Origin of the sequence: Stenotrophomonas sp. FR012, assembly GCF_047520565.2 — a bacterium.
In the GTDB taxonomy this organism is placed as follows: domain Bacteria; phylum Pseudomonadota; class Gammaproteobacteria; order Xanthomonadales; family Xanthomonadaceae; genus Stenotrophomonas; species Stenotrophomonas sepilia.
Genome location: NZ_JAXBQL020000002.1, coordinates 10,212 through 67,169, shown reverse-complemented (window position 1 = coordinate 67,169; position 56,958 = coordinate 10,212). Strand labels below are relative to the sequence as shown.

Here is a 56,958-nt window from a genome sequence, read left to right as displayed (position 1 = left end):
GGTTTCGTGGGGTGGCCGGCCCGCGGCCGGCACTACCCTTACGGATGCCCTGTGCACCGGAACGGGATCTGCGCTGTGGTAGTGTCGGCCGCTGGCCGGCATCACCCCCAGGCCGACCACGCATACGGATACTCGCCAATCTGCCCAGCAAGACCGGCGCGCACCGGATTGCCCAGGATGTACAGGGCCTGCCGCGCCAGCGACTCTTCGGTCCTTACTGCATGATCGAAGTAGCCGGGCTGCCACACCGTACCTCGACGGCCCGCCAGGCGATTCAGGGCAAGTGCGCTCGACGATTTCATCCGGCGCGCGACGTCTGGAAGGTGAACTGCACGCAGCTCGAACATCCAGTGGACGTGATCCGGCATGACAACCCATGCGTGTGACCATACGAGCCCGCGCTGTTCGACGTAATGGAACTGGTCGATTACACATGCTGCTGCAGCTTCGCTTTCAAAGAGCCGGCGGCGCTGGTGGGTCGTGGTTGTCAGGACATAGGCCTGGCCGATGATCGAGTGACGGCCCAGGCGGAGGCGATGGCTGCTCATGCGCCATGGTGGGTCGATCATTGGGCGTTGGCTGTCAGGCCAAGCCTCGATGGGGGTTGGGAGATGTCTGAGGTTGAATGAGGTTGCCGGCCAGCGGCCGGCACTACCAGACCTCAGCCGCGCAGGGTGGCGCCACCGTCCACGTACAGGTCGCTCATCGCTACGTGCCCGGCCTGCTCGGAGAGCAGGAACATCGCCGCGTTTGCGATGTCTTCCGGGGTGGCCAGCTTGCGCAGCGGAATGCCGGCCTTGTAGGTCTCCAGGTTGCCGGCGATCACCCGTTCGGCGCCGTGCTCGTCCTGCCACATGCCGGTCTGCATCGGGGTCAGCGTCGAGCCCGGGGCGACGATGTTGCAGCGGATGCCCAACGGCGCCAGCTCCAGCCCGAGGCAGCGGGTGAACATCGTGGCGGCGGCCTTGGATGCCGCATAGGCGGCCATGCCATGCCTCGGCACACCGGCCGCATTCGAGCTGACGGTAACCATCGCGCCCTGCCCGCGCGGCGACATCACCCGCGCCAGGGCACGCCCGACATGGAACACCCCGTCGGTGTTCACCGCGAACACCCGGCGCCAGTCGTCATCGCCGGTCTCGGTCACGCCGCCCACATGCAGCACACCGGCTACGCTGGCGGCCAGCATGATCGGCCCGATGCTGGACTCGACCTGATCCACCAGGCCGTCCACGGCGGCACTGTCGGTCACGTCGAGCGCAAAGGTGTGCACACGCACATCTGCCGTAACAGGCGCCTCGCGATCGGTCGCCACTACGGTGCAACCGGCCTTGGCCAGCAACCGCACCAGTGTCTCGCCGATGCCACCGGCAGCGCCGGTCACCAACGCCACGCGGCCTTTGAAACCGGTCAACTGCATGTTGCGATCTCCTGTTGTTCGTCCCATTGGCGCAAGCGTGCCGACAACCACGGCGCCAGCTGCGCCACTGCATCGCGTCCGGTCAGCTCTGCGTGCAGGAATGGCAGTTCCAACGACTGCACCCTGCGCGCGTGTGCCCGCCACAACGCCGACCGCAACTGTGGCCGCGCCTGGTGATCTCGACCGGCACGCACATGCACCAGCGTGCCATCGAACGGCCGGTGGATATGTTCACGGATCAGTCGATTGGTGCCGGTCACGGCGCGCACCACGCCATCCAGCACGACATCCGGCAGGCTACCCAGCGCACTGCCGCCACGACGCAGGAACGCGAGAATGCGTTCCCGGCTGTCCAGTTCCGGATGCGCATCCGGGTCATGACCGGCAATCGCCAGCAGTGCCCGCAATGCGGCGATGGCATCGGGCTCCGGCTCGGCCCGCCAGCACTCGCTGGGATAGGCGTCCAGCAGTACAAGTTCGCCGACCACGCGCCCGATCTCATGCAGTCGCACCGCCATCGCCTGGGCGAGGATGCCACCCACCGACCAGCCCAGCAGATGCACCGCCCCCGTCGGCTGCAATGCGACCACACGCTGTACGTAGTCGTTGGCCATCGCCTCGATACTGCTCGGCAGCGGCTGCCGCGCGTCCAGTGCCGGCGACTGCAGGCCATATACCGGGCGTGCCGGCTGCAGTGCCCGGGCCAGGGCGCGGTAGTTCCAGGCGATGCCGCCGGCCGGGTGCAGCACGAACAGCGGCGTAGGCCCGGCCGGTTCGGTCGCGGCCAGCGCAATCACCGGCCCCAGTGCGTGATCGGCCAGCGCGGGCGGCTCGGCAATGCGAACCGCCAGCGCAGCCACGGTGGGCTGGGCAAACAAGGCCCCCAGACCGAGATCGCAGCGCCAGCGCTGTTCGATCGCCAGCAGCAGGTGCACCGCCGACAGTGAGTCACCGCCGAGACTGAAGAAATCCGCATCCACCGCCACCGGCGCATCTCGCCCGAGTGCCTGGGCAAACAGCGACGCCAGCTCCTGTTCCAACGGCGTGCGCGGCGCCAGCCCGGCGATCTCCTGCCGCGGTGGTACGGGCAGCGCGTTGCGATCCAACTTGCCGTTGGCGGTCACCGGCCAGTGATCCACGCCAACGAAGGCGGACGGCACCATGTAATCCGGCACGCGTGTGGCCAGATGACTACGCAGCATGCTGGCGTCGGCCAGTGCCGACGGCACATAGGCTACCAGCCGGGCATCGCCGGGTGCGTCGTGGCGCAGGAGCACTTCCACCCGCTCCATGCCCGGCAGTTCGCGCAAAGCCGCCTCGATCTCGCCCAACTCGATGCGCAGGCCGCGCAGTTTCACCTGATGGTCGCTGCGGCCCAGGTACTCCACCGCGCCATCGCTGCGCCAGCGCGCTATGTCGCCGGTGCGGTAGATGCGCTCGCCCGCCAGGAAAGGATCGGCAAGGAAGCGTTCGGCAGTCAGGTCCTCGCGACCGAGATAGCCACGCGCCAGCTGCACACCGCCCAGATAAAGGTCACCGGCCACACCGACCGGCACCGGCTGCATCCGCGCGTCCAGCACGTAAAGGCGGGTATTCCAGACCGGGAAGCCGATCGGCACCGGCCGCGATCGATCCTGCGCCGACGCCGGCCAGTAGCTGACGTCCACCGCGGCTTCGGTCGGGCCGTACAGGTTGTGCAGCTCGGCGTGCATGCGCGCGTGGAAGCGGTCGCGCAACGCGGCGTCCAGCGCCTCGCCACTGGTGAATACCCGTCGCAGCTGCAGGCCTTCGGACGCCGGTGCAGCGAGGAAGGCATCGAGCATCGACGGCACGAAATGCGCCGTGGTGATGCCATGCCCGCGGATCAGCCGCGCCAGTTCGGTGGGGTCGCGATGCGCATCGGGCCCGGCAACCACCAGCGTGGCTCCGCACAGCAACGGCAGGAAGAACTCCCAGACCGAGACATCGAAGGTGGCCGGGGTTTTCTGCAGCACGCGGTCATCGGCGCGGATGCCGTAGTGCTCGCGCATCCACAGCAGGCGGTTGACGATGGCACGGTGTTCGACGACCACGCCCTTCGGTTCCCCGGTCGAACCGGAGGTATAGATCACATAGGCCGCATCGCTGGGCGCCGGATCGGCCCACGGCGCGGCGAAGCTCAGCGCGGTCCACTGCTCCGGCGCGAGCACCGGTACGCCGGCCATGCGCGCCGAAACCTCCGCCGCAGCCAGAACGCACACCGGCTGCGCCGAGGCGAAGATCCGCGCCAGCCGCTCGTCGGGATGGGCAAGGTCCAGCGGCAGGTAGGCCGCGCCTGCGCGCAGCACGGCCACCAGCGCGATCACCAGCGCCAGCGAGCGCGGCAATGCCACCGCCACCACGCTGCCCGGGCCGACACCCATCGCCCGCAGCTGTGCCGCCAGCGCGAAACTGCGCGCTTCCAGCGTTGCGTAATCCATGGCAGCATCGCCGAACACCAGCGCAGGCGCGTGCGGGTCCCGATCCATGCCCTGCTGCAGCAATTCAACCAGGGTGGTCTCAGGAAGCGCGTGCGCGGTGGCGTTGAAACCCTGCAGCACCTCTTGCGCCTCCATGGGCGTGGCCAAGGGTACGGCTTCGATATCGTCAGCCTGCAGCGCCGCCGACACGAAATTCAGCAGCCGCGCCGCGTGCGCCTCGACATCCTCGCGACTGTACACCGCGGGATTGGCCTCGATCTCCAGATCCAGCAGGTGCTGGCCATCGCCACGGAAACCCAGCGCCAGGTCATCCACCGGCCCGGTGCACAGCACCTCCAGCGCCGCCTGCACGCCGGGCAGGGCCGGCGGCCTGTAGAACGGCTGCACATTCACCAGCGGGCCGTGCAGGCGCTGCTGCGTGCCGACCAGGCCCAGGTCCCGGCGCAGCTGCTCGCCCCGGTAGCGGCCGTGCCTGCGGCCCTGGCTGAGCTGGCGACCCAGGCCCCGGGCAAAGGCCTCGACGCTGCCCTCGCCGGCCGCCACGCGCAGCGGCAACACATTCATGACCATCGCCGGCACCCGCGCCGACGCGTTGCCCAACCGCCCCATGTAGGGCACGCCCAGCACCACTTCATCGGCGCCACTCATCCGCCGCAGGTACTCGGCCGCCAGCGCGGCCAGCACATCCGGCCAAGGCTGCAGCCAACGCACCGAAGCCTGCAGCAACAGCTCACGGAATGCCGCATCGAGCGGCTGCACCCAGCGCAGCGCGTCGTCACTGGCCGCGAGCGTGCCGGCCAGGCCTGCGCCTGCCGGTGCGCCCTGCATGTGCTCACGCCACCACTGCCCGGCCTGCACGCGGCGCGGATCGGCACGGTAGGCGGCATCATCGGCCAGCACAGCGGACAGTCCTGGCAGTGGCTCACCCTTGCGGCCGGCGTACAACGCGCACACGCGATCGGTGAACAGCGCCATGCCGTAGCCATCGGCAGCCAGATGATGCACCCGCAGGTACCAGACCCAGCGCTGCCCACCCAGTTCAAGCAGCACCTGCTGGCTGATCCGGTCGCGGGTGGGATCGACCGGGCTCAGCCGGTCGGCGTGCATCAGGCTGCGTGCCGCAGCGGCGGGATCCGCCTCGGCGGACACATCGCGTACGGAAAGCAGCGGTACGTGTACCGGGTCATGCCACTGTAGTGGCTGGCCATCGGCACCTTCGGCAAAGCGCAATGCGAAAGCCTCGGCCTCGCGCGCAGCCCGGTCTGCCGCTGCGACGAACGCGGCCACGTCCAGCGGGCCGTCGATCCATACCGCGTGCGCGGTATTGAATGACGGATTGTCCGGTGCCAGCCGCTGTGCAAACCACAGCCCAGCCTGGGCCTCGGTCAACGCCACCGGCGTGGCCAGCGCTGCGGCGTTCATGCGTTCTGCGCGGCCTGCAGTTGCTGCACCACACCCCACCACTGGCGCAGCGTGGTGTGCTCGGCCAACTGCGAGAACTCCAGCGGAAGGCCATTGTTGCCCCAGGCCAGGACCAGGCCGAGCATGCGCATCGAGTCCAGGTCCAGGTCGATCAGGTTGTCGTCGTCACCGATCTCGGCCGGCGTGCACTCCAGGACACGCGCCACGTCGGCACGCATCCGCTCCAGATCCAGCGCCTCACCCATGGCAGCCATCACAGCACCTCCAGCAGCTGATCGGTGGTCATCGGCACACCACAGGTGCGCGCGATCCAGTGCAGCGCCTGATCGTGATCGGCACGCGAGAAGTCGGCCACCGCATCAGCGGCGATGAAGGCCTCGATATCACGCTGGAAGGCATCGACCACGGTCGCGGTACAGCCGATATGGGCGTACACGCCGGTCACCAGCAGCTGATCACGCCCACGTACCCGCATCAGCGTCTCCAGGTTGCTGCGCTGGAAGGCGCTATAGCGATGCTTGACCAGCACATGCTCGCCCGGCTGCGGCGCCAGCGCCTCGATGATCGGCTCATGATCGGCGCTGCGACGCATGCCCGGTCCCCACAGGTCGGCCTGAAGGCCGCGGTCGCGACGGTCCTGGTCACCGTGCTGGGCGGTGTAGAACACCGGAATGCCCTGCGCGCGGCAGTGCGCCAGCAGGCGCACGATGTTGTCCACCGCCGGCCGCAAGGGCGTGCTGCCGGCGTCGAATGCCGCCAGGAAGTAGCGTTGCATGTCGTGCACCAGCAGCGCGACACGATCGCGCTGCGGCCGCCACGGGCCACGCGCCTGCGGTAGTTCGGCGGCGGTCGGCAAGGGGTAATCAGTGATACGGGGCAGCGCCATCAGCGCGTTCCTCCTGTCTGTTGCAGATGACGCGCACGCAGTTGCGCGCGCAATTCGCGGCGGCTGATCTTGCCGACCGCCGTGGTATTGAAACTGTCGACGAACACGATCTGGTCGGGCACCTTGAACGCCGCCAGGCCGCGCCCGCGCATCCAGGCCTTCAGTGCCGGCGCCTTGAACGGTTCGCCCTGCGGGATCACAAAGGCGCAGCTGCGCTCGCCCAGGTACTCGTCGGGAATCGAGACCACGGCCGCATCGAACACGCCCGGATGTGCCAGCAGGTGGTCCTCTATCTCTTCAGCAGAGATCTTCTCGCCCGCCCGGTTGATGTGGTCACCCGCACGCCCCTGCACCACCAGGTAGCCTCCGGGCAGCTGCTGCACACGGTCACCGGTACGGTAGAAGCCGTCATCGGTGAACGAGCGCGCATTGGCCACCGCATCGTTGTGGTAGCCACGGATGGTGTACGGGCCACGGGTGAGCAGATGCCCCACCTCGCCTTCGGCCACCGGCTGGTCATGGTCATCGACCACGCGCACTTCGTCGTCCGGACTGATCGGCCGACCCTGGCAAGCCACGATCAGGTCCTCCGGATCATCCAGCCGCGTGTAGTTGACCAGGCCTTCGGCCATGCCAAACACCTGCTGCAGCGTGCAGCCAAGGCCGTCGATCACTCGCCGTGCGGCTTCCGGCACCAGTTTGGCACCGCCCACCTGCAGCAGCTGCAGGCTCGACACGTCATACTTGCTGGTGGCGGCGGCCTGCGCCCACAGCAGCGCCAGCGGCGGCACCAGGCCGCAGCAGGTCACCCGCTCCCGTGCGATCAGCGGGAATGCGGCGTCCGGCCCGGGGCCGGGGCTGAGCACCACGCGGGCACCGGCATACAACGCGCCGAAGAAGCCGGGCGAGCTCATCGGGAAATTGTGCGCGGCCGGCAGCGCGACCAGGTAGACGCTGTCGCGGTCGATGCCGCAGATTTCATTGCTGGCACGGAACGAATAGATGTAGTCGTCATGCGTGCGTGGAATCAGCTTGGACAGCCCGGTGCTCCCACCGGAAATCTGCAGGAACGCCACAGACTGCGGGTCCGGATCGGCCGGCAACCGGCTGCGATCGCCCTGCAGTGCCTCCACCCCAATGAACTCCGCCGCATCGCCGTCGATCACTACATGGCGAACCGCCGGCACGTCGGCCTGCAGCGCCCGCGCCAGTCCGCGATGGTCGAAGCCATCATGCAGCCCGGTGGTGATGTAGGCACTGGCTTCGGCCTTGCTGGCGAAGTGCACCAGCTCGGTGATGCGGTGTGCCGGCAACGCGTACACCGGCACCAGTCCGGCGCGGAACAGGCCACAGACCGTTGTGACGAAGCCTGCCGTGTTGCCCAGCTGCATCAGCACCCGCTCCCCTGGCTGCAGGCCGAGCGTCAGCAGGCCGGCACCGATCCGCCCGGCCTCGTGCCACAGCTGCGCATAGCTCAGGCGCACGTCGCCGGCGACCACCGCAATGTCATCGGCATAGCGTTCTGCACGTTCGCGCAGGAACCCCGGGAAGGTCTCGCCACGCCAATGCCCAGCCTCGCGATAGCGCGCCATCAGGTCATCCGGCCACACCTGCTGCAGTGGCAGGCGGGAAGCGTCAGTGGAGGTAGTCATGCGGCAGGCTCGATCGCAGGCGCGGATTCATGGACACCCAGCGCATTCAGCAGGGCGGCGAACTTCGCAGCGGTCTCGGCCACCTCGGCCTCGGGCTGCGAGTCGGCAACGATGCCGGCGCCGGCGAACAGGCGCAGCTGCATTCCCTGCAGGCGTGCGCAGCGGATTGCCACATACCAGTCGCCGTCACCCTGCGCATCCAACCAGCCCACGGCGCCGGCATAGAAGCCGCGCGGCACCGTTTCCAGCTCGCGGATGCGCTGCAGCGCCGCCAACCGCGGCGTACCGCAGACCGCCGGCGTAGGGTGCAGTTGCGCCAGCAGCTCGGCGGCCGACGTGTGCGGATCCTTCAGCGTGGCATGGATGCGTGTGCCCAGATGCCACATGCTGGCGGTGGCATGCAGCGCCGGCCGCGGCTGTGCATCGATGTGGCTGCAATACGGCGCCAGACCCTCGACGATCGCCTCGACCACATGACGGTGCTCGTCATGGTCCTTGGTCGAGGCCAGCAGGTTCTGCGCGGCGCGCTCGTCCTCGGCAGCATCGGCGCAGCGCCGCGCAGACCCCGCCAGCGGGTGCGACAACAGCTCAGCACCACGCTTGCGCAGGAGCAGTTCCGGGGTCGCGCCCACCAGCCACGCTGGCGCCTGACCCACTTCCACCGGCAGCGGAACCGCATAGGTCGCCACCGAAGGATCCGCGCCCAGCCGTGCCAGCAGCACGTCCGGAGACAGCGCCCGGTGGGTGCGTGCCACCAGGCTGCGCGCCAGCACCACCTTCTGAAGGTCCAGTTCGGGCGCGCGCAGTGCCTGTACCGCCGCAGCCACCGACGCCGCGTACGCCTGCGCCGAAGGCTCGGCCTGCAGGGCACCCTCCAGCGCTGGCGCGGCCTGTGGCTGTAGTGCCAGCGCTGGCAGCAGGCGCTCGGGCTGGTACAACGCGTCGTCGGCACGGGGTTCGAATGGGACTGCGCCAACCAGCAGGCCCGGGCCGCCGCGCTGCTGGGCAAAGAACACCGAAACGCGTTCCGCCAACGTCGCCAGCGCACCGGCCGGCAGCGTGGCGCGGCAACCGCGTGCGTGCACGTGCTGGCCAGCGTGCTGCAGCAGGAACAGCGTCGCGTCGTCGCTGCTCTCCTGCGGCGCTGGCGCAGCCTCCGGCCACGCGCCCTGCATCAGGGAATCGTTCATGGGGTCTCCTTCATCCGATGCGCTGCAGCCAGCGCGCACAGCAACAGCAGCAACGCGCCGACCAGCAGGTATGGCAGGCTGGGCCCGCCGCGATACAACAGCGTGCCGAGCATCGGCCCGGCCACCATGCCCAGCCCCTGCGCGGCAGCGACCGTGCCTGCCGAAGCGCCCTGCTCATGCGCTTCCACCGCGTCGGCGGCCAGCGCCTGGAACGAAGGGAACACGAAGCCCATGCCGAACGCGGCCAGCGCGTACGCCGCCGGCAGCTGCCAGCCCTGCTGCACGCCCGCCACCGAAGCAAAGCCGATGCCTGAGATCACGGCGCCGAGGGCGATCCAGCGGCGCGGATGAACCTCCAGCTTCATCACCAGCGCCTGCGCCAGGATCAGGCCAACGCCGACCGCCGTCAGCGCGATGCCGGCCATGCGCGCACCGGCCGCCGCATCCAGGCCCAGGCGATCAATCGCGAAGAAGCCAACCGTGACCTGCGCGATGGTCACGGAAACCATGGCGATGAACGCCGCCAGCTGCGGCAGGCGCAGGCGCGGGTCGAGGCGGCTCATCGGCGCACGGCGCTGGGCGGAAACGCCCATTACAGGCGGTGTGGCCGGCAGTCGCCAGGCCAGCAGCGCCAACGCCAGCAGTGGCAACAGTGCGGCCACGTACAGCGCCAGCGACAGGTTCGTATAGGCCAGCCAACCCGCGGCAGCCGGGCCCAGCACCATGCCCAATGCGTTGGCGCTGCCCAGGCGGGCGAGGAACTTCGCACGCTGCCCGGTCGGTGCCTTGTCGGCGATCAGCGCAGCTGCGGTAGGAGGCACCGCTGCGTAGAACAGGCCGATCAGGCCGCGCGCAGCGACCAGCACCAGCACTGACACCAGCACCGGCGGCACCGCCTGCAGGGCCACGTCGATGAACACCGCCAGCGCGATGTAGACCACGGTGTAGGCACTCATCGCCAGCATCAGCACGCGCTTGCGGCCGATGCGGTCGCTGAGCTGGCCCCAGGGGCGCGCGGCCAGCATCCACAACACGCCTGCGGCGGTGACTGACAGCCCGGCATGCCACTCGGACAAACCGAGCATGCGGACCACCGGGCCGATCACGGCGACGAAGGACATCATCGCCATGGTGCCAATCAGGGCAGCCAACACCAGCGCCGGCAAGCCGGGAACGACGGGACGTGCGTGCATGAAACACCAGCCGTAACAGGAAAGGATTGGCCGGGCGCGCCTGCGCGCCCCACCCGGCACCGACCCTGCTCAGGGCCAGATGCCACCCTCAAATGATAACGGCTCGTATTTGCATTTGATACCCATTCTCTTGAATGGGCGCGCAACACTGGGTTCAGCGCATTGCACGCAGGCCGAGCAGGCCACGGCGCTTGAACCACCACTCCAGGGGCAGCGTCACCAGCGGCGGGATCGCTGCCAGCAGGGCCAGGGCACTGGCCCACCACGGCCAACGCAGGCGCACGGCAGCAAACAGGGTGACTGCCACATAGACCAGGAAGGCCACGCCGTGCAGCGGCCCGAACAGCTTCACCAGCGCCACGTTGGCCATCGGGCCGTACTTCATCCACATGCCGATGAGCAGGCCGGCCCAGGTCACGGCCTCGATGAAAGCGACCGCGGCGAACAGGCGTCCGGTCGGGTGCATGGGGGAACGTTGGGTCACGCGGGGCTCCGGCATCGGGATATCAAATGCGAATGATACGCAGATGCCTGCTGCATGTAGAGTCGAGCGGTGCTCGACTGCTTCTGCCTCGGCTACTGAAGGAAACGCTCAGCAGTTCAGCGGGCGCAGCGGCGAGAGCGTGTCCACCAAGGTGGACACCTACCCGGGCATATCCGGCAGAACCTGCTCCCCGATCTCGCGCAGCACGTCATCCATCGTCCGCCCGTTATCGATCAGGTTGAACATCACATGCGCCACGCCCTGCGCATGCACGCGCAGCAGATACTCACGCAGGCCTTCGCGGCCGACCTTCAGGCCCAGCGGCAGCGGCTCGGGCGGCGCCTGCGGATCTGCCTGCAGGTCCAGCAGCATCGACTGCACGAACGGCTTGCCTGGCCCGCCGCGCTGCGCCAGCGCCTGCTGCCACAGGCCGATGCGCCCTTCCTGCGCGGCCTCTTCGCGGTGATAGGTGGCCCAGCCTTCGGCCTCACGCGCTATCCACTGCAGGCTCTGCCGCGCGGTACCCACCACCAGCATCGGAATGCGGGTTGCCGGCGCTGGCAGCACGTCGAAGCCACCAGTGGCCTGCAATACGGCGGTGCGCTCATCGGCGGCCGGTGACAGCGCCGCCCGCAACAACGTCCAACGCTCACGGAAGGTCGCCGCCCTGCCCTCCAGATCCTCGCCGAATGCGGCGAACTCTTCCGGGCGGTCACCCGAACCCAGGCCCAGTACGAAGCGTCCGCCGCTGATCCGGTCCAGGCTCAACGCCGACTTCGCCACCTGCAGCGGCTGGCGCAATGGCAGCACGATGGCCGCGCTGCCGACCACGATGTGCCCCGTCGCGGCCGCCAGCATGCCCAGCCACAGGAACGGATCGTCCAGCGCACTTGCTGTCGCGTCCGGACCCTGCGGCACCATCAGCGGCACATCGCGCGCCCACAACGCGGCGAAACCAAGATCGTCGGCCAACCGCGCGATGCGCCGCGCCTGATGCGGATCGGCCAGCCCCTGCGACGCCACCGGCGTCATCAGGCCCAGGCTCAAGCCCTGCCCTGGAAACAACGCAGCGTACGCGGGATTGAAATCACTCATGCCTGCAGCTTAGCGTGCAGGCATGGGGCAGCGATGACGCGCAGCCCGCCACGGGAAGAACACTGCATGCCGACGATCCGCCCTGCCCGCGTCGATGACCTGCCCGCGATCAGCGCGGTGTGCCTGGCCGCGTTCACTGCGGCGGTGGCGCCCTCGCTCAGCGCAACCGGCATCGCCACGTTCGGCAATGTCGCCGCCGCCGATGCGTTCGGTGAACGCCTGCACGGCGACAACCATATCCTGGTGGCCGAGCAGGACGGCCGTATCATCGGCGTGGTCGAGCTGAAGGAAGGTCGCCACCTGGCGATGCTGTTCGTCGATCCCGGCTGCCAGGGACAGGGCATCGGCCATGCACTGTTCGAGGCGGTGCTGCCTCAGGTACGCGCGCCGGCCCTGACCGTACGCGCATCGCTCAACGCTGTGCCGACCTATCTGCGCTATGGCTTCGTGATTGACGGTGAGGCCGGCGAGTTCAACGGACTGGTCTACCAGCAGATGGTGCGGGCAGCCGCCTGAAGGCACGGGCCCCGGCCAATGCCCGGGGCGTCATGCCCCGGCGCATGTCCGTCATGAGCAAACTGAATCAGCGGGTTCCCTGCGCGTTCCTACAATGCCCTGTCACCCTGCCCTTCGAGATCCTGCCGATGCGCGTCGCGCTTTCCGTGTTGCTGCTGGCTTCGGCGCTGAGTGCCTGCGCCCCGGCCCCGGTTTCCACCGCCAACTCCGCCGAGGCACCTGCGCCGGCCAAGGGAATCGCGTGGCGCCAGGGTGACGTCGATGATGCCTTCGCCGAAGCCGCAGACAGCGGCAAGCCGGTGCTGCTGTACTGGGGCGCGGTCTGGTGCCCGCCGTGCAACCAGCTCAAGGCCGGCCTGTTCAAGGACCCGGCCTTCATCGCCTTGACCGGCAAGTTCGTGCCGGTCTATCTGGATGGCGACGAGGAAGGTGCGCAGGCCTGGGGCGAACGCTTCGGGGTGCGCGGCTACCCGACCCTGATCGTACTGGACCCACAGCGCAATGAACTTACCCGCGTGGCCGGTGGCAACGACGCCGCCGAACTGACCCGGGCGTTGACCGTTGCCGCCGGGCGCCGCAGTGCAATCGCTGCCACTCTGGCCACCGCCCTGGCCACGCCGGAGAAGTTGGCTGCAGAAGACTGGCAGGTACTGGGCGACTACGGCTGGGAAGTCGACGCCAACCGCCTGGCCGGCGAGCGCAGGAGTCAGGATGTACTGCGCCAGCTGTCCAAGGCGGCACCGGATGCCGCCCTGCAGCGCCGCTTCGCCCTGCTGGCCTTGGCCACCGCCGACACGCCCGCCAGCTCGCCTACCGAAGTACGCGAGCTGCTGCAGGCCGTGCTGGCGCAGCCGGCCGAAGTCCGCCGCAACCGTGAGTTGCTGGGCTATGCAGGCGCACAGCTGGTCACGCAGGCCAGTACTGGGCCGGCCACCCGCAACACGCTGGGCCAGCAGCTGCTGGTCGCGCTGGAACGCGCAGATGCCGAGCGCGGCGACCGCGCCGACGACGCATTGTCGCGCGCACTGACGGAAGTATCGCTGGCCCGCCAGCAGCAGCCGAAGGGCGCACTGCCCGCGCCGCTGGTTGATCGGGTCAAGCAGCGCGTGGCCGCGGCCGACGCCACCGCCACTGATGCGCATGCACGCCAGGCCACGATCAGCAGCGCGGTCTACGCACTGCGCCAGGTCGGTGACGACGCCGGTGCCGAGGCGTTGTTGCTGGCGGAGCTGAAGCGCAGCGAGCAGCCCTACTACTACATGCCCGAGCTGGCCGAACTGGCCGAGCAGCGCGGCGACACTGCCGGTGCGCTGGAGTGGTTGAAGCGTGCCTACGACGGTGCGCAGGGCCCGGCCACCCGCGTGCAATGGGGCGTGCTGTACGTGGAAGGGTTGCTGAAGCTGGCGCCGAACGACGCGCCGCGCATCGAGCAGGCCACCGCCTCGCTGATCGCCGAACTGGAGGCGCAGCCGTCGGGTTACCACCAGCGCACCCGCCAGCGTTTCGAGCGCCTGGCCGGGCAGCTGAAGGCGTGGAGCGGGAAGCACCAGGGTGCCGAGACGCTGGCGCGATTGCAGCAGAGGATGCAGCAGGCGTGCGGTGAACAGGTGGATGGCGCGTGCAAGGACTGGTTGAGTTGAGTTGATGAAAACGCGGGCGGCTGGTTCGCCTGCCGGCGCCTTTGTTGATGCCGGTTGTGGCCGGGGGAGGGGCTGGCCGGGACACGCCGTAAACCCATCCTTGGGGGCTCGATGGCGCCATCCATGGCGCCAACGGTCCCGGCCAGCCCCTCCCCCCGCCACCGGACGGTTTCCTGCGAGCGCGGGCAGCACTTCAGCGCGCCGGTGAGGTTAGAAAAGCGGGTTCTGGTAGTGCCGGCCGCTGGCCGGCAACCCGACCTTGCCAGCATGCCGGCCAGCGGCCGGCACTACCATTCCGCTCGTGCTGTCCTGCAGGAAGAATCAAAGCGATGAACGCGCACGCACCTCAATCCCGCCCCTTGACCTCAACCAATGTTGAGGTGCGATAACGATCTCCCCACGGCCAGCCCCCTGGCCTTCCCACGGAGATTGCTTCGATGTCGTACTCGCTTCCCCCGCTCCCCTACGCCTACGACGCCCTTGAGCCGCATTTCGATGCGCGCACGATGGAGATCCACCACAGCAAGCACCACCAGACCTACGTCAACAATCTCAACGCCGCCATCGAGCAGGCCGGCATCGCCGAGCAGCCGGTCGAGGCGCTGATCGCCAACCTCGATGCCGTGCCCGAGGCCCAGCGTGGCGCGGTCCGCAACAACGGCGGCGGCCACGCCAACCACAGCCTGTTCTGGACCGTGCTCAGCACCACCGGTGGTGCACCCGATGACGAACTGGCCGCCGCCATCGACCGTGACCTCGGCGGTTTCGATGCTTTCAAGGAGGCCTTCACCAAGGCCGCGCAGACCCGCTTCGGCAGTGGCTGGGCCTGGCTGACCCGCGATCGCGATGGTCGCCTGCAGGTGGAAAGCAGCGCCAACCAGGACAGCCCGCTGATGGGTGCAGCCGTAGGCCTGTCCGGCCACACCCCGATCCTCGCACTGGATGTCTGGGAACACGCCTACTACCTGCACTACCAGAACCGCCGCCCGGACTACATCGGCGCCTTCTTCAACATCATCAACTGGGCCGAAGTCGGCCGGCGCTACCACCAGGCCCGGGCCTCATGAGCGGCGAGACACTGCCCTACGCCGGGCCGTGGGCCGGGGTGTTCCCCGCCCCGGCCCCGGTGCCATCGGTCGAGATGCCGCCGCGTGCCCTGCGGCGGCTGCTCGGCCATTTCCCGACCGGCGTGGCCATCGTCTGCGCGCGCGATGCACAGGGCAAGCCGGTCGGCCTGACCATCAACTCGTTCGTGCCGGTCTCACTGCAGCCACCGTTGGTGCTGTGGAACCTGGCGTTGCACGCACAGAGCCTGTCCACCTTCCAGCGCGCCACGCGCTTTGCGCTCAGCGTGCTGGCGGCCGACCAGGAAGCGCTGGCCCGGCGCTTCGCCGATCCGCAGGTCCGCAACCGCTTCGACGGCCTGGCATTGCTGGATGACGACGAGGACGCCCCACCCCGCATCACCGGTGCGGTCGCCCATCTCACCTGTACCCGCCACGCGCAGTGGCCGGTGGGCGATCACCTGCTGCTGGCCGGCCGCATCATCGAAGTGCACGAGAACGGCGGCGCGCCACTGCTGTTCCATCGCGGCCGCTTCCAGCCCGGCCCGGCCGAGCTGCTGGCGGAGGTACGCGGATGAACATCGAAGCTCTGGAATGCATGCTTGCCGCCGGCAAGGACGGCGCGCTGCTGCGCTTCGGCCTGGGCAAGGGCTGGCTGGATGCCGGCAACCCGGTACGCGCGGCAACCCACCTGGGCCGTTGCGTGGTGCTTGATCCGCAGTACTCGGCGGCCTGGAAGCTGCTGGGCAAAGCCTGGCTGGCCAGTGGCCAGCCACAGGCGGCCCGTGAGGCGTGGCAGCGCGGCTTGAGCGTGGCCGGCAGCAAGGGCGACCAGCAGGCACGCAAGGAAATGCAGGTGTTCCTGCGACGCCTGGACCGCGAGCAGGCGGCCCTGGCGAAGGCGGGCTGAGTCGATCAGCCCGCGTTGGCAGATGCCGGTGCGGACATGATGTCCGGCATCGGCAGGCGGCGCGGCTTGCTCGGGAATGCGTGGCGCAGGATGCGCCAGACCACCTGGCCGAACTGGCGCGGCAGCGAGCCGTTGTTGTAGTGCTGGCCGTAGCGGCGGCAGATGTCCTTCACTTCCTTGGCGATGGCCGCATAGCGGTTGGCCGGCAGATCCGGGTAGAAATGGTGCTCGATCTGGTGGCTGAGGTTGCCCGACAGCACGTTGATCAGGAACCCACCGCTGATGTTGGACGAACCGCGCAGCTGGCGCAGGTACCAGTGGCCGCGCGACTCATTGCGCAGGCACTCCTTGGGGAAGGTTTCCGATTCGGCGGTGAAGTGCCCGCAGAAGATGATCACGTAGGTCCAGATGTTGCGCAGGCCGTTGGCGACCAGGTTGCCCAGCATCACGGTGAGGAAGAACGGACCCGCCAGCAGCGGGAAGAACACGTAGTCCTTCAGCACCTGGCGCAGCATCTTGCGCGCCACCGGGCGGGTCTGCAGCCACATCGCACGGGCACTCATGCGGCCCTTCAGCCAGCGGCCAAGGCGAAGGTCCTGCGCGGCCACACCCCACTGGAACAGCAGTGCGAAGATCGGCGCGATGATCGGCTGCAGCAGGTAGAACGGCTTCCAGCGCTGTTCGGGGAAGATGCGCAGCAGGCCATAGCCGATGTCATCGTCCATGCCACGCACATTGGTGTAGGTGTGGTGGCGGAAATTGTGGGTCTTGCGCCAGTTGTCGGCGGTGGCAACGATGTCCCACTCGTAGGTGTTGCCATTGAGCTTGGGATCACCGGTCCAGTCGAACTGGCCGTGCATCACGTTGTGGCCCAGCTCCATGTTCTCCAGGATCTTCGACAGCGCCAGCAGCAGCGTGCCGGTGATCGCGGCCGGCCACAGCAGCGGCATCCAGAACAGCGGCGAAAACGCTGCCAGGAACAGCAGGCCACGGCCACCCACGCCGAACCAGCGCACGGCGGCGGCCACGCGGCGGATGTAGCGGGTATCGGAGGCGCCGAGGCTGCCGATCACACGGTCGCGGATCGCGTCGAGTTCCTCGCCGAAGGCATGCATCTCGGCAGTACTCAGGGCACGGTCGGTGGCGCGGGTCATGGCAGGCGTCCTCAGAGATCCAGGGTCAGGTCGGTGGTCGGTGCGCTCACGCAGATCCGCACCGGCTGTGCCGATTCGGACTGCAGGTCGCCGGTGCGCAGGTGGCGGGTGGCGCCACTGACACGGTCACAGCTGCAGGTATTGCAGATGCCCATGCGGCAGCCATGCTTGGGCTTGATGCCATGGGCTTCGAGGCTTTCCAGCAACGAGCGGCCGCGCGGCACGCTCAGCTGGCGGCCACTGCGGGCAAGGGTCAGCGACACTTCGCCTTCGCTGCTGGCGTCACGCAACGGCGCTGGCGGAGTGAACGCTTCCGCCTGGAAACCCGCAACCTGGTGCGCCAGGCGTTCGCGCGCAGCGGCAACGAATCCATCCGGGCCACAGGCCAGCACGTGGCGCTGCGCCAACGGGGTGTCATCGCCGGCGACCTGCAGATCGTGAGTATCGATGCGTGCGGCAGGCACATCACCCTCGCGGGTGGTCAGCAGGTGCACACGCAGGTTCGGCTGGCGCGCGGCCAGCGCCTGCAGCTCATCACGGAACTGCAGCTGGGCGGCACTGCGCTCCCAGTAGAACAGGTCCACCGGCGCGGCCAGCGGGCGCTGGCAGGCGTCGCGCAGCAGGCTGCGCATCGGCGTGATGCCACTACCGGCCGCCAGCAGCAATACCGGAGCCGCGGCCGGCAACTGGAATTCTCCGAACGCAGCCTCCAGGCGGAACAGCTCACCCAGCTGTGCGTGGTTGACCAGATGCTGGCTGACCCGGCCGCCGTCGACCGCCTTGACGGTGATCGCCAGTTCGCGTGGTCCCAGCGCGGTGGGGCTGTAGCTGCGCTGCCACAGGCGTCCTTCAATCTCCACGCCGAGGGTGACGTGCTGGCCCGCGCGCATGCCGGCCCAGTGCCGGTTGGTGCGCAGGACCAGGGTCGCCGCGCCCTCGCCGGCCGGCTCGCGCCGGACCAGGCGGGCCACCGGCTCGCGCAGGGTCCACAGGGGATTGAGCTGGCCCGCCCAGAAATCGAACAGCGACGGCGAGACCCAGCGGTACGGAGAGAACAGGGATGGACGGACGACAGCGCTCATGGGCGCACTATACGGGCGCACATACACCTGTGTATACATGTGTATATTGAACCGGATTGGGTATGATTCAGCCTCGCCCCACCGGAACCGTCATGGCCGCCGCCACCGTCTTGTCGACGCCCGAAGATGCCAACAGCCCGGCCCGCCGTACGGTGAGCCGCGAAGATCTGCTGGCCGCCGCCCTGAAGCTGATCGGGCCGCACCGCAGCCTGTCCACGCTCAGCCTGCGCGAAGTGGCACGCGAGGCCGGCATCGCGCCGAACAGCTTCTACCGGCAGTTCCGCGACATGGACGAACTGGCCGTAGCGCTGATCGACGCAGCCGGCCGCTCGCTGCGCACCATCATCGGCGAGGCCCGCCAGCGCGCCACCTCCACCGCCACCAGCGTGGTGCGGGTCTCGGTGGAGACTTTCATGGAACAGCTGCGCGCCGACGACAAGCTGCTGCACGTGCTGTTGCGCGAAGGCGCGGTCGGCTCGGACGACTTCAAGCACGCAGTCGAACGCGAGCTGCATTATTTCGAGGAAGAGCTGCAGCACGACCTGGTGCGCCTGGCCGCACTGGATGGCGCGGTGCTGCACGCTCCGGAACTGGTAGCCAAGGCCATCACCCGGCTGGTGTTCGCGATGGGCGCCACCGCCATGGACCTGCCTCCGGAGAAGGATCCGGAGCTGGTCGAACAGATCTCCACGATGATCCGCATGATCATCGTCGGCGCCCGCACGCCCGCCGCATTCCGCCGCGGCTGACGATCGCGCCCTGGGGTCGGATCCCTTTCCAAAGGAAAGGGCTCTGACCCCAACCTCCCTGCCCACACGGCAACTCCATCCTCCGGACATGACCACCGGCAGGTTTGTGGTTGTTTTATGTAATGTTATAACGCTCCCGTGATCTGACCCGGCCGGCGCTCCACTCGGAATTGCTGCGGCTTCGTTATATAGCACTTGCTATATTGATAAGCCGCTGCTTCCATATGCATCAGCCAGGTCGCCCTCGCCGCCTTTCTTCCCCCAAGGACGACGCCCTCATGTGCTCTATCCCCCACCGCTTCCGAAGGTTGCCGCTGGCCGCCGCCATTGCCCTGATCCTGCCGCTGCCTGCACTGGCTGACACTCCGAAACCGACCGAACTGGACCGTGTGCAGGTCAAGGTCAGCACCGCCACACGCAGTGAACGCCTGCTGTCGGACGTGCCGATCCGCACGGAAGTGCTGCGCAAGGAAGACATCGCGCTGCGCGCCGCCACCGACTTCTCGCGCGCCGCCGAGCTGATCAACGGCCTGCGCGTGGAGAGCAACTGCCAGAACTGCAACACCAGCGAAGTACAGCTGCTGGGCCTGCCCGGTGCCTACAACCAGCTGCTGTTCGATGGCATCCCGCTGCTGTCCACGCTGGGCAGCGTGTACGGCCTGGAACAGATCCCAGCCGGGTTCGTCGACCGCATCGAAGTGGTCAAGGGCGGTGGCTCGGCGCTGTACGGCCCAGGTGCGGTGGCCGGTGTGATCAACCTGATTCCGCCGCTGCCGGCGCGTAGCGGTGGCCATGTGCAGGCCGGTGTGGACGTGCTGAAGGGCACGCCGCAGAAGAACGCCGATGTGCGCCTGGACCTGGTGGCGAAAGACGCCGACGCCGGGCTGTCGGTGATTGCCCAGCGCAACTGGAACAGTGGCATCGACTACAACGGCGACGGCTACACCGAAATCACCCGCAAGAATCTCAAGGTCGGCGGCCTGCAGGCCTGGTATGCGCCCAACCCCGGCACCCGCCTTCGCCTGGACCTGCAGGTGACCGATGAAACCCGTCGCGGCGGCAACCGCCTGGACCAGCCCGAATACCTGGCCAACATCGCCGAATCGCTGGACACGAAGTACCGGCGCGGCAGCGTGTCGTGGGACCAGGAAATCAATGCCGACGTTGATTTCCGCCTGGCCTACGCCTTCGCCGACATCGATCGCGACAGTTTCTACGGTGGCCTGGGCGACGTCGTCACCGATCCCTCAGCGCCCGGCTATGACCCGTCGCAGCTGGACCCGAACGTGGCCGGCAGCGCGGCCTCGCGTTCGTGGCGCCAGTACGGGCGCACCCACAACCCGCTGCACTACATCGACAGCCAGTTGAACTGGCGATTGGGCGCGCACGCGCTGGCCTTCGGCGTGCAGTACAAGCACGAGGCGCTGCGCGACGACAACCGTACCGGTGATGGCCAGCGCCTGGCGGTGCTGGAAGACGCCACCTTCCACAACATCGGCGCCTTCATCCAGGACGAGTGGAGCCTGCGCGACAACGTCGACCTGGTGCTGGGCGCACGCGTGGACAAGAGCTCGGAACTGGACAACGCGGTGTTCTCACCACGCATCGCGCTGGCCTGGCAGGCCACGCCGAACCTGACGTGGCGCGCCGGTATCGCCACCGGCTTCCGTGCGCCGGAAATCTTCGTCGAGGATGTGCACGTCGATACGCTGGGCGGCGAACAGGTGCGCGTGCGCAACACGGACGGTCTGAAAGAGGAACGCGCGTTGACCACCCTGTTCGGCTTCGACTGGCGTTCGGACCCGGCCAATCCGGTGTGGAGCTGGGATGCCACCGCCTCCTATGCACGCATCCGCGACACCTTCGCGCTGGGCGAGATCCAGCGCGGCGATGACGGCCAGCTGAGCCAGCTGCGCTACAACGCCTCCGGCTCCAACGTGCTGGGTGCGGAAACCAACCTCGGCTGGCAACCCTCGCCGCAGTGGCGCCTGACCGCAGGTGCCTCATGGTACCGCTCGCGCTTCCGCGAGCCGCAACGCATCTTCGACGACAGTGGCGACGGTGGCGACACCGTGATCGAAAGCCGCGATTACCTGAAGACACCCCGCTGGACCGGTCTGGCGCAGCTCAGCTGGATGCCGGCCGAACCGTGGGAAACCTTCGTCGCGCTGCGCCATACCGGGCCGATGTCGGTGCTGAACAACCGGCTGGGCGAGCTGCACCGCACACGCTCGTTCCTGGTCACCGACCTTGGTGCGCGCTGGCACCGGCATCTCGGCGCACAGGCGCAGCAGGAAGTGTCGGTAGCTGCGGGCGTCAAGAACGTATTCGACCAGCGCCAGAAAGACCTGGAATTGGGCGCGCTGCGGGACAGCGACTATGTCTACGGGCCGCGCTTCGCGCGCTCGTGGTACGTCAACCTGCGCTATGCGTTCTGAAGCTCTGCGAGCGTTGTTGCTGGCCTGTGCCATGCTGCTGGCCGCACCGGCGATGGCTGCGGACCTGCACGCGCAGGTTTCGGCCTCGCTGATGCGGCCGGAGCAGCGATCGCTACGGCCGATGCAGTGGTCGTCGCCGCCGAAACTGGTGGCGCTGTACTTCGGCGCCGACTGGTGTGCACCGTGCCATGCCTTCGTACCCACGCTGCGCAGCGTGCGTGATGCCCTGCGCCAAGCCGGCGCCGATACCGAAGTGGTGTACGTCAGCCAGGATGAGAGCGAGAGCGCGCTTCGCCGCTACATGCACGCGCAGGACATGCCGTGGCCGGTACTGGACCCACGACGTGCCGCGCGCATGCCGGCACTGCAGGCATTGGCCGGATTGGCACCACCGAACCTGGTGCTGATCGATGCGGATGGGAAGGTGCTGGCCAACGGATGGCAGGGCCGGCGCTATGAAGGCCTGCAGCCGGTGTTGAAGGAATGGACGAAACGCGCGTGCGCGCAGCAGCAGGCGCGCTGCCCGCCTGGATTGTAGATCCACGCCATGCGTGGATGCTCCCTGTCATCGCGCGAACAGCAGCCGAGCATGGCTCGGCTCTACAGGAAACGTGGCTCAGCCGCCCTCGGCCCTGCGCACGAATGCCTCGAACAGAGCCAGTGTCTGTTCGCTGACATGGTGCTCGATGCCCTCCGCATCGCGCCGCGCGGTATCTGCGTCCACCCCCAGCGCCAGCAGGAAACGCTCCACGGTCTGGTGGCGTTGGCGGCTGGCATGGGCCAGCGCCTCACCTTCCGGGGTCAGGAACACGCCACGGTACGGCCGCTGCACCACCCAGCCGTCACGGGCCAGGCGCCGCAGCATCTTCGCCACGGTGGGCTGGGCCACGCCAAGGCGGGTGGCGATGTCGACCTGCCGGGCCTCGCCGCCGTCGGCCAGCAGGTCCGAGATCAGCTCGACATAGTCCTCCACCAGCTCCATCCGGTGCGCTTCGCGCACTTGCCGGAAGCTCTCGACCTGGCGCTCAGCCTCGATCAAGGGGGTGCTTTTCAGCGATGTCGAATCGTCGGTCTTGCCCACGCCTGCGCCTGTCCTTCCGGGGTGATCCGGTGTTGAACCTGAATTCTGGACCAGTAACGCGATAAAGACGATTGTTTCACGTTGCTATTGACTATAGCAGGAGCTATATTCGGACCCATGAACACCCTGGCGCCCCGCGACCCTTCGGCCTCCACTCCGGCCAGCCTGGGTGCGCTCAACGCCTCGGTCGCCGTGCCCGACAAGGGCCATTGGTGGTTCCGCCTGCTGGCCTTCCTTGGCCCGGGCTACATGATCTCGGTCGGATACATGGATCCAGGCAACTGGGCCACCGACCTCGCCGGCGGTTCGCGCTTCGGCTACCTGCTGCTGTCGGTCATCCTCATTTCCAACCTGATGGCGGTGATCCTGCAGGCGCTGTCGGCGCGGCTCGGCATCGCCACCGGCATGGACCTGGCGCAGGCCTGCCGCGCCCGCTACCCCAAGCCGGTGAACCTGGCGCTGTGGGCGCTGTGCGAGGCGGCGATCATCGCCTGCGACCTGGCCGAGGTGATCGGCACCGCGATCGCGCTGAAGCTGCTGTTCGACCTGCCACTGCTGTGGGGCGCGGTGATCACTGCGCTGGATACGCTGCTGGTTCTGCTGCTGATGAACCGCGGCTTCCGTGCGCTGGAAGCCTTCGTGATCGCGCTGCTGATGGTGATCTTCGCCTGCTTCATGGTGCAGATCGCGATGGCTGCGCCGCCAGTGATGGCGGTGCTGGGCGGCTTCATTCCGCGCGCGCAGGTGGTGACCGATCCGCACGCGCTGTACATCGCGATCGGCATCATCGGTGCCACGGTGATGCCGCACAATCTCTACCTGCATTCGTCCATCGTGCAGACCCGCGCCTACCCGCGTACCAATGAAGGCCGCCGCAGTGCGCTGCGCTGGGCGGTTACCGATAGCACTCTCGCGTTGACACTCGCATTGTTCATCAACGCCAGCATCCTGATCCTGGCGGCGGCGGTGTTCCATGCCAATGGTCGTTTCGACGTGGAAGACATCGAGCAGGCGCACCAGCTGCTGGCGCCGATGCTGGGCGTGGGCGCGGCGGCGACGTTGTTTGCGATCGCGTTGCTGGCCTCCGGCCTGAACTCGACGGTGACCGCGACGCTGGCCGGCCAGATCGTGATGGAAGGTTTCCTGCACCTGCGAATGCCGCCGTGGCTGCGACGGCTGATCACCCGCGCACTGGCGATCATTCCGGTGGTGGTGGTGATCCTGCTGTTCGGCGACCAGGGCGCGGTGAAGCTGCTGGTGCTGAGCCAGGTGGTGCTGTCGATGCAGCTGCCGTTCGCGATCATCCCGCTGGTGCGGATCGTGACCGACAAGGTGACGATGGGGGCGCTGGTGGCCCCGCGCTGGCTGGGCGCGATCGCCTGGGTGATCGCGCTGGTGATCGTGGTGTTGAACGTGAAGCTGCTGGTGGATACCTTCAGCGGCGCCTGACGCCAAACCACGGACCCTGCCCCGGTAGATCCACGCCATGCGTGGATACCTTGTAGAGTCGAGCCATGTTCGACTCATCGCTCACCGTGCGAACGGCAGCCGAGCATGGGCTCGGCTCTACAAATGCAGCGCGATCGCGGCCTCGATCTGCTGCGGCGACTGGAACCCGGCCAGGCGCGTGCGTTCGTTACCATCACGGAACAGGGACAGCGTCGGCGTCTGCCGCAGCCCCAGTTCCCTGAAGAACGCCTCACCCAGCACTTCCAGCTGCACGCGAAGCAAGGTGGTGCCCTGCCCCGCCACGCTGTTGGCCACGCGGTGCAGCGACACTTCCAGCATCCGGCACCCGGGGCACTGGTCCTTGTGGAAATCCACCAGCACCCGCGGGTGCTCGGCCAGCAGCTGCTGGAACTGCTCAGGCGTGGTGGCGTCGATGATCTGCATCGTGGTTGCTCCAGTAGTGGGCCAGGACCGCATCGGTCCAGGCGTCGATGGCTTCGGCATGACGCTCGCCATGCGGCATCTGTTCGATCTCCAGCGGCGGGTAGTCGCTGCGGAAATAGCGGATCAGCCGGTGCACGGCACCACAGTAGTACTCCTGCCCCCACTGCGTTTCGCCGGTGCCGAACACCGCCAGCTGGCGTGGCTGCTGACCGCGCTCGGCAATGCCAGCCACCCACGCCTTCATCTCCGCTGGCGTGCGCCCGGCGTTGTCGGTCCAGCAGCCCAGCAGCACCAGGTCGGCCTCGCCGGCAGCCAGCGGCGGCGCCTGCCGCAGGTCGTCGGCCTCCTGCCAGTGCACCGCATGACCTGCGGCGCGGCAGCGCTCGGCGATCTGCCGGCCGAGCTCGCGGGTGTTGCCGCTCAAGGAGGCGACCACCATCAGGATGCTCAGCGCGGTGCCGGGCTCAGAGGTCGTCGAAGCCGTTGTCGACGTTGGTCTTCTTGTAACTTGCATTGCGCATCTCGAAGAAGTCGGTCTTGGTCTCGGTGAAGTTGTCGGCGTAGGCCCTGATCCAAGGCATCACGTTGTCGGTGGTGTCGCTGTACAGGCGCTCGATGCCGAGCATGCCGGCCATCTTGTTGGCGCGGTACTTCACGTAGCGCACCATCTCGTCCACGTCGATGCCATCGATGCCATCCAGCACCTCCGACGACCACTGCGTCTCAAGCTCGATGGCATGTTCGAATGACTGGTGCACATAGGCGGTCAACTCATTGGTCTGCAGCTCGGGGTTTTCGCCGATGATGGCGCGGATCAGCTCGCTGATGAACTTGGTATGGGCCAGCTCGTCGCGATTGATGAAGCTGATGATCTTGCCGGTGCCGTTCATGCGGTTCTGCCGCACCATGTTGTAGAAGTACGCGAACCCGGAATAGAAATTGATGCCCTCCAGGATCGAGGACTGGATCAACGACTTGAGCAGGGTCTCGGCGGTCTTCTCGCGCATGAAGTCGTCGTACGCACCCATGATCGGGGCATTGCGCTTGATGATGGTCGGGTGGGTGCGGGCGATCTCGAAGATCCGGTTCTGGTTCGGCAGGTCGGTGATCGAGGCCAGCACGTAACTGTAGCTCTCGTTGTGGATCACTTCCTGCTGGCCGATGATCGCCGCGTTGGCATGTGCAGCCGGGTCGGTGATGTACTCGGCCACGTTGTAGATGAATCGCGTCTGTGGCGAATCCAGCGTGGCCAGCAGGCCGATGATTGAGTCGTAGGCGTTCTTCTCGCGCCCTGACAGCTCGCCGTACTGGCGCGCGTCCAGCTTCATGTCCACCTCGTCGGGAATCCAGAAGTTGGTCGACAGCTCCTTGTAGGCCCGATAGAACGACGGGTACGGGATATCGTTCCAGTTGAGGATACCGCTGGTCTGGCCGTTGATGATGCCGGTGCTGCGGTTGGGATGGCGCGGTTCGAGGATCTTGATGCGGTCGAGGGGGGTTGCCATGGGCTTCTGCCTTCGTTCTCTTTCTATCGTGTTGCCGGCCAGCGGCCGGCACTACCGTGGGTCGCCGGTGGTCAGCTGGCGCACCACTCGCATTCGCTGATGTCGATGTCGTTGGAGCGCACGTAATAGGTGGTCTTCAGGCCTTCGCGCCAGGCGCTCAGGTGCAGCTCCAGCAGCGTGCTCGCACGGATGGTGCTGGGCACGTACAGGTTGAAACTGATCGACTGGTCGACATGCCGCTGGCGGCGCGCGTTCTGGCGCACGCTGGCGAACTGGTCGACCTTGTAGGCGCCCTTCTCGTAGTACGGCCAGGTCTCCAGCGACAGTCCCGGTGCTGCCACCGGCCGCCGGAAGTCCTTCTTCTCCTCGTAGTAGAACGCGCTGTAGATCGGGTCGATCGAAGCGGTGGAACCGGCAATCTGCGCGGTGCTCATGTTCGGCGCCACGGCCAGCAGCCATCCGTTGCGCAGGCCGTGCGTGGCGATCTCGCGGGCCAGGCTGTCCCATGCGGCGCCAGTGTAGTCGCGGTCACGGAAGTAGCGCCCGTTGTGCCAGTCGCTGCCCGCGAACATCGGGTAGCTGCCCTTCTCCTGCGCCAGTTGCGCGCTGGCCTGGATGGTCAGGAAGTTGATGCGTTCGTAGAGACGGTCGGCCAATTCTTCGGCATCCGGAGATTCCCACTGGATCGCCTGCTGCGCCAGCAGGTGGTGCCAACCGAACGTGCCCAGGCCGATGGCGCGGTACTTGCGGTTGGTGATCGTGGCCTGCGGCACCGGCAACGCGTTGAGGTCGATCACGTTGTCGAGCATGCGCACCTGGATCGGGATCAGGCGCTCCAGCACATCGGTGGCCAGCAGGTCATCCGGCGCACTGATCGCCCGGCCGAGGTTGATCGAGGACAGGTTGCAGACCACGAAGTCGCCCGCACGGCGCGTGGTGACGATCTGGTCGCCGCTGACGATCTCCTGGATCATCCGCGTCGGGCTCATGTTCTGCAGGATCTCGGTGCACAGGTTGCTGGAATAGATCATGCCCGCGTGCTTGTTCGGGTTCCTGCGATTGACCTCGTCGCGGTAGAACAGGAACGGGTTGCCGGTTTCCAGCTGGCTGAGCATGATCCGCTTGAACAGATCGATGGCCTTCACCGTGCGGCGGCTGATGCTCTCATCGGCCACCAGCTCGGCATAGCGGTCGCGGAAGCTGCCCGAACCGCGCTTCTCATCGTAGAAGTCCTGCAGGTACCAGCCCTTGGCCTGCTTCACCTCGTGCGGGTCGAACAGGTACCAGTCGGCGCGGCGCTCGACCGCTTCCATGAACAGGTCGGGTACGCACACCGAGGTGAACACATCGTGCGCGCGCAGGCGCTGGTCGCCGTTGTTGAGGCGCAGGTCCATGAAGGCTTCGATGTCGCGGTGCCAGATGTCCAGGTACACCGCCACCGCGCCCTTGCGCTGGCCAAGCTGATCAACCGACACCGCCGTGTTGTTGAGCTGCTTGATCCACGGCACCACGCCGCCGGAGGAATTGGCCACGCCACGGATCGGTGCGCCGCTGCTGCGCACGTAGCCCAGGTAGGCGCCAACCCCGCCGCCGTGCTTGGACACGCGCGCGATATCGGTGTTGGAGTCATAGATGCCCTGCAGGCTGTCGTCCACCGTGTCGATGAAGCAGCTGGACAGCTGGCCGCCCACCTTGCCGGCATTTGCCAGCGTCGGCGTGGCCACGGTCATGTACAGGTTGGACAGCGCCCAGTACGCCTCGCCAACCAGCTGCATGCGGCGTTCGCGCGGCTTTTCCTCCTGCATCAGGTACAGCGCAATGGTCAGCCAGCGCTCCTGCGGCAGTTCATAGACCTCGCGGCTGCGGTCGCTGGCCAGATAGCGGGTGGCCAGCAGGTACAGGCCGTTGTAGGCGAACAGGCGGTCGCGTTCCGGATCGATCATCTCACCGGCCTGCTGCAGCTCTTCCTTCGAATAGCAGCGCAGGATGTCGTTGCTGTAGATGCCGCGGTCAGCCAGGCTTTCCTGCAGGCCCACGTAAGAGCCGTACTTCAGGCTGACATCGTAGAAGCGGTTGCGGCTGGCACGCTTGTACAGGCGGCGCAGGTAGATGCGCGCGGCGAACTGTTCCCACTCGGGCGCGACCAGGTCCACCCGCGATTCGGCCTCGCGGATCAACAGATCGACCAAGTCATCGGCGCTGATGCTGGGCTTGCGTTCGACCATTGCCTGCACCACGCGGCGGTAGTCGCTCACATCCAGCTGCGGGAACTCGGCATGCACGGCATCGATGCTGCGCTGCAGGCGCTCGGCGTCGAACGGCAGGCGGCGGTTGCCGGCCTCCTTGGTGATCCAGGTCGGTACGCGCTCGCCACCGGCGCGCAAGGCGTCGCCAGCGCCGGCCGGATCGGCCACGCGGAAGGTACTGTCGGTCATGGTGGTGAAACTCCAGGCTCGCACGCGCATTGGCGCTCGATGCCATGGCGGCCCTGGACGCGATACCGGCGCACGGGGCGAACGGGTGGATTGCCAGGGTGCGGGAACGTAGGTCGTCGGCATCTGCCTGCGCCTGCGGCCGGTATCCGGGCCGTGGGGGGCGACCTGCGTCCGCACGATGGCGGCCGCGTCGACACGGCAAGCCTTCAGGGGCGGGCCGCGGGACGTTTGCTGCATGTCCGGCGGCGGCGGCTGACCGGGAGTGACGGCCACAACATAGTGGGGATGACGCGCACCGTCAACACAAGATGCGGTAATCACGACATGCCGCGACGATCAGTCGCAGGATGCCGTGTTGCAGCGGCGACGCCTTGTCGACATGCCCTGCGTCCCCAGTTCGGTACAACATCCACTTTCCCCGGAACACCGCCCCATGCGCGCTGCCCAGTACTCCTCCTTCGGCAACCCGGCCGACGTCCTCGCCATTGCCGATGCCGCCCTGCCCGAGCCCGGCCCCGGCGAGGTGCGCATCCGCACCGTGCTGGCCTCGATCCACAACCACGACCTGCTGACCGTGCGTGGCCTCTACGGGTACAAGCCGACATTGCCGGCGATCGGTGGCAGTGAAGCACTGGGCGTGGTCGATGCACTCGGCGATGGCGTGGACGGCCTGCAGATCGGCCAGCGGGTAGCCGCCGCCTCGGTGCACGGCACCTGGGCCGAGGCCTTCGTCGCACCGGCACGCATGGTGATTCCGATGCCGGAGGCGATCCCGGACGAGATGGCCGCACAGTTGATCGCGATGCCGCTGAGCGCGCTGATGCTGCTGGAATTCCTGCACGTCCAAGCAGGCCAGTGGATCGTGCAGAACACCGCCAACGGCGCGGTCGGCAAGTCGCTGGCGATGCTGGCAAAGGCGCGCGGCGTGCACGTGGCCAACCTGGTGCGCAATGCCGCGGCCGTAGCGCAGTTGCAGGCGCTGGGCATCGATCATGTATTCGACACCTTGGTGGACGGCTGGAAGGATCGCGTGCGTGAGGCGACCGGCGAAGCACAGGCCGCGGCCGCAGTGGATTCCATCGGCGGCGACGCCAGTGGCGATCTGGTCGACCTGCTCGGCCACCACGGCACGCTGGTGTCGTTCGGTGTGATGAGTGGCGAACCGATGCACATTCCCGCCGGCGGCCTGATCTACAAGGAGGCCACGGTGAAGGGCTTCTGGGGCAGCAAGGTCAGCCAGGCGATGGCGGTGGAGGACAAGCGCCGGCTGGTCGGCGAGCTGCTCAAGCGCGCGGCCAGCGGCGAACTGACCTTGCCGGTGGAGCAGATCTTCGCGCTGGACGATATCGCCCAGGCAGCGAAGGCCGGTGCTGGGTCGGGACGCAATGGCAAGGTGCTGCTGCGGCCGTGATGCTAGGCACTGGATCCGGCGGCGCCGCGCGCCGCCGTCATCCCAATGGATAATGTCTACATCGTCTTTGCTGAAGAAGGAATCACGTTGAGCGGAATGAATGGTCGGAAGGTGCTGCTGGCGACCTTTCTCGGGAGCAAATCCCCTCCTGACGATGTTCGGCCCTCCGAAGACTACTGGAGGTTGATCGGTACCAACGGGACCATTGTTCTTGAGGAATCCCAGACTTCCATGACCAGGCATCAACGTGGCATGCGGGTGCTGGTCCAGTTTCCTGAAAGCATCACGGATATGGGGCTTGCTTGCCACAACGACATACCGGACAGCCTCTGGATTTTCGTCTCCGACCTGATAATTCACCCAGTCGATTGAATGGATCGGGGTTGAATGCAGTAGCGGCGCCCGGATACGGTCCGCCGCTGCCTGCTCCGGTCGTTAAGAACCTGTGATGTATAACTGAATGCGCTTTCGTCATTGGAAGGCGCAGGTACCTGCATGCGGTACTGACGGCTCCTCCCCCGTTCGGCGTTGCCGCTTCCATGTACCGCACCACCCTGAACCTGCTTGCCGGCGCGATCGCGCTGGGCCTCACTGCTGGCACCGCCAGCGCCTCTGAAACCACCGATGCCGGCAAGCACAGCACCACCCTCGGCGCCGTGCTGGTGACCGGCTCCAACATCAAGCGCAGCGATACCGCCGGGCCCAACCCGGTGCAGATCGTCAGCCGCGAACAGATCGAGCAGACCGGTCGTTCAACACTCACCGACGTGCTGCGCAATCTGTCGGCCAATGCCGGCAACAGCTTCGACGAGCAGTACACGGGCAGCTTCGCCGCCGGCTCTGCCTCGATCGGCCTGCGTGGCCTGTCACCGAAGAACACGCTGGTGCTGGTCAACGGCTACCGCGTGTCCAACTTCGGCTTCGCACTCAATACCCAGGACACTTTCGTCGACCTAAACGCGTTGCCGATCAGCGCCGTCGAGCGCATCGAAGTGCTCAAGGACGGCGCCTCGGCGGTGTACGGTTCCGATGCCATCGCCGGGGTCATCAACATCATCCTGCGCAGGAACTTCCAGGGCGTGGACGTCGGTGGCGGCTTCGGTACCGCCACCCAAGGCGGCTTGAACGAACGCAAGGCCAACCTGTTGGCCGGCTTCGGCGAACTGGAGCAGCAGGGCTGGAACGTGCTGTTCGGCTTGGACCTGCTCAAGCGTGATCGCCTCGACGCCGACCAGCGCGCCTATACCCGCAGCGGCGATTTCCGCGACAAGCCCGGCGGACGCCTGGCCGGCTGGTCCACCGCCGGTGGCAACTGGCTGTCCAACCCGCGCGCGCCGCAGCCGTTCGCCAACTGCCCCGAGGGCAGCCAGCTGCGCCCGTACAGCGACTTCGGCAGTACCCTGCCCGGCCAGGCCTGCGCCTTCAATGCGCAGCCGTTCAAGACCCTGCAACCCGGCGCCGAGCGCCTGCAGGCCTCGTTGAGTGCAACCTACCGCTTCAATGACAGCGTCGAGGCCTTCGCCGATGTGCTGTACAGCCACAACAAGGCCGACCAGATCTTCAGCGCGCCGCTGACCGTCGGCCCCGGCCTGCGCGCGTACAACCCGGCCACCGGCACGCTGATTGACGTGCCGGCGGTGCTGCCGGTCGGCCATCCCAACAATCCGGGCAGCACGCCGCTGCCGTTCGAGTACACCTTCTTCGATCTCGGCCCGCGCCTGAAGGACAACACGCAGGTGTTCTACCGTGCCCTGGCGGGCGTGCGCGGCAGCGGTGAACGCTGGGACTGGGAAGTCGCGGCGCTGACCTCGCAAAGTGCGCAGCGCGAGTACGTCGACAATTTCGTCAACCGCTATGCGTTCGAACAGATCCTGCGCGACGGAAGCTACAACTTCCTCAACCCGTCCGCCACGCCGGGCGCGCTGGATGCACTGCGTCTGCAGACCAAGCGGCCAGGCTGGTACAAGCTGCACGCGTTGAACCTGAAGGCCTCGACCTCGCTGTGGCAGATGCCGGCCGGTACGGTCGGCTTCGCCTGGGGCGCGGAGTTCCGCAAGGAATCGCTGGATGCGCGCACCAGTGCCCAGGTGCTGTCGGGCACCGAATTGCGCCCGGCCATCAACGTGGTCAACGGCGAGCGCCAGGTCAGCGCCGCCTACGCCGAACTGAGCGTGCCGCTGCATCGCACCCTGGAACTGCAGGTGGCCGGTCGCGGCGATCACTACGATGACTTCGGCAAAGCGTTCTCGCCCAAGGTGGCGCTGCGCTGGCAGCCGCTGGACAGCCTGCTGCTGCGCGGCTCGTTCTCGCGCGGCTTCCGTGCACCGTCGCTGCCGGAGATCGCGCCGGGCCAGACCGTCAGCTACGGCTCGGTGATCGATCCGCTGGACCCCCTGCAACCGGGCGGCAGCCGTGGCGTGACCAACATCCGCACCGGCAACCCGGACCTGAAGGCCGAGCGCTCGCGCAACTTCAACGTGGGTGCAGTGTGGTCGCCGGATGGTGATACCAGCATCGGCCTGGACTGGTACCGCATCGAGCAGGACAACCTGGTCAAGCCGGACAGCGCGCAGTTCATCGTCGACAACCCGACTCTGTTCCCGGGCCGCGTGCAACGTGATGCGCAGGGACGCATCCAGTTCATCTCCAACCAGTATGCCAACCAGGGCGAGTTGACCACCTCGGGGCTGGACCTGGACGCCAGCCGCACCTTCCGTACCGACGGCTGGGGCAACTTCACCGTGGCCGGCAGCTGGACCCACCTGCTGAGCTTCAAGCAGCCGCTGGTGGCTGGCCAGTCGCCGTACGAAGGCGCCGGCAACAACCGCCACGGCGCACTGCCGCGTACGCGCGGCACCACCTCATTGAACTGGGCGGTGGGCGACTGGAGCAGCACGCTGAGCCTGCAGTACGTGAGCGGCTACGACCAGCGCGTGGCGACGGCGACCAGCAATCCGGGGCTGCGTAACCGCGTCAAGCCGTATCACCAGCTGGACCTTTACGTGGCGTACGAGGGAATTCCGAATACCACGCTGTCGCTGTCGGTGCTGAACCTGACCGACAAGGATCCGCCGTTCGATCCGGCTGGCGGTTCCAACGGCTTCGACATCAGCCAGTACAACCTGCGCGGACAGTTCGTCTCGCTGGGTGCGCGCTACCGGTTCTGATGCGCCAACGGGGCGGCGATGATGCGCCGCCCCGTTCGCGTTGCCGGCCAGCGGCCGGCACTACCATCAACGGCTCAGGTGCAGGAACTGCAGGTGCCGTTCGTACTGGCTGATGATGTCGTTGATGATCTGCTTGCGGCTGTAGCCCACCAGGTCGTAGTCCTGGCTGCCTTCGAACAGATGCACCTCGGCGCGGTAGTAGCGCTGGTTGCGCAGCTGCTGCGCGGCAAACGACGGGGTCAGGTAGCCGCTCAGGATCACCCGGTACAGGAAGTCCTGCTGCTCGCCGTGGTTCACCGTCAGCTCCATGTCGCCGGCCTCGAAGCGGGTGGATACATCCCAACCCTGCCCGCGCAGCTGTTCGGCCACCGCCTCCATCGCCGGCTTCACGGTGTCATCCATGAAGCGGTAGACCTGGTCGCGCACCGGGAAGTGCATGGCCTGGCTCAGGCGCTGGCGCCAGCCCTGATGATGGCGATCGTCTCCGATCAACGGCGACGGCCGGTACTGCAGCGCGCGCTTGCGGTGCGACTCGTCACTGAACGCGCGGGTCAGGCCCCACATCATCAGCAGCAGGATCGCCGAGAACGGCAGCGATGCCAGCACCACCGCCGATTTCAATGCATCGATGCTGCCGGCCAGCAACAACCCGGCGGTCAGCACCGCGATCACCGTGCCCCAGAACACACGCAGCCAGCGCGGACCATCGTCTTCGGGCGATCCACCATGCGACGACAGCGTGGACAACACCACCGCTCCCGAATCAGCGGAGGTCACGAAGAAGATGAAGCTCACCAGCACCGTCACCGCGATCACCGTGCGGCTCCACGGGTAGCCATCCAGCAGTGCATACAACACGGTCGGTGGGTCATCCACCGCCAGCTGCGCCAGTTGCTGCTGGCCGTGGTGGAGCACCTGGTCCAGCGCGCTGTTGCCGAAGATCGACAGCCAGGCCAGGGTGAAGCCGAGCGGGATCAGCAGCACCCCGAACACGAATTCGCGGATGGTGCGGCCACGTGAGATGCGCGCGATGAACAGGCCGACGAACGGTGCCCAGCCGATCCACCAGGCCCAGTAGAACACCGTCCAGCCGCCCAGCCATTCCGGTCGGCCGCCATAGGCGTACACATCGAAACTCTTGCCGACCACGCTGCCCAGGTAGTCGCCCAGGTTCTGCATCAGCGTGCTGAACAGGTACTGCGTCGGCCCGGCGAACAGCATGAACAGCACCAGCGCGATCGCCAGCAGCATGTTGATGTTGGCCATCCAGCGCACGCCCTTCTCGACGCCGGACACGGCCACGGCCACGGCCGCGCCCATCATGCTGACCACCAGGATGATCTGCACCAGGTTGGAGTGCGGAATGTCGAACAGGTGCGAGAGGCCGGCATTGAGGTGCAGCACGCCGAAGCCCATGTCGGCACCGATGCCGAATACGGTGGCGACGATGCCCAGCGCATCCACGGTGTAGCCGATCGGGCCATTGATGCGCTTGCCGATCAGTGGGTACAGCGCAGAGCGCAGGGCCAGTGGCAGGTTGTGGCGATAGGCGAAGTAGGCCATCGCCATCGCCGCCAGCGCGAACACGCCCCAGCCGTGCAGGCCCCAGTGCAGGAACAGCAGCTGCATGGCCTGGCGCGCGCCAGCCTCGCCTGCGGCCGGATCGCCCTGCGGCGGCTGCAGGTAGTGGGTCAGCGGTTCGGATACGCAGAAGAAGAACAGGGTGATGCTGATGCCGGCGGCGAACAGCATGCCGGCCCATGAGAGGTAACTGAACTCCGGCTCGTCATGGTCGGCACCCAGCTTGATGCCACCGTACTTGGACAACGCCACGCCCACCACGAACACCAGGTACAGGGTCATGGCCAGCAGGTAGTACCAGCCGACGTTGAGGGCGGCCCAGTCCTGTGCCTTGAGCAGAAGGCGGCCCGCGCCGAGCGGGAACAGGCTGACGAACAGCGCGAACGCCACGACAACGATCGCCGCGAAGGCGAACACAGGCCGAAGGGTGCGCACCGGGGATTGTTGCGGCTCCAGTACTTCCATGGGGCGGCGTTCTCCGGAAGATCAAAGGGTTAGCCGACCGATTCTGGCTGAACCGCAGTGGACAGAGCATGAAGTTGCGGCCTGTGGTCGCAGGCCCGTCCGCTCATTCCGTGGTATCACGCGCGCGCTGCGACGCACCCTTGCTTGCGCGGGCCGCGCGCACCGCCTGCGGCGCGGCCACGCGCATCCTGTCCGATCACGACATTACATGCACCGCACACAGCTTGTTGCCATCCGGGTCACGCAGATAGGCCAGGAACACCTGCCGACCGGACATGTTGCGGACGCCGGGCGGATCTTCGATGGCGCTGCCACCGTGAGCCACTCCAGCTTCCTGCCAGGCACGCACGGCCTCTGCACTGCCCAGACTGAAACCGATGGTGCCACCGTTGGCATGGCACGCTGGCTGCCCATCGATCGGCGCGGTTACACCGAACATCCGTCCATCCTTGAAGTACAGCAGCCGTCCCTTCTCGTCGAATACGCCCGCACGCGCGGCCATCGCAGCGAACAGGGCGTCATAGAAGCGACGCGCGGCATCCATGTCGTTCGTTCCTACGGTGATGTGGCTGAACATGCGGGCACTCCATGTGGAAAACCGCAGTGTCGATGAGCGCGGGCGACTTCGCAAATCGCTGCACCCTCGCCGCCCCGCTCGCGACCGGGCGTGCTGCTACTTGGCGGTGCTGAGCAGCAGTACCGCCGCCGTGACCAGACCGATGCCGACCCAGCCGATCGGCCGCAGGCGGTTGCCGAACAACAGGCGGCCGCAGCTGGCGGTGCCGATCACGCCGATCGCCCCCCACATCGCATAGGCCGTGGCCAGATCCATGTAGCGCACGGCCTGGCCCAGCAGGGCGAAGGCGATCCAGACCAGGACGATCGCACCGACGCCCCAGCGCCAACGACGGAAACCTTCCGACTTGGCCACCATCATGTTGGCGGCGACGTCGATCAGCGCCGAGCAGATCACGAAAAACAGGGCCAGGGTGTTCATCAGTGCGCCTCCCCGAGGGTGACGCAGACGATGCCGGCCACCGCCAGCATCAGGCCGGCCAGCTGCTGCAGCGACAGGCTCTCGCCGAACACGGTGAGGCCGACCACGGTCAGCAGGGTCAGGCCGAGGCCTTCCCACACCGCGTAGGCCACGCCCACAGCAATGCGGCGCACCGACTGCGCGAGGAAGAAGTAGGACAGCGCCAGCGCGCCGGCCATGATCAGGTAGCCGCTCCAGCCGCCGTCGCGGGCGGCATGGGCCATGAACGAGGTGCCGACCACCTCGGCGATGATCGCCACGGTCAGGCAGGCCCAGGCGGCCAGCGCGCCACGGGCGGGAACAGTACGGGACATGTGAAGCTCCTTGCAGGCGGGGACCGCGCCGCCTCTTCAATGGGTCCACGGCATGCGTGGAGGGTCCGGAACGCCCGCAGACAGGGGCGACGGCGGCCAGTATCATCGCCTTTTACGGTGGCACCAAAATGGATCCCATCGACAGGAGCGATGGATCAATGCCCTATTCCCCCGAATCCCTGCAGGCCTTCGTGGAAGCGGCCGCGCTGGGCTCGTTCTCGGCGGCGGCGCGCCGCCTGCGCAAGACCCAGTCAACGGTCAGTACCGCCATTGCCCATCTGGAGGCCGACCTGGGCGTGAGCCTGTTCGACCGCAGCGGGCGCTACCCCCGGTTGACCGAGGCCGGGCGCCAGGTGCTCGGCCATGCCCAGGAAATCCTCGCCGCCGATGCCCGCCTGCAGCAGTTGAGTGTGCGCCTGGCCGCGCCGGTCGAAGCGCGGCTGACCGTGGTGTTCTCCGACGTGTACCAGCTCGATCCGGAGCAGCGCGTGCTGCAGCGCTTTGCCGAAGCATTCCCGGAGATCGAACTGGAATGGCTGGATGCCGAAGGCGATGACGTGCTGGAGCTGGTCGGCAGCGGCCGCGCCGCGCTGGGCCTGCTGCCGCAACAGGAAAGCTATCCGGATGGCCTGATGGCCCGGCCGTTGGCCCATCACAGCGAACTGTCGGTGTACGTGGCGCGCGAGCACCCACTGGCCAGCGCCGGCCGTCGCAGCGCCGCACAGCTGGCGCGGCACCGGCAGGTGCGATTGAGTGCGGAGGTCGATCAATCCCACATCGTCACCGGCCTGGCCTGGACCGCCACCGACTATCTGATGGTGATGGAGATGGCCGAGGACGGCATCGGCTGGGCCGAGCTGCCGCGGGCACTGGTGCAACGTTATGACCGCGGGCGACTGGTGGAACTGACGCTGCCCGGCTGGCCGCGGCGCATCCACAGCGACCTGCTCTGGCGCCGCGACGCGCCGCCGGGACCGGCCGCACTGTGGTGGGCCGACGCGTTGGGGTGATACGAGTTGCCGGCCAGCGGCCGGCACTACCGGTCAACGATGGGCGAGCGCGTAATCCAGTGCCGCGCACACCGCGGCCACCTGCGCGTCGTTGCACTGCTGCGGGGTCGCCCGGGAGCTGTCCGGGTAGACCTCGGTGGTGGTAGTGAACTTCGCACCGGTGATGCCCGCGCACAGTCCCAGCTTCACCAGCGGATATTCGATCACGCCGTGGGCCACCAGCGGCGAACCGATGATCTCGCCCTTGTCGTCAGCCGGCGCGATGTGGGTGACCTTCTCCACCGCGGCGATCACCGCCTGCTGGAAGACCGGCTGCGGGTTCTCGCTGTCATCCACCAGGTAGAAGCCATCGGGGATCAGGCCCGGTTCGAACGGCCTGCCGTCACGCGCGGCCAACGCCGGGCGGAACTCGCTCTCGTCGCTGTCGGTGGTCTCGTGCAGGTCGATGTGCAGCACGAACTGGCCCTTGTACGGCGCGATCAGATCGATCACCGCCGTTGATTCACGCGCCGGGCCGTCGGCGCGGAAGTTGCGGTTCGGGTCGATCGCATCGAAGTTCCAGCGGTTGATGCGCTCGAAGCCCCACGGATTCACGCACGGTGCCACCAGCAGATTGGCCTTGCCGGCGTAGTCGGCGGCGTGCTTTTCGAGGAATTCCAGCGCGCCCATCACGCCGCTGGTCTCATAACCGTGCACGCCACCGGTAACCAGGGCAGCCGGCAGCACCGGGTTCCAATCGCGGCTGCGCAGGGCGAACAGGGTGTAGGTCTCGCCAGCGTAGTCGAGCTGGCCGTAGGCCACCTTGTCGAAGCGCGAGGCCAGCGCCTCGATGCGCGGCAGCACTTCCTCGTCATAGCGACGCAGGCGCTGCTGGCGGCCACGCCACGTCTCCCGTTCCGCCGCTCCCCACGGCTGGCCAGGGGTTCCGACGGGGTAGAAGGCGGCTTGGGACATGGCAGATCTCAGCGAGTCAGGAAGCAATCGCCCACTCTACCACTGGGGGAACAGCGTGAACCGGCGGCGCATTCCATTGGCGAATGGAATCAGCAATAATTCTCATTTACCGCCTTCCACAGCCCGCACCGATGCCCATCCCTGCCCTGCAACCGGCCCGCCTGCCGCTGGCCGCCGCCCTTACCCTGTGCCTGCTCCCGGCCGCCACCGCCTTCGCCCAGGACGGCGCCACCACGCTGGACAGCATCCAGGTCTCGGGCAGCTGGCTGGGCACCGGCCTGCATGACAGCGTGAAGAGCTTCGCCGGCGCGCGCACCGTGGTCGACCGCCAGCGCATCGAGGCCAGCGGCGCGGCCAGCCTCGGCGATGCGATGCGCCGCATCCCCGGCGTGCAGGTCACCGACAACTCCGGCACCGCGGGCAGTTCGGTGTCGCTGAACATCGGCGTGCGCGGCCTCACCGGGCGCTACTCGCCGCGCTCGACCGTACTGTTGGACGGCGTGCCGCTGGCGGTGGCGCCGTATGGCCAGCCACAGCTGTCGTTCGCGCCGACCAGCCTGTCCAACATCGAGTCGATCGACGTGGTGCGCGGCGGCGGCGCGGTGCGCTACGGGCCGCAGAACGTGGGCGGCATCATCAACTTCAGCACCCGCTCCATTCCCACCGAGGCCGGCCTGCACGGCGAAGCCGGCATGCGCTACACCGCCTACGACCATGGCGGCGGTGACAGCACCCAGTACAACGCCTTCCTCGGCGGTACCGGCGACAATGGCCTGGGCGCGGCCCTGCTGTACTCCGGCCAGGATGGTCGCGGCTGGCGCCGGGGCAGCGATGACCGCTTCAATGATCTCGCGCTGAAGTTCGCCTACGCCATCGATGCGCAGCAGGAACTGCGCGCAAAGCTGTCCTACTACGATGTGCGCTCGCTGACCCCGGGCGGCCTGACCCGCACCCAGTACGAGGCCGATCCGTTCCAGAACACCCGCTCCACCGATTTCTGGAAGGGCCACCGCACCGGCGTCGACCTGGGCTACACCAACACGCTGTCGGCCAACAGCGAGTTCGAGGTGCTGGCCTATTACAACGAGAGCACCCGTGCCAGCTCGCTGATCAACGCCGCCAACACCCAGCTGACCGTGCAGCCGCGCGACTACCGCGTGCTCGGCATCGAGCCGCGCTATACCCAGCGCCTGCACTGGGGCAGCGCGATGCATGACATCACCGCCGGCTACCGCTTCCTGCGCGAGCGCGGCAACGACCGCAGCTACACCGTCGCCCGCCGCACCGGCGCGGCCAGTGCCACCACCCGCTTCGACAACGCCACCGACGCGCACGCCTTCTACATCGACGACCGCATCGCGATCGGCCAGTGGCGGATCACCCCGGGCGTGCGCATGGAGTGGATCGACATGGACCGCCGCCAGACCGGTGGCGCGGCGACCTTCAGCAGCCGCAACGACAAGGCCCTGCCCTCGCTCAACATCGCCTACCTGCTGACCCCGCAGCTGACCGTGTTCGGCAACTACACCACCTCGTTCGGGCCGGTGCAGAACATCCAGCTCAATTCGCAGACGGCCAACAACCCGCTGAACCCGGAAATCGCCAGGACCACCGAGCTGGGCGCGCGCTGGCAGGACGGCGCCCTGCGCGCGGAAGTGACCGTGTTCAAGATGCGCTTCGACAACCAGATCCTGCAGGTACCGGGAATCACCCCGCCGACCTTCCAGAACATCGGCGCCACCGACCACAAGGGCGTGGAGAGCGCACTGGAGTACCACTTCGCCGAGGACAGTGCGCTGGCCGGGTTGGAGCTGTACGCCAACTACACCTGGACCAAGGCGACCCAGCAGTCGGGCGACAACCGTGGCCTGGACGTGCCGTTCTACTCGCGCGACACCGACAGCGTCGGCGCCCGCTACGCGCTGGCCGGCTGGACCTTCAATGTCTCCAGCACCCACCAGAGCGGCCAGTTCTCCGATGCCGCCAACACCTGGGAAGAAACCGCCGATGCGCGCGTGGGCCGCGTGCCGGGCGTGCGCCTGTGGAACGCGCAGGTGGCCTGGCAGGTGCCGGGCCTGGGCGACAGCGAGATTGCGCTGGGCGTGAACAACCTGGCCGACAAGCGCTGGTACACCCGCAACGTTGATGGCAACGCCGGCCGCATGGTGGCCGCGCCGCGCACGTTCTACGTGCAGGGCCGCTACCGCTTCTGAGGCGGTAGCCACCCGATGCGGTGACGGTGGCGCTCACGGTGGCGGCGTATCATGCCGCCACCATGTCACTGCCTGTTTCGCCATCGCGCCTGCATCTGGCCTTCCAGGGCCTGCGCCTGCGCCTGCGTGGCAGCGACCTGTGGTTCATCGCGCTGGCGTTGCTGGTCGGCTTGATCGCCGGCTACCTGACCCTGCTGCAGTCGGGCATCGCGCGCTGGCTGCAGGGCACGCTGTATGGGCTGGACGACGGTATGCGCCTGAGCTCCCTGCCCTCGCTGACATGGACCGCGCTGCTGGTGCTGCCGCTGGGTGGCCTGCTGGTCGGCCTGGTCAGCCTGGCCGCGACCCGGCTCAAGCGGCCCCTGCTCGATGCGGTGGAAGCCAATGCCCTGCATGGCGGCCGCATGTCGATGCGCGACAACCTGATCGTACTGACCCAGACCCTGCTGTCCAATGGCTGCGGCGCCTCGGTGGGTCTGGAGGCTTCGTATACGCAGATGGGCGCCGGCAGTGGTTCGCAGCTGGGCCGGGTGATGCGCCTGCGCCGCAATGACGTGCGCATCCTGGTCGGCGCCGGTGCCGCCGGCGCCATCGCCGCCGCCTTCGGTGCGCCACTGGCGGGCGCGTTCTATGCGTTCGAGATCGTCATCGGCGCCTACACCCCGGCCGCACTGGCGCCGGTGGCGGTGGCTGCACTGGCCGGCGCGTTCGTGGCCGACCAGGCTGGCATCGAGGCCTACCTGCTGCCCGCTGCCTCGACCATCGACGTTCGCGCCGCCGACTACGCCATCTACGGTCTGCTCGGCTGCTGCTGCGCGATGGTCGGCATTGCCATCATGCGGCTGATCGCCTCGATCGAGGGCACGGTCAAGCGCAGCCCGCTGCCTGCCTGGGGTCGGCCGGTGGTCGGTGGACTGCTGCTGATACCGCTGGCCCTGGCCAGCCCGCAGGTGCTGTCGTCCGGACATGGCGCCCTGCACCTGGACCTGACCACGCACCTGCCGCTGATCTGGATCGGCGGCCTGCTGACCCTGAAGTGCCTGGCCTCGGGCATCTCGCTGGGCTTCGGCTTCCGTGGCGGCCTGTTCTTCGCCTCGCTGTTCATGGGCACCCTGGTCGGCGCGCTGTTCGCCGGCCTGCTGGCCATGGCCACCGGCGTGCCGGTGGTCGACGCCACCTCCGCCGCGCTGGCCGGCATGGCAGCGCTGGCCGCAGCCGTGGTCGGCGCGCCGATGACCATGGCCATGCTGGTACTGGAAGGCACCCACGACTTCCTGCTGACCAGCGTGGTGATGAGTGCGGTGCTGGTGTCCAGCACGCTGGTACGGCAGTGGTTTGGTTATTCGTTCTCGACCTGGCGCATGCACCTGCGCGGGGAGACCATCAAGAGTGCCCGCGACGTGGGCTGGGTACAGAACCTCAACGCCGGCCGACTGATGCGCAAGGGCGTGGCCACCGCCCCGTCCGACCTTGACGCCGCCACGTTCCGCCAGCGCTTCCCGCTGGGCTCGGGCAGCCGGGTGATCCTGATCGACAGCGAGGGCCACTACGCCGGCATCGTGCAGATTCCGCGCGTCTACGGCGACGGCGTGAAACCGGAGACGGCGATTGGCGAGCTGGCCGAGAACCGTGACGTGTCGCTGTCGCCGTCCGCGGACGTGGTCAGCGTGATGCAGCGCTTCGACCAGACCCAGGCCGATGAACTGGCCGTGGTCGGCGCCGACGGCCAGGTGCTGGGCGTAGTGTCCGAAGCCTTCGTACGCAAGCGCTACGCTGAGGAGCTGGACAAGCGCCAGCGCGAACTGATGGGCGAGCGCGTCGACGACACCGACTGACCCGACAAAAAGGGGACGGAGGGGATTAAGTCGCTTCTGGCACTTTCGAAATCCACGCATGGCGTGGATCTACTGTCACCTCGACCGGGTAGACTCCGGCCATGCGCTTCATTGAGACTTTCCAGGCAGGTCCCTTCGCCGACACCGTGGTCAGCCTGCTGGCCGCCTTCGTGCTGGGTACGTTGATCGGTGCCGAGCGCCAGTACCGGCAACGCACCGCCGGCCTGCGCACCAACGTGCTGGTGGCGGTCGGCGCCGCCGCCTTCGTCGACCTGGGCATGCGCATCGCCGGCAGTGCCGAGGCGGTGCGGGTGATCTCCTACGTGGTCTCCGGTGTCGGCTTCCTCGGCGCCGGCGTGATCATGAAGGAAGGCATGAACGTGCGTGGCCTGAACACCGCCGCCACCCTGTGATGCTCTGCAGCGGTCGGCAGCTGCACCGGCGCGGACATGCTGGCCGAAGGCGTGCTGCTGACCGTGTTGATCATCGCCGGCAACACCCTGCTGCGGCCGTTGGTGAATGCCATCAACCGCATTCCGATCAACGAGGCAGCGACCGAAGCCACCTACGAGGTGCGCCTGAGCGTGGATGCCGACGCCGTGCCGCGGGTGCGCGAGCGCCTGGTCGATGCGCTGGAAGCGGCGCAGTATCCGGTGGGCGATGTGCAGGTGGTCGAGCATGCCGACGCGCCTACCGATGTGATCGCGGTGCTGGTCAGTACGGCCGTGAGTGCCGATGAACTGGACGTGGTGCTGGCACGGATGGAGCAGGTGCCGGGCGTGCTGCATGCCACGTGGGAAGTCAGTACCCGCGATTGATTCAACCGCCCATCCGCTGCTGTGCGCGCAACAGTTTCCGGAACGAACCGCACTTGCGGGCATCCTCCGCCTGCGGGCAGGCCGCTGCGCGCTGCAGGTGCCGGCGCACCCGCTGCAACCGGGTGATCTGCCGCTGCAGCACCTCGGCTTGTGCCAGCAGTGCCTCGCGGTCGAGTGAGATGCACCCCTGCTGCGACGGCAGCGATGCACCGATCTGCTGCAGCGACAGCCCGGCCGCCTGGCCCAGGCCGATCAGCGCCAGCCGTTCCAGCACCTGCGCGTCGTACTGCCGGCGCAGGCCGCGGCGCCCCAGCGCCTGCAGCAACCCCAGCTGTTCGTAGTAGCGCAGGGTCGAGGCCGGCACGCCACTGCGCTTGACCACCTCGCCGATATCCAGTTCGCGCACGGGCTTGACCTCAAGTGACCTTCAAGCACCAAGCTATGGGCAACTACCCGGCGAGGCAAGGCCATGGCAAGCACATCTCCCATTGATCAGAACGCCCTGTGGAACGGCCCTGGCGGCCAGGCGTGGGTTGCGCAACAGGCTGTTCTTGACGGCCTGTTCCAGCCGATGGCTGACCTGCTGGTCACCGAACTTCCTGAGACCGTTACCGAACTGCTCGACATCGGCTGCGGCACCGGCGCCAGCCTGCTGGCCGCGGCCGCAGCGCGTCCCGCGGCACATTGCACCGGCCTGGACATCTCCGCGCCGATGCTGGCGCTGGCCCATCAGCGCGCCAAGGCGGCAGGACTGGACGCGGACTTCATCGTGGCAGACGCGCAGCGCCATCCGCTGCCGCCCGCGCACTTCGACTGGATCCAGTCGCGGCTGGGCGTCATGTTCTTCGAGGACAGCCAGGCCGCGTTCGCCAACCTGCATCGTGCCAGGACACCGGGCGCTGGGCTGCGCTTCATCGCGTGGCGCAGTGCCGGGGAGAATCCGTTCATGACCACCGCCGAGCGCGCCATTGGCGATGAACTGGATCTTCCGCCCCGCGTACCCGGCGCACCGGGACAGTTCGCTTTTGCCGATGGCGAGCGCGTGCAGCGCCTGTTGCAGGCCGCCGGCTGGAATGACGTGGAAGTGGTTGCGGTGGACCTGCCCTGTTCGCTCGCCCGCGAAGACCTGCCGACCTATGTTGGTCACCTGGGACCGTTGGGACTGGCCCTGCGATCGATGCCGGAAGCCCGCGCCGCAGTGCTTCGCGAAAAAGCACTGGCCGCATTCGCGCCGTTCATCGAAGGTGACCGCGTTCGCGTGGATGCCGCCTGTTGGTTGATCCGCGCCCACGCTTGAAAAAAGGGGACGGAGGGGATTAAGTCGCATATGCCCCGGTTGTGCCGGAAACGACTTAATCCCCTCCGTCCCTTTTTTTGCTAGAGGGCCTCGCCGGCGTCGGCCAGGCGCGATTCGATCAGGGCGTACCACTGCTGCAGCACGTCGATCAGCATGTCCAGCTCGGCATCGGTGCGCTGTGCGCGGCCACTGCGCAGGCAGGCCTGGGCTTCCTGCAGCTGGGCCAGGAACCCGGCCACGGTATCGGCCTGCAGGATCAGGCCCGGCAGGCGCCGCCCGGGGATACGCACCACGGCATGGTTGCCGAGCTGGCCATACACGCTGAGCGTAGCTTCCGTCTTCATGGAGAGGGGCAGGAATTGGGCATTCATCGCGTGCACCGTTTGGAAACCTGAGCCGCAGGCAGGCGTGGACGACGGGGGAGACGTTGCCACGCCTGCCGGCGGTCAGGGGGGACTCGGGATGCCGGGGCATCGCCCCGGCGCAGGAAGGTCAACGTGGCTGTGCCATCCCGGCGATCTGCACGCGCCGGTTCGGCGCCAGGCAGGCAATCAGCTCGCGCCGGTTGCGCTGCTCGCACTGCACGATCGGCTCGGCCGCACCGCGTCCTTCGGCACTGATGCTGGCTGCAGGCACGCCCCCCTGCACCAGCGCGTTGCGCACGGCATCGGCGCGGCGCTGCGACAGTGCCTGGTTGTAGCTGGCGCTGCCAATGCGGTCGGTGTAGCCGGTTACCTTGATCGACTGCACCTGCGCGGCCTCGCGTACCTGCGCCAGGATGCCCTGCACCGCCTGCTGGCCTTCGGCGCTGAGTACCGCGCTGTCGAATCCGAACAGCGCGTCGGCCGACAGCCGCAGGGGCTGCTCCGGCAGCGGTGCCGGTGCCAGCGGCGCTGGTGGCCGCGGCGGTTCGAGCACGGCCGCGCACGACTCCGGCTTCCAATAACCGCCCTGCGCGATGCCCTTGCTGTCGAAGCGCACCTGGAACTGGCAGGTGAAGTACTCCGCGCCCTGCGCGGTGCGGAAGTTGAACAGGTAGTTCCACTCGCGCACGCCCCACATGCCTTCATTGAAGTGCGGTGTGCCCAGCAGCGTGTACAGCTGCCGCTTGCTCATGCCCGGCGCGAAGCGGCGCAGGTCGGCGACGTCGGGATAGATGCCTTCCTTCAGCGAGGCCTTGGAGGCCTCCGGGAAGTGCACGGCGGTAGCTTCGGCAGGACCGTCGGCGGCCGGCGCATGGCTGCGGCAGGCGGCCAGCAGGCCCATCCCCAGGATCAGGCCCAGCGTGGCGGCACATTGGCCGGCGCGGGCGATGCGATGCTGTTTCATGTCGTTCCCCCCTGTAGACGTTTCCGCGATGCCGGGCCGCGGGTGCGGCCCGGCGGCGGGGATCACCACTGGATGCCGGCACCGACGGCCACACCGGCCTCGCCACGGCTGTTGGTCGAACCGCTGAACTTGTAGATCCAGCGGCCGCCTTCGGAGACACCGGAGATACCGACCGCCACGCCCGATTCGCCGTTGTAGCTGCCGGCGGCGATCGAGGCCATGCTGCGGCCCGCCTCGCTCGGCTGCGGCAGCGCTGCGGTGGCCATCGCCGAAGCGATACCGGCCGAAGCACGATTGTCGGTCTTGCGCAGGTCGCGCTCGAAGCCCCCCATGCGCTCGTCGGTGTAGGCCTTGGACCAGTCCAGGGTCTGCGCCATGCCCGACTTCAGCTGGTCGACGTTGACGGCATCGGTGCCAGCAGTACCGGCGGCGACGTTGCGCACCGTGGTCGGGCCGCTGCTGGTGCTGCCCAGGGTGACACTGTTGTAGTTGGTCGCGCCGTTCACCGTGGTGTCGTAGCGGATCGTGCCCTGCTGCGAAGCCTGCAGCTGGCGCACGTTGACCGCATCGGTGGCCTGCGAGCCGTCTGCCACGTTGACCACCTGGCGTTCGGCACCGGCGGCACCGACAGAGACCGTGTTGGCCCTGTTCGCGACCGAACCCGCACCCAATGCCACCGAGTTGTCGGCCTGCGCCTGCGAACCATTGCCCAGCGCGGTCGAGTTGGCACCGGCGGCGGTGGAGCCTGCGCCGCCGGCGGCCGAATTGGCGCCGCTGGCGGACGGGTCGGCCAGGTTGTTGGTGTTGTTGGCGCGGAAGCTGCCGGCCACGTTGGTGATGTTCTGGATCTTCTGGTCGGTGTACTTCTTCGACTCGTCGATGGCGTAGTTCACGCCGTTCTTCAGTTGGCCGACATTGGTCGCGTCATGGGTGTCCGAGCCATCGGCTACGTGGGTGATCTTGCGTTCGCTGCCACTGCTGCCGACCGAGACCTCACCGGCCGAATTGCTGGCACCGGTCTGCCCGTAGGCGCCGGTGTAGCCGCTCTGTGCACCGACGCTGGCGACCGAACCGGCACCCAGCGCCACGCTGTTGCCGGCACTGCTGCTGGCACCGTTGCCGACCGCCACGCTGTTCGCACCGGCTGCGCTGGCCTGCGGGCCGACCGCCACCGCTTCCGCACCTGCCGCGGTGGCTGCGGCCGCCGTTGAGTTGACCGCCAGGTACGCACTGCCACCACCGCCATTGGTGATGCGCTGGTTGAGGACCTTCAGCGAGCCGTCGACAGCGGTGAAGGCGGCGGTGACGTTGTTGTAGTCGCCGCTGGTGAAGGTGCCATCGGTGGCGATGCTGGAGATGCTGAACGTCGGCGCGGTCCACGCGTTGGTGGTGCCGTTGTAGGCGGTGGTGCCGCCGAAGTAGGTGGCGATGGTGCTGTTCGTGCTGAACAGCTGGTCGCCCGTGATGGCATCACTGCTGCCAGCCAGGATGCTGCCGGCGGCGACGTTGGTGATCTTCACCGCGCCGGTGCCGGTACCCGTCAGCGTCACGCTGTTGAGCACGTTGCCACTGCCATCGACGTCGTACTTCACGGCCAGCTTGTCGATCTCGCCGGTCTGGTCGGCAACGTTGGCCAGCGAGTTGCTGACGGCATCGAACGCGGTGCCAACATCGTTGTAGCTGCCCTTGGTCACGGTGCCGTTGGCGGCGACGTTGTTGATCGAGTAGGTCGGTGCGGTCAGTACGCCGTTGGCATCGACCGCGGCACCACCGCCCAGATGGGTGGCTACCGCCTGGTTGGCGGCAAACAGCTGGGCACCATTGATGGCCTCACTGCTGGTGGCACTGACCTGGCCCGGGCCAAGGTTGCGCAGCGTGGTTGCCGTGCCGGTCTGGCCCAGCGTGGCGCTGGCGTAGTTGACACTGCCATCGGCGTTGAGGTCATAGCGCAGCGCGCCCTGTTCCGATGCCTGCAGCTGGCCAACATTGACCGCGTCGGTCGCAGCAGTACCGGCCGCCATGTTGGTGACCTGGCGCTCGGCACCGGCCGCACCGATGGACACGCTGTTGGCACGGTCAGCCAGGCTGCCGGCACCCACCGCGATACTGTTGGCGGCAGTGGCGCGGGCGTTGGTACCGACCGCGATCGAGTCGGCGCCGGTGGCCAGCGCCTCGGTACCGGTCGAGTTCACCCGCAGGTACTTGGTGCCACCGTTGCGGATGTCGGTGATCTGCGTATTGAGGTTGACCAGCGAGCCATCGACTGCGGCGAAGGCATCGGTGGCATTCTCATACAGGCCCTTGGCGATGGCACCGCCAGTGGAGATCGTGCTGATCTCGAACAACGGTGCAGTAAAGATGCCGCTGGCCGGATCGAAAGCCGCACGACCACCGAAGAAACTGGCGATGGCACTGTTGGTAGCCGCCAGCTGGCCGCCGTTGACCGCCTCCAGGCTACCGGCGGTGACCGCGCCGGCGGCAAGATTGCCGATGGTGGTGGTGCCGGTGCCTGCGCCGAGCGTGACCCGGCGATAGTTCGGGTTGCCCGAGCCGTCCAGGTCATAGGTGACCGCTGCGGAGGCCACATCGTCGATCAGACTGATGGCGCCCTTCAGCTGGGCCACGTTGACAGCATCGGTATTGGCGCTGCCCGCGGCAAGGTTGGTGATCTGGCGCTCGCCGCCACCGGCCGTGCCCACCGACACTTCGCCGGCCGAGACCTGGGGTGCGGTGAGGCCGTACGCGCTGTAGCTGGCCTGAGCGCCGCGCAGTGCAGCGGAGCGGTAACCCAGCGCGACCGAGTTGGCCTGGTTCGAAGTGGCTTCGGCACCCAGCAGGGTCTGTCCGTTGGCGGTGCCCACGGCACTGTCACCGACGACGACCGAGTGGCCCATGCGGGCGGCATAGTCGGCCGTCGGCACGCCGGTCGGATTGCTGGGATCGTTCACGCCATCGCCGGGGAAGGCGACATTGGCATCGACCTTCGGCAGTTCATGGCGTGCATTGGCACCGATCACCACTTCCTTGGACCCGTTGGCGAAGGCGCCATCGCCCATCAACACCTGGTAGTCCTGTGCCGCGTTGACCGCCCAGCAGGAAATATCGGCCAGCGCGATGTCCAGGCACTTGGCCGCCCACGCCGGCGAGTCGGTTGGCAGAAGGAGGCCCAGCAGGCCACCGGGATTGCCGTTGTTGATGTTGTAGATGTAACTGTCGGAAGTCACGCCACCGATCAGGGTCAGGTGCGAGCTGCCGCCCGTGGCTGCGCCGCCCAGGCCATTGAGCGTGCTGCCGACCGGCGACAGGTTGACCACCGGCAGGCCCAGCACATTGACCGTCGAATAGGTCTGCATGACGTTGGCGTTGCTGAGCTTGAGATTGCCGTTGCTCAGGTAGCCGTTGCCGCCGAACAGGCTGGTGGTGGTCGGCCCGATCAGCTGGCCGACATTGCCGACCAGGCCACCGGTGCCGATGATCAGGCCAGCATTCGGGTCGGCCGGCGCGGGCGCCTTCGGACTGGTTGGCGGAATCGCCGAGGGTTGGGTCAGGCCGAGGCTGCCCAGCGTGCCTCCCACCAGGCCACCCACGGCGCTGCCCAGGTTGCCGACGGTGCCATTGAGATTGCCGTTGAGCAGGTTGCCCACCGCGCTTCCGACACTGCCCAGCGTGCTGCCCAACACGCCGCCCAGGTCGCCGGTGGGGCTGCCGGTGGTGCCGTTGAGAATGCCGCCCACGGCGCTGCCGACCTGGCCAACGGTGCCGTTCAGTGCGCCGCCCACTGCACTTCCAACGGTACCGACAGTGCCGTTCAGAGCACCGTCCACTGCGCCGCCGACCTGGCCGACGGTGCCGTTCAGAGCACCACCCACTGCACTGCCGACGGTACCGACAGTACCGTTCAGAGCGCCACCGACTGCACCGACGGTGTTGTTGAGCGTGCCACCCACGGCGCCGCCAACCTGGCCGACGGTGCCGTTCAGTGCGCCGCCCACTGCACTTCCAACGGTACCGACAGTACCGTTCAGAGCACCGCCAACTGCGCCACCGACTGCGCCAACCGTGTTGTTGAGCGTGCCGCCCACGGCGCTGCCGACCTGGCCGGCGGTGCCGTTCAGTGCGCCGCCCACTGCACTTCCAACGGTACCGACAGTGCCGTTCAGAGCACCGTCCACTGCGCCGCCGACTGCGCCTACCGTGTTGTTGAGCGTGCCACCCACGGCGCCGCCGACCTGGCCGACGGTGCCGTTCAGTGCGCCGCCCACTGCACTTCCAACGGTACCGACAGTACCGTTCAGAGCACCGCCAACTGCGCCACCGACTGCGCCCACCGTGTTGTTGAGCGTGCCTCCCACTGCGCCGCCAACCGTGCCGACTGTGCCGTTCAGCGGGCCACCCACCGCGCTACCAACTGCACCCGCGGCACTGTGAAGCGTCCCACTGACAGCACCCACCGCACCACCCACCAGGTTGCCGACGCCCAGTGCGCTGTGCTGCGCCGCGACGGTCGCCTGTCCGGCCAGCTTCAGGTTGCGATCGGCCACTACCTCCTGGCCGTCCGGCGCCTGCACGCGCACCTTGCCGGCGACGCCGGCATCGAACGCGGCGCTGATGGCACGATCATGGGTTTCACCCGGCAGCTCCTCCTTGGCCGGCAGCGTGACTGCCGCCGTCGCCCGGGCCTGGCCCTGCCCTTCGATGTGATGGCCAGCGACCGCCAGATGCGTGTCGGCCTTGCCGTCGACGGTGGCTTTCAGCCCAGGCAGTGATCCGGCGGCTGCACCGCTGAGGCCGGCGGCCGCCCGGGCACCCGTATCGATCGAAGCGACCTGGCGGCCAGCGATGCCGACCTTGGCCCTGGCGCGCGCATCGGCAGCGACGCCCAGCGGCGCCTGGGCGCCGGGCGCAACGTGCGCAGCCAGCGATGCATCCACCTGTGCCGCCCTGGCCGCAGCGTTGCCCACCCCAACATTGGCGCGGACATCAGCCGCCAGCGCCGGCACGGCCACTTGCTTCGGCACGGTGTTAGCTGCCAGCTTCACCTGCACGGTGGCCGGCAACACGTCAGGTACCAGCGGCAGCGACGTGGTATTCAACTGCAGGCCCAGACGAGCATCCGCACTGATTGCGGGGCTGTTCTGCGCCTGCCGCGCGGCGGCAGCCAGGGCCACCTCCGCGTCAACCTTGACCGGCATCGGCTGCGCATACTTTGCCGCGAGTGCTTGCAGGTCACGCAGCGATTGATTGGTTTCCGAGGCCCCAGCGTGACCGCTGGCCAGCGCACACAGCAGTGCCAGCGTCAGGGCCGTGGGCATCAGCAGGAAGGCGCGCGGATCGCGTGCGGCGCTGCCGCCGCTGTCGCCGGTGGCCAGTTCCGAGGCCACAACCAGAGCATTGAGCTGGCGGTTCCATACACGCCGGTAGATGCGGTTCATGAGCATTTCCCCCGTAGGCGAACAACTGGAATGTCTGTGGACTTGCCGCTAGGCAGGTGACTGACATTTCAGCGGTTGCAACGAGGGCGGTGCACTTCAATCCGGCACGGCAATCGCGCATTCCGGCAAATCCACGGCCGGAATCGGCAGCCGGCTATGCATAAGCGGCAACACGATCGGCAAGCGGATACGCAATTCCGGCATAAACACCGCAAAAACCCTTGCCGGGCCTGGATCAGGCCGGTTGGCCGATCTGCGCGGGTGCGCGCATCAGGGTGTCGCGCGGCAGTTCGCCGAATACCTTGCGGTAGTTGTCAGCGAAGCGCGACAGGTCCCACAGCCCGCAGCTCAGGGCGATCGCCTTGACCGAGCGACGGCTGGAGTCTGCCATCGACAGGCTGCGGCAGGCCGCGCACAGGCGCAGCATTGAGAGGTAGCGGTTCGGCGAGGTTCCAAACAGGTCCTCGAACGCATAGCGCAGGCCGCGCTCGCTGACGCCGGCGGCATCGCAGATCTCGTTCATGTAGATGTTGCGACGCAGGTTGAGCCGCATGAAGTTCTCTGCACGCTGCGCGATCAGATAATGCGTGCGCCGCGCACGGGTGCAGCCTGGGCGATCCGCCGCACCGGCGCCCAGCAGGGCCTGCACATGCTCATGCAGCAGGTTCTCGGTTTCATCCGGCTGCAGCCCTGCCCCCTGTCCCAGCTGCAGGTGCAGCTGCTGGTAATGGCGCGCCAGCGGCGTGGCGTCGCTGGCCAGGTTGAACAGCGAAAGTGCCTGGCCGGCAGGTGGCGTGCTGCGCAGGCTCAGTTCGGTCAGCTTGCGCTGGACGCGGGCCACCGGCACCAGCATCAGGGTCATGTGCGTGCCCGGGCTCAGGGTGAACTCACTGATGCCCTCCGGCATGATCGTCAGCGCCATGCCCGGCGTGAGCGGCACGCCGTGGCACCAGCTCATCGTTTCATCGGTGGCGTGCAGGTACCCCAGCATCGCCCAGTCCGGCGGCAGCATGAAACGGCCACGGCAATGGAAGCCGCAGCTGATGCTGCAGAACAGGGCTTCCTCGTGCACGCGCGAAGCGAACGCCGCCCGTGGCCCGTTGCCATCCAGCAGCAGCAGTTCGACATCACAGACGCGAAGCACGCCGCTCAGCGTGGCCAGGTCTATGGACCGAAGGCCGCTGTCGTCGCTGTCCTCTACCCCACCATCGACCATGACAGTGTTGTCCCCCCGTTGATCCGCCATCCGCTGCGGCCCCCACTGCCTGACAGGGCGCGCAACGATCCAGAATCCATTTCTGTTGCCACGCCGGCAGCACCGGCGTCGATGCGATCGTACAAATCAATGCAAGAGCTTGAATGCGAGTATGCCCAATAATCGGCAAAGGTAAACCCGCGGCCCGGCATGATGAAAATGGATACACAAGTGAAGAAAATGTCGGAGCGGCTGGCACGGTTTTCGCATGGACCACAAAGCGAATCACATTATCTGCACGACAATGAATCGTTTTGCGTGCGAACGGATTTTCGTCACAGAAACCATCTGAAATTTTCAGGCTTCCGGGGTTTCTGCCGAATTTGCATATAGGTTCCGGTTGCAGCCAACCGCCATTCAGGCAAAGTCGACATTACGGTGATCCGGCCATCTGGCCGCACCCAGGGGGACAGCATGACCACGCACGCATCACTGGATGCCTCGACCACCGGCCCCGGGCCGTCCGGTCGCGACCGTGCGGCCGATGTCCCGCCTGGAAACGATCACCCTGCTTGAGCACAGCGGGCCAGTCCCGCCATGCCTCCTCCGCCAGGACGCGCGGAGGCCCACGGACGATCCCGGCGGAGCCGGGCCACCGCCCAACGCAGGTGTACTGCATCCGCAGACAGGTAGAGGGAGACATTGGTCATGAACGCATCGATCCGCAAATTCCTGAAGGAAGAAGACGGCGTCACCGCGCTCGAGTACGGGCTGCTGGCTGCCGTCATCGCTGGCGTCCTGATTGCGGTCGGCAACGACCAGATCAAGGGGTTCTTCGAAACGCTGTTCAAGAACCTCTCCGCACTGGCCACCAAGGCGTCGGGCTCGACGACCTGAGCGGCGACCGCGCGCGGCCGGCAGGGCCGCGACGGCGGGGCGCATGGAACCAGGCGAAGACCGTCCAGTGACGGACGATGGAGTGTGCGATGACAGTGCTGGGATTGTTGGCCATCGGCGTCTGCCTGCGGATCGCGATCAGTGATCTGTATGCCCGTCGGGTGCCCAACACCTGGCTGGTCGCCGCATGCGTGATCGCCACTGCGGTGATCGTGGTCGGCCAGTTCAGTGCGCCGCGCCAGCCGTGGCTGCCCCACCTGGCCGGCGCGGCGATCGGCCTGTTGGCGCTGCTGCCGTTCCATGCCCTGCGCTGGATGGGCGCCGGGGACGTGAAGTTCTTCGCCGTGGTGGGCCTGATGCTGGGCTGGCAGGCGCTGCTGCCGGTCTGGCTGGTAGCGAGCCTCGCGGCTGGGTTGCATGCCGTGCTGGTGCTGGCCGGTCGCCGCCTGGGCGTGCTGCTGCCCGGTCACCTGCAGATGCAGGTCAATCGCACCAGCACGCAGTGGCAAGCGCATCCGGTGCTGCGTGACATGCAGGCCGCCCGCCAGGGACGACGTGGCATTCCCTATGCAGCCTACCTGGCACTGGCCGCCATCGGCTGGGTGCTGGCCAGCATCTACGGAGGTGCACCATGAACATCCGCAGCCCACGCCTGCAACGCGGTGTCGCCAGCATCGAGTTCGCCCTGATGCTGATGCTCGGCCTGTTGCCGCTGCTGCTGTTCACCTTCTCCGGGGTGATGATCATGGCGGCGCAACAGACCCTGGCCACCGCCTCGGCCGAAGGCGCGCGCGCCTCGCTGCGCTACGGCACCGCCAGCGAACGACGCACAGCCGCCTGCGTCGCCGCACGCACCTCGATGCAATGGTTGCTGCAGTTTTCCAGGCAGAACGTTGACTGCAGCGCGGGGGGCAGCAACGCCATCGTGGTGTCGGCACAGGCGCCCTGCGCCGGTCTGGCCACGGCCCAGTGCATGACCGTGACGGTCAGCTACGACTACGCCAACCATCCCTTCCTGCCCGGCACCGCCACGCTCTACAAGTGGGTGATGCAGGCCCCCATCCGCAGCGTCGCGGTCGCGCAGCTCGATCTCGGCAGCGGCAATTGATGATCGGTACTTTGGAGACGGTTCCATGCTCAAGTTGACCCGCATCGCTGCCGTCGCCCTGATCGGCCTGGCCGTGCTGCTGGCGCTGATCGCCTTCATGATCGGGCGCAAACCCGCCGCACCTGCAACGGTCGCGCCAGTCGCTCACAACGAGGCCCAGGCGATCACCGTGGTCGAAGCCGTGGCACGCCTGCCTGCGGGCGAGCCGATCAGCGCCAACGGCCTGCGCCTGGCCCAGCGCACCTCACCCGTCCCCGGCGCCGCTACCAGCATTGCCGCCGTGACCGGCAAGGTGCCGGTGCAGGACATTGCCGAAGGCAGTGTGATCAACGGCAGCGCGTTGGCTCAGGGCTTCTCGCTGCAGCTGCGGCCGGGCGAGCGTGCCCTGGCCGTGCCCGTGGACGAACTGGTCGGTGCCGGCAACCGCATCCTTCCCGGTGATTTCGTCGACGTCTTCCTCAACCTCCGCAACGCCCAGCCCAACATCAACAGCCCTGGCGAAGCCGCGCAGACGCGCCTGCTGCTGTCGCGCCTGCGCGTCCTGAGCTACGGCCAGCAGGACATCGTGCCGGTGGCCACAGAGACTACTTCCAACAGCGAGGCCGACTCCCGCAACGACCCGCGCGCTGCCGACATCACCGGAAGTGGCAGCACGCACAGCAACAGCAATGAAGCGCCGCAACCCGCACGCAGCGCGGTGCTTGCGGTACCGGTGGCCGACGCCAACCGGCTGCTGCTGGGTGCGCAGCAGGGCAAGCTTTTCCTGGCCCTGCGCAATCCCGCCGATACCGGCCTGCCCGACCTGGCGTTGTTCCCGCAATCGCGCGGAGTGATCGACCCGCTGCGTGGGCTCGACGCCGAACAGCAGCTCGCCCTGCAGCGGCCGGAGAACCACGCTTTTGCCGGTATCGACAGCGACGCGCTGGCCGGACGTGGCAGTGCACCGCAACGCGGCACCCCGGATTCACCGTCGCGCGCGCCGGCGCCACGTCGCAGTGCACCGCGCGCGTCGGGGATCGAGATCATCCGCGGCGACAGTTCAGCATCCCGTGCCTCCCTTTGACCTGCATCGAGTGCATCCATGACCGAACGTCGCCGCCGTCCACGCCTCTCCCTCCGCCAGCGCTGGCTGGCCCTGCTGCTGGTGCTGCTGGCGCCGGCAACGAGCGTGGCCGCCGATGACCTGGTGCTGCAGGCGCGCGAGCAGCGTCCCTGGAACCTGCCGGCCGACCTGGAGCGGGTGGCCATTGCCGACCCGGGTGTGGCCGACATCGTGATGCTGCGCGGGCAGCGCCAGGCGCTGCTGGTCGGCAAGATGCCCGGTACCACCACCCTGCTGCTGTGGCACCGCAGACAGGCCGAGCCACAGCGGTTGACGGTACGGGTGCAGAGCGCCGTACAGGGCGCTGCCAGCACCGGCGGTACCGGGCTGGTGTTCACCCAGCAGGACCAGCAGGGCCTCCTGCAGGGAAGCACCGACAGCATGCTCACGCACATGCAGGAACAGCGCACTGCGGCGATGGCGCTGGGCAAGGACGGCATGCTTGCCGATGCGTCCACCATCAACAGTGGGGGCGTGGTCCAGGTCGAGGTCAAGGTGGTCGAGTTCAACAAGACCGCGATGAAGCAGATCGGCATCAACTTCCAGAACCGCAATGGCGGCTTCGCCTATGGCTTCGCGAGGCCCGGCACTGGCCTGCCCGGCAATACCGGCCTGCTGCCCGGCATGAAGGAAGGCAACAGCAGCAACGAGGCCGTGTCGCCGATTTCCTCGGCGTTCCGGCTGGTGTTCGGCTCGACCAAGGGACTGTGGAACGCCGATGTCGAACTGCTGCAGAGCAATGGCATGGCGCGCGTGCTGGCCGAGCCGACGCTGGTGGCACTGTCCGGCCAGAGCGCCAGCTTCCTGGCCGGTGGCGAGCTGCCGATCCTGGAGCCGCAGGGGCTTGGCACCACCACCATCACCTACAAGCCCTTCGGCATCGGCCTGACCGTGACCCCAACGGTACTGGCGCCGAACCGGATCGCGCTGAAGGTGGCGCCGGAGGCGAGCGACCTGGACTACAGCAACGCGATCGTGCTCAACAACGTGCAGATTCCCTCGATCACCACCCGTCGCGCCGATACCACGGTCGAGCTGGGCGATGGCGAGAGCTTCGTCATCGGTGGCCTGGTCAGCTCCAACATCGTCTCCAACGTGAACAAGATTCCACTGCTGGGCGACCTGCCGATCATTGGTTCGTTCTTCCGCAACTTCGACTACAAGCGCCAGGACAAGGAGCTGGTGATCATCGTCACCCCGCGTCTGGTGCAGCCGCTGGCACGCAACACCGAACTGCCGCTGCCTGGCGAGCGCGAAGCCAAGCCGCATCTTCCCGAATGGGGGGCGTGGTTGCTGGGGCCGGTCAGCCAGGACCCGGTGCCCGGCTTCTCGCGCTGACTTCCATGACGCCTGCGGAACCACGCCCATGCCCTACGCCACCGCCCAGCCGCTGCATCCGCAAGGACCGCCGATGAACCTGGTCCTGTACGGCATCGACCGCGAACTGCTGCCCCGGCTGGCCGCCAAGCTGCCGCCGACCACCACCCTGCACTGGCAGGACAGCAGTGGGGGGGCGGCGGGGGGGG

General features: G+C 67.3%; 48 protein-coding genes and 1 pseudogene. 22 read left to right on the top strand and 27 right to left on the bottom strand.

The features are described from left to right. Positions 1–101: 101 nt before the first annotated feature. The 10 genes from ACM0O9_RS04370 to ACM0O9_RS04325 form a co-directional block, all read right to left on the bottom strand. Positions 102–548: an REP-associated tyrosine transposase gene (locus tag ACM0O9_RS04370; RefSeq protein WP_065179207.1), complete on the bottom strand. Its 447-nt coding sequence runs from the start codon at positions 546–548 to the stop codon at positions 102–104. A gap of 113 nt (positions 549–661) precedes the next feature. Then, positions 662–1,420: a 2,3-dihydro-2,3-dihydroxybenzoate dehydrogenase gene (locus tag ACM0O9_RS04365; RefSeq protein WP_329843825.1), complete on the bottom strand. Its 759-nt coding sequence runs from the start codon at positions 1,418–1,420 to the stop codon at positions 662–664. Next, entirely contained in the window at positions 1,411–5,301 is a 3,891-nt protein-coding gene (locus ACM0O9_RS04360) for a non-ribosomal peptide synthetase (protein WP_414604090.1), read from the bottom strand. Before ACM0O9_RS04360 ends, ACM0O9_RS04365 begins: the two co-directional genes overlap by 10 nt. Then, positions 5,298–5,555, bottom strand: coding sequence for a phosphopantetheine-binding protein (locus ACM0O9_RS04355; protein ID WP_065179204.1), 258 nt, complete (start codon positions 5,553–5,555; stop codon positions 5,298–5,300). The genes ACM0O9_RS04360 and ACM0O9_RS04355 overlap by 4 nt, the downstream gene beginning before the upstream one ends. After that, the gene (locus ACM0O9_RS04350) at positions 5,555–6,187 is read right to left on the bottom strand and encodes an isochorismatase family protein (RefSeq protein WP_139727224.1); all 633 of its coding nucleotides are present in this window, start codon (positions 6,185–6,187) and stop codon (positions 5,555–5,557) included. The genes ACM0O9_RS04355 and ACM0O9_RS04350 overlap by 1 nt, the downstream gene beginning before the upstream one ends. Then, positions 6,187–7,839: a (2,3-dihydroxybenzoyl)adenylate synthase gene (locus tag ACM0O9_RS04345; RefSeq protein WP_414604089.1), complete on the bottom strand. Its 1,653-nt coding sequence runs from the start codon at positions 7,837–7,839 to the stop codon at positions 6,187–6,189. The genes ACM0O9_RS04350 and ACM0O9_RS04345 overlap by 1 nt, the downstream gene beginning before the upstream one ends. After that, entirely contained in the window at positions 7,836–9,029 is a 1,194-nt protein-coding gene (locus ACM0O9_RS04340) for an isochorismate synthase (protein WP_065196142.1), read from the bottom strand. Before ACM0O9_RS04340 ends, ACM0O9_RS04345 begins: the two co-directional genes overlap by 4 nt. After that, positions 9,026–10,222 (bottom strand): MFS transporter, encoded by a 1,197-nt coding sequence (locus tag ACM0O9_RS04335; protein ID WP_235649248.1) that lies wholly within the window; start codon positions 10,220–10,222, stop codon positions 9,026–9,028. Before ACM0O9_RS04335 ends, ACM0O9_RS04340 begins: the two co-directional genes overlap by 4 nt. 154 nt (positions 10,223–10,376) lie before the next feature. Next, the gene (locus tag ACM0O9_RS04330; protein ID WP_032129991.1) at positions 10,377–10,688 is read right to left on the bottom strand and encodes a DUF3817 domain-containing protein; all 312 of its coding nucleotides are present in this window, start codon (positions 10,686–10,688) and stop codon (positions 10,377–10,379) included. A gap of 177 nt (positions 10,689–10,865) precedes the next feature. Further along, positions 10,866–11,801, bottom strand: coding sequence for a TIGR03571 family LLM class oxidoreductase (locus ACM0O9_RS04325; RefSeq protein WP_065196139.1), 936 nt, complete (start codon positions 11,799–11,801; stop codon positions 10,866–10,868). Positions 11,802–11,867: 66 nt separating this feature from the next. On the opposite strand from ACM0O9_RS04325, the gene ACM0O9_RS04320 reads away from it, so the two are divergent. The 5 genes from ACM0O9_RS04320 (at position 11,868) to ACM0O9_RS04300 (ending at position 15,931) form a co-directional block, all read left to right on the top strand. Continuing rightward, positions 11,868–12,317 (top strand): GNAT family N-acetyltransferase, encoded by a 450-nt coding sequence (locus ACM0O9_RS04320; RefSeq protein ID WP_065185774.1) that lies wholly within the window; start codon positions 11,868–11,870, stop codon positions 12,315–12,317. Positions 12,318–12,445: 128 nt separating this feature from the next. Further along, on the top strand, positions 12,446–13,957 hold the full coding sequence (locus tag ACM0O9_RS04315) for a thioredoxin family protein (protein ID WP_065179197.1): 1,512 nt from the start codon (positions 12,446–12,448) through the stop codon (positions 13,955–13,957). 437 nt (positions 13,958–14,394) lie between these two features. Beyond that, positions 14,395–15,024, top strand: a complete 630-nt coding sequence (locus tag ACM0O9_RS04310; RefSeq protein WP_235649250.1) for a superoxide dismutase — start codon at positions 14,395–14,397, stop codon at positions 15,022–15,024. Continuing rightward, positions 15,021–15,599 (top strand): flavin reductase family protein, encoded by a 579-nt coding sequence (locus ACM0O9_RS04305; protein ID WP_053498541.1) that lies wholly within the window; start codon positions 15,021–15,023, stop codon positions 15,597–15,599. The genes ACM0O9_RS04310 and ACM0O9_RS04305 overlap by 4 nt, the downstream gene beginning before the upstream one ends. Continuing rightward, the gene (locus ACM0O9_RS04300) at positions 15,596–15,931 is read left to right on the top strand and encodes a tetratricopeptide repeat protein (RefSeq protein WP_053498539.1); all 336 of its coding nucleotides are present in this window, start codon (positions 15,596–15,598) and stop codon (positions 15,929–15,931) included. Before ACM0O9_RS04305 ends, ACM0O9_RS04300 begins: the two co-directional genes overlap by 4 nt. A 5-nt stretch (positions 15,932–15,936) precedes the next feature. Here ACM0O9_RS04300 and ACM0O9_RS04295 read toward each other — a convergent pair whose 3' ends face one another. Next, positions 15,937–17,085: a fatty acid desaturase family protein gene (locus tag ACM0O9_RS04295; protein WP_005416924.1), complete on the bottom strand. Its 1,149-nt coding sequence runs from the start codon at positions 17,083–17,085 to the stop codon at positions 15,937–15,939. An 11-nt stretch (positions 17,086–17,096) separates the two neighbouring features. Beyond that, positions 17,097–18,167 (bottom strand): ferredoxin reductase, encoded by a 1,071-nt coding sequence (locus ACM0O9_RS04290; RefSeq protein WP_069138334.1) that lies wholly within the window; start codon positions 18,165–18,167, stop codon positions 17,097–17,099. 92 nt (positions 18,168–18,259) lie between these two features. Between ACM0O9_RS04290 and fabR the strand changes: the two genes are divergently transcribed. The 3 genes from fabR (at position 18,260) to ACM0O9_RS04275 (ending at position 21,892) form a co-directional block, all read left to right on the top strand. Then, complete coding sequence (gene fabR / locus ACM0O9_RS04285; RefSeq protein WP_005416927.1) at positions 18,260–18,916, top strand: HTH-type transcriptional repressor FabR; 657 nt, start codon at positions 18,260–18,262, stop codon at positions 18,914–18,916. 278 nt (positions 18,917–19,194) lie between these two features. Then, positions 19,195–21,354, top strand: coding sequence for a TonB-dependent receptor plug domain-containing protein (locus ACM0O9_RS04280; RefSeq protein WP_235649251.1), 2,160 nt, complete (start codon positions 19,195–19,197; stop codon positions 21,352–21,354). Continuing rightward, complete coding sequence (locus ACM0O9_RS04275) at positions 21,344–21,892, top strand: thioredoxin-like domain-containing protein (RefSeq protein ID WP_235649252.1); 549 nt, start codon at positions 21,344–21,346, stop codon at positions 21,890–21,892. The genes ACM0O9_RS04280 and ACM0O9_RS04275 overlap by 11 nt, the downstream gene beginning before the upstream one ends. A 78-nt stretch (positions 21,893–21,970) precedes the next feature. On the opposite strand, the gene mntR is transcribed toward ACM0O9_RS04275, so the two are convergent. Beyond that, on the bottom strand, positions 21,971–22,435 hold the full coding sequence (gene mntR, locus ACM0O9_RS04270) for a manganese-binding transcriptional regulator MntR (protein WP_005416934.1): 465 nt from the start codon (positions 22,433–22,435) through the stop codon (positions 21,971–21,973). A 117-nt stretch (positions 22,436–22,552) separates the two neighbouring features. On the opposite strand from mntR, the gene ACM0O9_RS04265 reads away from it, so the two are divergent. Next, positions 22,553–23,884, top strand: a complete 1,332-nt coding sequence (locus tag ACM0O9_RS04265) for an Nramp family divalent metal transporter (RefSeq protein WP_235649253.1) — start codon at positions 22,553–22,555, stop codon at positions 23,882–23,884. A gap of 117 nt (positions 23,885–24,001) precedes the next feature. On the opposite strand, the gene ACM0O9_RS04260 is transcribed toward ACM0O9_RS04265, so the two are convergent. The 4 genes from ACM0O9_RS04260 to ACM0O9_RS04245 all read right to left on the bottom strand — a co-directional run bounded on the left by ACM0O9_RS04260 (position 24,002) and on the right by ACM0O9_RS04245 (position 28,268). Further along, positions 24,002–24,328, bottom strand: coding sequence for a thioredoxin family protein (locus ACM0O9_RS04260; protein WP_005416939.1), 327 nt, complete (start codon positions 24,326–24,328; stop codon positions 24,002–24,004). After that, positions 24,300–24,767 carry a flavodoxin gene (locus ACM0O9_RS04255; RefSeq protein ID WP_080375118.1) on the bottom strand — a complete coding sequence of 156 codons (468 nt, stop codon included), beginning with the start codon at positions 24,765–24,767 and terminating at the stop codon, positions 24,300–24,302. The genes ACM0O9_RS04260 and ACM0O9_RS04255 overlap by 29 nt, the downstream gene beginning before the upstream one ends. A gap of 25 nt (positions 24,768–24,792) precedes the next feature. Continuing rightward, positions 24,793–25,833: a ribonucleotide-diphosphate reductase subunit beta gene (locus tag ACM0O9_RS04250; protein ID WP_005416944.1), complete on the bottom strand. Its 1,041-nt coding sequence runs from the start codon at positions 25,831–25,833 to the stop codon at positions 24,793–24,795. A gap of 71 nt (positions 25,834–25,904) precedes the next feature. Then, positions 25,905–28,268, bottom strand: a complete 2,364-nt coding sequence (locus tag ACM0O9_RS04245) for a ribonucleoside-diphosphate reductase subunit alpha (protein ID WP_414604088.1) — start codon at positions 28,266–28,268, stop codon at positions 25,905–25,907. Between the two features lie 433 nt (positions 28,269–28,701). Here ACM0O9_RS04245 and ACM0O9_RS04240 point away from each other — a divergent pair, with 433 nt between their 5' ends. The 3 genes from ACM0O9_RS04240 (at position 28,702) to ACM0O9_RS04230 (ending at position 32,846) form a co-directional block, all read left to right on the top strand. Continuing rightward, positions 28,702–29,679, top strand: coding sequence for a zinc-binding dehydrogenase (locus ACM0O9_RS04240; RefSeq protein ID WP_414604087.1), 978 nt, complete (start codon positions 28,702–28,704; stop codon positions 29,677–29,679). Between the two features lie 45 nt (positions 29,680–29,724). Continuing rightward, positions 29,725–30,051, top strand: a complete 327-nt coding sequence (locus tag ACM0O9_RS04235) for a hypothetical protein (protein ID WP_095377111.1) — start codon at positions 29,725–29,727, stop codon at positions 30,049–30,051. A 167-nt stretch (positions 30,052–30,218) separates the two neighbouring features. Beyond that, positions 30,219–32,846, top strand: a complete 2,628-nt coding sequence (locus ACM0O9_RS04230) for a TonB-dependent receptor (protein WP_414604086.1) — start codon at positions 30,219–30,221, stop codon at positions 32,844–32,846. 66 nt (positions 32,847–32,912) lie between these two features. Here ACM0O9_RS04230 and betT read toward each other — a convergent pair whose 3' ends face one another. From betT to ACM0O9_RS04210, 4 genes are all read right to left on the bottom strand, one after another. Beyond that, on the bottom strand, positions 32,913–34,892 hold the full coding sequence (gene betT, locus ACM0O9_RS04225) for a choline BCCT transporter BetT (protein ID WP_005416952.1): 1,980 nt from the start codon (positions 34,890–34,892) through the stop codon (positions 32,913–32,915). A 196-nt stretch (positions 34,893–35,088) separates the two neighbouring features. Then, on the bottom strand, positions 35,089–35,469 hold the full coding sequence (locus ACM0O9_RS04220) for a VOC family protein (protein WP_065185724.1): 381 nt from the start codon (positions 35,467–35,469) through the stop codon (positions 35,089–35,091). A gap of 96 nt (positions 35,470–35,565) precedes the next feature. Further along, entirely contained in the window at positions 35,566–35,889 is a 324-nt protein-coding gene (locus ACM0O9_RS04215) for a DMT family transporter (protein WP_065179190.1), read from the bottom strand. Beyond that, complete coding sequence (locus tag ACM0O9_RS04210) at positions 35,889–36,242, bottom strand: SMR family transporter (RefSeq protein ID WP_005416959.1); 354 nt, start codon at positions 36,240–36,242, stop codon at positions 35,889–35,891. Before ACM0O9_RS04210 ends, ACM0O9_RS04215 begins: the two co-directional genes overlap by 1 nt. Before the next feature lie 158 nt (positions 36,243–36,400). Here ACM0O9_RS04210 and ACM0O9_RS04205 point away from each other — a divergent pair, with 158 nt between their 5' ends. Further along, a complete protein-coding gene (locus ACM0O9_RS04205; protein WP_005416961.1) occupies positions 36,401–37,252 on the top strand; it encodes a LysR family transcriptional regulator in 852 nt (283 codons plus the stop codon). A 33-nt stretch (positions 37,253–37,285) separates the two neighbouring features. Here the strand turns inward: ACM0O9_RS04205 and ACM0O9_RS04200 are convergent, their stop codons facing one another. After that, positions 37,286–38,206 carry a M14 family metallopeptidase gene (locus tag ACM0O9_RS04200; RefSeq protein ID WP_005416963.1) on the bottom strand — a complete coding sequence of 307 codons (921 nt, stop codon included), beginning with the start codon at positions 38,204–38,206 and terminating at the stop codon, positions 37,286–37,288. Positions 38,207–38,337: 131 nt separating this feature from the next. Between ACM0O9_RS04200 and ACM0O9_RS04195 the strand changes: the two genes are divergently transcribed. The 3 genes and pseudogenes from ACM0O9_RS04195 (at position 38,338) to ACM0O9_RS04185 (ending at position 43,072) form a co-directional block, all read left to right on the top strand. Further along, the gene (locus ACM0O9_RS04195; RefSeq protein ID WP_414604085.1) at positions 38,338–40,419 is read left to right on the top strand and encodes a TonB-dependent receptor family protein; all 2,082 of its coding nucleotides are present in this window, start codon (positions 38,338–38,340) and stop codon (positions 40,417–40,419) included. Positions 40,420–40,481: 62 nt separating this feature from the next. Beyond that, a complete protein-coding gene (locus tag ACM0O9_RS04190) occupies positions 40,482–42,254 on the top strand; it encodes a chloride channel protein (RefSeq protein WP_050562703.1) in 1,773 nt (590 codons plus the stop codon). Positions 42,255–42,355: 101 nt separating this feature from the next. After that, positions 42,356–43,072, top strand: a pseudogene (locus ACM0O9_RS04185) (MgtC/SapB family protein). A gap of 1 nt (position 43,073) precedes the next feature. On the opposite strand, the gene ACM0O9_RS04180 reads toward ACM0O9_RS04185, so the two are convergent. After that, entirely contained in the window at positions 43,074–43,478 is a 405-nt protein-coding gene (locus ACM0O9_RS04180; protein WP_005416971.1) for a MerR family transcriptional regulator, read from the bottom strand. A gap of 63 nt (positions 43,479–43,541) precedes the next feature. Here ACM0O9_RS04180 and ACM0O9_RS04175 point away from each other — a divergent pair, with 63 nt between their 5' ends. Then, positions 43,542–44,369 carry a class I SAM-dependent methyltransferase gene (locus tag ACM0O9_RS04175; protein ID WP_005416972.1) on the top strand — a complete coding sequence of 276 codons (828 nt, stop codon included), beginning with the start codon at positions 43,542–43,544 and terminating at the stop codon, positions 44,367–44,369. Positions 44,370–44,449: 80 nt separating this feature from the next. Here the strand turns inward: ACM0O9_RS04175 and ACM0O9_RS04170 are convergent, their stop codons facing one another. The 4 genes from ACM0O9_RS04170 to ACM0O9_RS04155 form a co-directional block, all read right to left on the bottom strand. Further along, positions 44,450–44,713, bottom strand: a complete 264-nt coding sequence (locus tag ACM0O9_RS04170; protein WP_223224455.1) for a DUF6959 family protein — start codon at positions 44,711–44,713, stop codon at positions 44,450–44,452. A gap of 148 nt (positions 44,714–44,861) precedes the next feature. Continuing rightward, positions 44,862–45,698 (bottom strand): OmpA family protein, encoded by an 837-nt coding sequence (locus ACM0O9_RS04165; RefSeq protein ID WP_005416976.1) that lies wholly within the window; start codon positions 45,696–45,698, stop codon positions 44,862–44,864. Positions 45,699–45,760: 62 nt separating this feature from the next. After that, positions 45,761–51,130, bottom strand: coding sequence for an ESPR-type extended signal peptide-containing protein (locus tag ACM0O9_RS04160; RefSeq protein WP_414604084.1), 5,370 nt, complete (start codon positions 51,128–51,130; stop codon positions 45,761–45,763). Positions 51,131–51,365: 235 nt separating this feature from the next. Next, positions 51,366–52,346 carry an AraC family transcriptional regulator gene (locus tag ACM0O9_RS04155; RefSeq protein ID WP_053500175.1) on the bottom strand — a complete coding sequence of 327 codons (981 nt, stop codon included), beginning with the start codon at positions 52,344–52,346 and terminating at the stop codon, positions 51,366–51,368. A 687-nt stretch (positions 52,347–53,033) separates the two neighbouring features. Here ACM0O9_RS04155 and ACM0O9_RS04150 point away from each other — a divergent pair. The 5 genes from ACM0O9_RS04150 (at position 53,034) to ACM0O9_RS04130 (ending at position 56,770) form a co-directional block, all read left to right on the top strand. Beyond that, entirely contained in the window at positions 53,034–53,222 is a 189-nt protein-coding gene (locus tag ACM0O9_RS04150; protein WP_005416979.1) for a Flp family type IVb pilin, read from the top strand. Positions 53,223–53,311: 89 nt separating this feature from the next. Beyond that, positions 53,312–53,857 carry an A24 family peptidase gene (locus tag ACM0O9_RS04145; RefSeq protein WP_065185730.1) on the top strand — a complete coding sequence of 182 codons (546 nt, stop codon included), beginning with the start codon at positions 53,312–53,314 and terminating at the stop codon, positions 53,855–53,857. Further along, entirely contained in the window at positions 53,854–54,330 is a 477-nt protein-coding gene (locus ACM0O9_RS04140; RefSeq protein ID WP_005416981.1) for a TadE/TadG family type IV pilus assembly protein, read from the top strand. The genes ACM0O9_RS04145 and ACM0O9_RS04140 overlap by 4 nt, the downstream gene beginning before the upstream one ends. Positions 54,331–54,355: 25 nt before the next feature. Further along, positions 54,356–55,393, top strand: a complete 1,038-nt coding sequence (gene cpaB / locus ACM0O9_RS04135) for a Flp pilus assembly protein CpaB (RefSeq protein ID WP_065178476.1) — start codon at positions 54,356–54,358, stop codon at positions 55,391–55,393. A gap of 18 nt (positions 55,394–55,411) precedes the next feature. Further along, a complete protein-coding gene (locus tag ACM0O9_RS04130; RefSeq protein ID WP_279946370.1) occupies positions 55,412–56,770 on the top strand; it encodes a type II and III secretion system protein family protein in 1,359 nt (452 codons plus the stop codon). The last annotated feature ends 188 nt before the right edge of the window (positions 56,771–56,958 follow it).

Bases quoted from the DNA above. Each gene is read 5' to 3' on its own strand.
- ACM0O9_RS04370 (WP_065179207.1), bottom strand. From the start codon at position 548: ATGAGCAGCCATCGCCTCCGCCTGGGCCGTCACTCGATCATCGGCCAG.
- ACM0O9_RS04365 (WP_329843825.1), bottom strand. From the start codon at position 1,420: ATGCAGTTGACCGGTTTCAAAGGCCGCGTGGCGTTGGTGACCGGCGCT.
- ACM0O9_RS04360 (WP_414604090.1), bottom strand. From the start codon at position 5,301: ATGAACGCCGCAGCGCTGGCCACGCCGGTGGCGTTGACCGAGGCCCAG.
- ACM0O9_RS04355 (WP_065179204.1), bottom strand. From the start codon at position 5,555: ATGGCTGCCATGGGTGAGGCGCTGGATCTGGAGCGGATGCGTGCCGAC.
- ACM0O9_RS04350 (WP_139727224.1), bottom strand. From the start codon at position 6,187: ATGGCGCTGCCCCGTATCACTGATTACCCCTTGCCGACCGCCGCCGAA.
- ACM0O9_RS04345 (WP_414604089.1), bottom strand. From the start codon at position 7,839: ATGACTACCTCCACTGACGCTTCCCGCCTGCCACTGCAGCAGGTGTGG.
- ACM0O9_RS04340 (WP_065196142.1), bottom strand. From the start codon at position 9,029: ATGAACGATTCCCTGATGCAGGGCGCGTGGCCGGAGGCTGCGCCAGCG.
- ACM0O9_RS04335 (WP_235649248.1), bottom strand. From the start codon at position 10,222: ATGCACGCACGTCCCGTCGTTCCCGGCTTGCCGGCGCTGGTGTTGGCT.
- ACM0O9_RS04330 (WP_032129991.1), bottom strand. From the start codon at position 10,688: ATGCACCCGACCGGACGCCTGTTCGCCGCGGTCGCTTTCATCGAGGCC.
- ACM0O9_RS04325 (WP_065196139.1), bottom strand. From the start codon at position 11,801: ATGAGTGATTTCAATCCCGCGTACGCTGCGTTGTTTCCAGGGCAGGGC.
- ACM0O9_RS04320 (WP_065185774.1), top strand. From the start codon at position 11,868: ATGCCGACGATCCGCCCTGCCCGCGTCGATGACCTGCCCGCGATCAGC.
- ACM0O9_RS04315 (WP_065179197.1), top strand. From the start codon at position 12,446: ATGCGCGTCGCGCTTTCCGTGTTGCTGCTGGCTTCGGCGCTGAGTGCC.
- ACM0O9_RS04310 (WP_235649250.1), top strand. From the start codon at position 14,395: ATGTCGTACTCGCTTCCCCCGCTCCCCTACGCCTACGACGCCCTTGAG.
- ACM0O9_RS04305 (WP_053498541.1), top strand. From the start codon at position 15,021: ATGAGCGGCGAGACACTGCCCTACGCCGGGCCGTGGGCCGGGGTGTTC.
- ACM0O9_RS04300 (WP_053498539.1), top strand. From the start codon at position 15,596: ATGAACATCGAAGCTCTGGAATGCATGCTTGCCGCCGGCAAGGACGGC.
- ACM0O9_RS04295 (WP_005416924.1), bottom strand. From the start codon at position 17,085: ATGACCCGCGCCACCGACCGTGCCCTGAGTACTGCCGAGATGCATGCC.
- ACM0O9_RS04290 (WP_069138334.1), bottom strand. From the start codon at position 18,167: ATGAGCGCTGTCGTCCGTCCATCCCTGTTCTCTCCGTACCGCTGGGTC.
- fabR (WP_005416927.1), top strand. From the start codon at position 18,260: ATGGCCGCCGCCACCGTCTTGTCGACGCCCGAAGATGCCAACAGCCCG.
- ACM0O9_RS04280 (WP_235649251.1), top strand. From the start codon at position 19,195: ATGTGCTCTATCCCCCACCGCTTCCGAAGGTTGCCGCTGGCCGCCGCC.
- ACM0O9_RS04275 (WP_235649252.1), top strand. From the start codon at position 21,344: ATGCGTTCTGAAGCTCTGCGAGCGTTGTTGCTGGCCTGTGCCATGCTG.
- ACM0O9_RS04265 (WP_235649253.1), top strand. From the start codon at position 22,553: ATGAACACCCTGGCGCCCCGCGACCCTTCGGCCTCCACTCCGGCCAGC.
- ACM0O9_RS04260 (WP_005416939.1), bottom strand. From the start codon at position 24,328: ATGCAGATCATCGACGCCACCACGCCTGAGCAGTTCCAGCAGCTGCTG.
- ACM0O9_RS04255 (WP_080375118.1), bottom strand. From the start codon at position 24,767: ATGGTGGTCGCCTCCTTGAGCGGCAACACCCGCGAGCTCGGCCGGCAG.
- ACM0O9_RS04250 (WP_005416944.1), bottom strand. From the start codon at position 25,833: ATGGCAACCCCCCTCGACCGCATCAAGATCCTCGAACCGCGCCATCCC.
- ACM0O9_RS04245 (WP_414604088.1), bottom strand. From the start codon at position 28,268: ATGACCGACAGTACCTTCCGCGTGGCCGATCCGGCCGGCGCTGGCGAC.
- ACM0O9_RS04240 (WP_414604087.1), top strand. From the start codon at position 28,702: ATGCGCGCTGCCCAGTACTCCTCCTTCGGCAACCCGGCCGACGTCCTC.
- ACM0O9_RS04235 (WP_095377111.1), top strand. From the start codon at position 29,725: ATGGATAATGTCTACATCGTCTTTGCTGAAGAAGGAATCACGTTGAGC.
- ACM0O9_RS04230 (WP_414604086.1), top strand. From the start codon at position 30,219: ATGTACCGCACCACCCTGAACCTGCTTGCCGGCGCGATCGCGCTGGGC.
- betT (WP_005416952.1), bottom strand. From the start codon at position 34,892: ATGGAAGTACTGGAGCCGCAACAATCCCCGGTGCGCACCCTTCGGCCT.
- ACM0O9_RS04220 (WP_065185724.1), bottom strand. From the start codon at position 35,469: ATGTTCAGCCACATCACCGTAGGAACGAACGACATGGATGCCGCGCGT.
- ACM0O9_RS04215 (WP_065179190.1), bottom strand. From the start codon at position 35,889: ATGAACACCCTGGCCCTGTTTTTCGTGATCTGCTCGGCGCTGATCGAC.
- ACM0O9_RS04210 (WP_005416959.1), bottom strand. From the start codon at position 36,242: ATGTCCCGTACTGTTCCCGCCCGTGGCGCGCTGGCCGCCTGGGCCTGC.
- ACM0O9_RS04205 (WP_005416961.1), top strand. From the start codon at position 36,401: ATGCCCTATTCCCCCGAATCCCTGCAGGCCTTCGTGGAAGCGGCCGCG.
- ACM0O9_RS04200 (WP_005416963.1), bottom strand. From the start codon at position 38,206: ATGTCCCAAGCCGCCTTCTACCCCGTCGGAACCCCTGGCCAGCCGTGG.
- ACM0O9_RS04195 (WP_414604085.1), top strand. From the start codon at position 38,338: ATGCCCATCCCTGCCCTGCAACCGGCCCGCCTGCCGCTGGCCGCCGCC.
- ACM0O9_RS04190 (WP_050562703.1), top strand. From the start codon at position 40,482: ATGTCACTGCCTGTTTCGCCATCGCGCCTGCATCTGGCCTTCCAGGGC.
- ACM0O9_RS04175 (WP_005416972.1), top strand. From the start codon at position 43,542: ATGGCAAGCACATCTCCCATTGATCAGAACGCCCTGTGGAACGGCCCT.
- ACM0O9_RS04170 (WP_223224455.1), bottom strand. From the start codon at position 44,713: ATGAAGACGGAAGCTACGCTCAGCGTGTATGGCCAGCTCGGCAACCAT.
- ACM0O9_RS04165 (WP_005416976.1), bottom strand. From the start codon at position 45,698: ATGAAACAGCATCGCATCGCCCGCGCCGGCCAATGTGCCGCCACGCTG.
- ACM0O9_RS04160 (WP_414604084.1), bottom strand. From the start codon at position 51,130: ATGAACCGCATCTACCGGCGTGTATGGAACCGCCAGCTCAATGCTCTG.
- ACM0O9_RS04155 (WP_053500175.1), bottom strand. From the start codon at position 52,346: ATGGTCGATGGTGGGGTAGAGGACAGCGACGACAGCGGCCTTCGGTCC.
- ACM0O9_RS04150 (WP_005416979.1), top strand. From the start codon at position 53,034: ATGAACGCATCGATCCGCAAATTCCTGAAGGAAGAAGACGGCGTCACC.
- ACM0O9_RS04145 (WP_065185730.1), top strand. From the start codon at position 53,312: ATGACAGTGCTGGGATTGTTGGCCATCGGCGTCTGCCTGCGGATCGCG.
- ACM0O9_RS04140 (WP_005416981.1), top strand. From the start codon at position 53,854: ATGAACATCCGCAGCCCACGCCTGCAACGCGGTGTCGCCAGCATCGAG.
- cpaB (WP_065178476.1), top strand. From the start codon at position 54,356: ATGCTCAAGTTGACCCGCATCGCTGCCGTCGCCCTGATCGGCCTGGCC.
- ACM0O9_RS04130 (WP_279946370.1), top strand. From the start codon at position 55,412: ATGACCGAACGTCGCCGCCGTCCACGCCTCTCCCTCCGCCAGCGCTGG.